This is a genomic window from Bacillus sp. ChL18 (assembly GCF_026241425.1).
Taxonomy (GTDB): Bacteria; Bacillota; Bacilli; order Bacillales; family Bacillaceae; genus Bacillus; species Bacillus velezensis.
In genome coordinates, this window is sequence record NZ_JAPHWE010000002.1 from 114,631 (window position 1) to 172,301 (window position 57,671).

General features: G+C 44.3%; 48 protein-coding genes, 1 pseudogene and 1 riboswitch. Of the genes and pseudogenes, 36 read left to right on the forward strand and 13 right to left on the reverse strand.

All coding sequences use genetic code 11. The features are described from left to right. The first annotated feature begins 72 nt into the window (after positions 1–72). The 6 genes from OQ477_RS11590 (at position 73) to OQ477_RS11615 (ending at position 5,754) form a co-directional block, all read left to right on the forward strand. Entirely contained in the window at positions 73–1,278 is a 1,206-nt protein-coding gene (locus tag OQ477_RS11590) for an ornithine--oxo-acid transaminase (RefSeq protein WP_004393130.1), read from the forward strand. A 223-nt stretch (positions 1,279–1,501) separates the two neighbouring features. Further along, a complete protein-coding gene (locus OQ477_RS11595) occupies positions 1,502–2,902 on the forward strand; it encodes an amino acid permease (RefSeq protein WP_265972532.1) in 1,401 nt (466 codons plus the stop codon). Between the two features lie 73 nt (positions 2,903–2,975). After that, on the forward strand, positions 2,976–3,866 hold the full coding sequence (gene rocF, locus OQ477_RS11600) for an arginase (RefSeq protein ID WP_007407883.1): 891 nt from the start codon (positions 2,976–2,978) through the stop codon (positions 3,864–3,866). A 130-nt stretch (positions 3,867–3,996) separates the two neighbouring features. After that, positions 3,997–5,112, forward strand: coding sequence for an aspartate phosphatase (locus OQ477_RS11605; protein ID WP_265972533.1), 1,116 nt, complete (start codon positions 3,997–3,999; stop codon positions 5,110–5,112). After that, positions 5,099–5,233, forward strand: a complete 135-nt coding sequence (locus OQ477_RS11610; protein ID WP_007407881.1) for a hypothetical protein — start codon at positions 5,099–5,101, stop codon at positions 5,231–5,233. The genes OQ477_RS11605 and OQ477_RS11610 overlap by 14 nt, the downstream gene beginning before the upstream one ends. A 47-nt stretch (positions 5,234–5,280) precedes the next feature. Continuing rightward, entirely contained in the window at positions 5,281–5,754 is a 474-nt protein-coding gene (locus OQ477_RS11615) for a GNAT family N-acetyltransferase (protein WP_265972534.1), read from the forward strand. 29 nt (positions 5,755–5,783) lie between these two features. On the opposite strand, the gene OQ477_RS11620 is transcribed toward OQ477_RS11615, so the two are convergent. Then, a complete protein-coding gene (locus OQ477_RS11620) occupies positions 5,784–6,764 on the reverse strand; it encodes an aldo/keto reductase (RefSeq protein WP_265972535.1) in 981 nt (326 codons plus the stop codon). A 181-nt stretch (positions 6,765–6,945) separates the two neighbouring features. Between OQ477_RS11620 and OQ477_RS11625 the strand changes: the two genes are divergently transcribed. From OQ477_RS11625 to OQ477_RS11655, 7 genes are all read left to right on the forward strand, one after another. After that, the gene (locus OQ477_RS11625; protein WP_265972536.1) at positions 6,946–7,695 is read left to right on the forward strand and encodes a YiiX/YebB-like N1pC/P60 family cysteine hydrolase; all 750 of its coding nucleotides are present in this window, start codon (positions 6,946–6,948) and stop codon (positions 7,693–7,695) included. A gap of 10 nt (positions 7,696–7,705) precedes the next feature. Next, complete coding sequence (locus tag OQ477_RS11630; RefSeq protein WP_265972537.1) at positions 7,706–8,869, forward strand: hypothetical protein; 1,164 nt, start codon at positions 7,706–7,708, stop codon at positions 8,867–8,869. Between the two features lie 289 nt (positions 8,870–9,158). Beyond that, on the forward strand, positions 9,159–9,329 hold the full coding sequence (locus OQ477_RS11635; protein ID WP_265972538.1) for a hypothetical protein: 171 nt from the start codon (positions 9,159–9,161) through the stop codon (positions 9,327–9,329). Between the two features lie 153 nt (positions 9,330–9,482). Further along, on the forward strand, positions 9,483–9,653 hold the full coding sequence (locus tag OQ477_RS11640; RefSeq protein WP_004393147.1) for a CxxH/CxxC protein: 171 nt from the start codon (positions 9,483–9,485) through the stop codon (positions 9,651–9,653). Positions 9,654–9,733: 80 nt separating this feature from the next. Continuing rightward, positions 9,734–10,213, forward strand: a complete 480-nt coding sequence (gene rlmH, locus OQ477_RS11645) for a 23S rRNA (pseudouridine(1915)-N(3))-methyltransferase RlmH (protein ID WP_265972539.1) — start codon at positions 9,734–9,736, stop codon at positions 10,211–10,213. 332 nt (positions 10,214–10,545) lie between these two features. After that, positions 10,546–11,505, forward strand: a complete 960-nt coding sequence (locus tag OQ477_RS11650) for a hypothetical protein (protein ID WP_265972540.1) — start codon at positions 10,546–10,548, stop codon at positions 11,503–11,505. 563 nt (positions 11,506–12,068) lie between these two features. Then, positions 12,069–17,843 carry a hypothetical protein gene (locus OQ477_RS11655; protein WP_265972541.1) on the forward strand — a complete coding sequence of 1,925 codons (5,775 nt, stop codon included), beginning with the start codon at positions 12,069–12,071 and terminating at the stop codon, positions 17,841–17,843. A 246-nt stretch (positions 17,844–18,089) separates the two neighbouring features. Here the strand turns inward: OQ477_RS11655 and OQ477_RS11660 are convergent. Then, positions 18,090–18,368: pseudogene (locus OQ477_RS11660) on the reverse strand (fructose-bisphosphatase class III); the annotation flags it as partial. Positions 18,369–18,451: 83 nt separating this feature from the next. Between OQ477_RS11660 and OQ477_RS11665 the strand changes: the two are divergent. The 6 genes from OQ477_RS11665 to OQ477_RS11690 all read left to right on the forward strand — a co-directional run bounded on the left by OQ477_RS11665 (position 18,452) and on the right by OQ477_RS11690 (position 24,793). Then, the gene (locus OQ477_RS11665; RefSeq protein ID WP_265972542.1) at positions 18,452–19,468 is read left to right on the forward strand and encodes an FUSC family protein; all 1,017 of its coding nucleotides are present in this window, start codon (positions 18,452–18,454) and stop codon (positions 19,466–19,468) included. A 69-nt stretch (positions 19,469–19,537) separates the two neighbouring features. Continuing rightward, complete coding sequence (locus OQ477_RS11670) at positions 19,538–20,554, forward strand: XdhC family protein (RefSeq protein WP_265972543.1); 1,017 nt, start codon at positions 19,538–19,540, stop codon at positions 20,552–20,554. Next, a complete protein-coding gene (locus tag OQ477_RS11675; protein WP_265972544.1) occupies positions 20,551–21,171 on the forward strand; it encodes an NTP transferase domain-containing protein in 621 nt (206 codons plus the stop codon). Before OQ477_RS11670 ends, OQ477_RS11675 begins: the two co-directional genes overlap by 4 nt. Positions 21,172–21,176: 5 nt before the next feature. Beyond that, entirely contained in the window at positions 21,177–23,507 is a 2,331-nt protein-coding gene (locus tag OQ477_RS11680) for a xanthine dehydrogenase family protein molybdopterin-binding subunit (protein ID WP_265972545.1), read from the forward strand. After that, positions 23,494–24,336 carry an FAD binding domain-containing protein gene (locus OQ477_RS11685; RefSeq protein ID WP_265972546.1) on the forward strand — a complete coding sequence of 281 codons (843 nt, stop codon included), beginning with the start codon at positions 23,494–23,496 and terminating at the stop codon, positions 24,334–24,336. Before OQ477_RS11680 ends, OQ477_RS11685 begins: the two co-directional genes overlap by 14 nt. Continuing rightward, positions 24,329–24,793, forward strand: coding sequence for a (2Fe-2S)-binding protein (locus OQ477_RS11690; protein WP_265972548.1), 465 nt, complete (start codon positions 24,329–24,331; stop codon positions 24,791–24,793). The genes OQ477_RS11685 and OQ477_RS11690 overlap by 8 nt, the downstream gene beginning before the upstream one ends. Before the next feature lie 52 nt (positions 24,794–24,845). Here the strand turns inward: OQ477_RS11690 and fbp are convergent, their stop codons facing one another. Beyond that, complete coding sequence (gene fbp, locus OQ477_RS11695; RefSeq protein WP_014419314.1) at positions 24,846–26,771, reverse strand: fructose-1,6-bisphosphatase; 1,926 nt, start codon at positions 26,769–26,771, stop codon at positions 24,846–24,848. Between the two features lie 298 nt (positions 26,772–27,069). Continuing rightward, positions 27,070–27,150, forward strand: a riboswitch (glycine riboswitch). Between the two features lie 144 nt (positions 27,151–27,294). Here fbp and OQ477_RS11700 point away from each other — a divergent pair. Both OQ477_RS11700 and OQ477_RS11705 read left to right on the forward strand, forming a co-directional pair. Next, the gene (locus OQ477_RS11700) at positions 27,295–28,641 is read left to right on the forward strand and encodes an amino acid permease (protein ID WP_265972550.1); all 1,347 of its coding nucleotides are present in this window, start codon (positions 27,295–27,297) and stop codon (positions 28,639–28,641) included. Between the two features lie 139 nt (positions 28,642–28,780). Beyond that, entirely contained in the window at positions 28,781–30,013 is a 1,233-nt protein-coding gene (locus OQ477_RS11705) for a Fic family protein (RefSeq protein ID WP_007407860.1), read from the forward strand. Positions 30,014–30,058: 45 nt separating this feature from the next. Here the strand turns inward: OQ477_RS11705 and ahpF are convergent, their stop codons facing one another. Then, positions 30,059–31,588, reverse strand: coding sequence for an alkyl hydroperoxide reductase subunit F (gene ahpF, locus OQ477_RS11710; protein ID WP_007614902.1), 1,530 nt, complete (start codon positions 31,586–31,588; stop codon positions 30,059–30,061). 13 nt (positions 31,589–31,601) lie between these two features. Then, a complete protein-coding gene (gene ahpC / locus OQ477_RS11715; protein ID WP_004393188.1) occupies positions 31,602–32,165 on the reverse strand; it encodes an alkyl hydroperoxide reductase subunit C in 564 nt (187 codons plus the stop codon). A gap of 590 nt (positions 32,166–32,755) precedes the next feature. Between ahpC and OQ477_RS11720 the strand changes: the two genes are divergently transcribed. From OQ477_RS11720 to OQ477_RS11730, 3 genes are all read left to right on the forward strand, one after another. Continuing rightward, positions 32,756–33,667, forward strand: coding sequence for a restriction endonuclease (locus tag OQ477_RS11720; RefSeq protein ID WP_265972551.1), 912 nt, complete (start codon positions 32,756–32,758; stop codon positions 33,665–33,667). 148 nt (positions 33,668–33,815) lie between these two features. After that, positions 33,816–34,706, forward strand: a complete 891-nt coding sequence (locus tag OQ477_RS11725; protein ID WP_022554016.1) for a M48 family metalloprotease — start codon at positions 33,816–33,818, stop codon at positions 34,704–34,706. 37 nt (positions 34,707–34,743) lie between these two features. Beyond that, complete coding sequence (locus tag OQ477_RS11730; RefSeq protein ID WP_265972552.1) at positions 34,744–35,430, forward strand: VOC family protein; 687 nt, start codon at positions 34,744–34,746, stop codon at positions 35,428–35,430. A 36-nt stretch (positions 35,431–35,466) separates the two neighbouring features. Here the strand turns inward: OQ477_RS11730 and OQ477_RS11735 are convergent, their stop codons facing one another. The 3 genes from OQ477_RS11735 to OQ477_RS11745 all read right to left on the reverse strand — a co-directional run bounded on the left by OQ477_RS11735 (position 35,467) and on the right by OQ477_RS11745 (position 37,548). Continuing rightward, entirely contained in the window at positions 35,467–35,922 is a 456-nt protein-coding gene (locus tag OQ477_RS11735; RefSeq protein WP_265972553.1) for an RDD family protein, read from the reverse strand. A gap of 69 nt (positions 35,923–35,991) precedes the next feature. Continuing rightward, positions 35,992–37,158 (reverse strand): MFS transporter, encoded by a 1,167-nt coding sequence (locus tag OQ477_RS11740; RefSeq protein ID WP_265972555.1) that lies wholly within the window; start codon positions 37,156–37,158, stop codon positions 35,992–35,994. A gap of 78 nt (positions 37,159–37,236) precedes the next feature. After that, the gene (locus tag OQ477_RS11745; protein ID WP_265972557.1) at positions 37,237–37,548 is read right to left on the reverse strand and encodes an ArsR/SmtB family transcription factor; all 312 of its coding nucleotides are present in this window, start codon (positions 37,546–37,548) and stop codon (positions 37,237–37,239) included. Positions 37,549–37,690: 142 nt separating this feature from the next. Between OQ477_RS11745 and OQ477_RS11750 the strand changes: the two genes are divergently transcribed. Both OQ477_RS11750 and OQ477_RS11755 read left to right on the forward strand, forming a co-directional pair. Then, a complete protein-coding gene (locus tag OQ477_RS11750; protein WP_265972559.1) occupies positions 37,691–38,110 on the forward strand; it encodes a DUF5391 family protein in 420 nt (139 codons plus the stop codon). Positions 38,111–38,235: 125 nt separating this feature from the next. Next, positions 38,236–39,462 carry a PQQ-binding-like beta-propeller repeat protein gene (locus tag OQ477_RS11755; RefSeq protein WP_265972561.1) on the forward strand — a complete coding sequence of 409 codons (1,227 nt, stop codon included), beginning with the start codon at positions 38,236–38,238 and terminating at the stop codon, positions 39,460–39,462. 37 nt (positions 39,463–39,499) lie between these two features. Here OQ477_RS11755 and OQ477_RS11760 read toward each other — a convergent pair whose 3' ends face one another. Then, the gene (locus OQ477_RS11760) at positions 39,500–40,837 is read right to left on the reverse strand and encodes an aldehyde dehydrogenase family protein (protein WP_265972562.1); all 1,338 of its coding nucleotides are present in this window, start codon (positions 40,835–40,837) and stop codon (positions 39,500–39,502) included. Positions 40,838–40,978: 141 nt separating this feature from the next. On the opposite strand from OQ477_RS11760, the gene OQ477_RS11765 reads away from it, so the two are divergent. The 4 genes from OQ477_RS11765 (at position 40,979) to OQ477_RS11780 (ending at position 45,291) form a co-directional block, all read left to right on the forward strand. Continuing rightward, entirely contained in the window at positions 40,979–42,136 is a 1,158-nt protein-coding gene (locus OQ477_RS11765) for a TetR/AcrR family transcriptional regulator (protein WP_265972563.1), read from the forward strand. 248 nt (positions 42,137–42,384) lie between these two features. Beyond that, positions 42,385–43,434 carry a fatty acid desaturase gene (locus OQ477_RS11770; protein WP_265972564.1) on the forward strand — a complete coding sequence of 350 codons (1,050 nt, stop codon included), beginning with the start codon at positions 42,385–42,387 and terminating at the stop codon, positions 43,432–43,434. 118 nt (positions 43,435–43,552) lie between these two features. Further along, the gene (locus OQ477_RS11775) at positions 43,553–44,695 is read left to right on the forward strand and encodes a sensor histidine kinase (protein ID WP_265972565.1); all 1,143 of its coding nucleotides are present in this window, start codon (positions 43,553–43,555) and stop codon (positions 44,693–44,695) included. Further along, positions 44,692–45,291 carry a response regulator transcription factor gene (locus tag OQ477_RS11780; protein WP_007614886.1) on the forward strand — a complete coding sequence of 200 codons (600 nt, stop codon included), beginning with the start codon at positions 44,692–44,694 and terminating at the stop codon, positions 45,289–45,291. Before OQ477_RS11775 ends, OQ477_RS11780 begins: the two co-directional genes overlap by 4 nt. Positions 45,292–45,347: 56 nt before the next feature. Here OQ477_RS11780 and OQ477_RS11785 read toward each other — a convergent pair whose 3' ends face one another. Further along, the gene (locus OQ477_RS11785) at positions 45,348–46,169 is read right to left on the reverse strand and encodes an SDR family oxidoreductase (RefSeq protein WP_014419300.1); all 822 of its coding nucleotides are present in this window, start codon (positions 46,167–46,169) and stop codon (positions 45,348–45,350) included. Between the two features lie 127 nt (positions 46,170–46,296). Between OQ477_RS11785 and OQ477_RS11790 the strand changes: the two genes are divergently transcribed. Both OQ477_RS11790 and htpG read left to right on the forward strand, forming a co-directional pair. After that, complete coding sequence (locus OQ477_RS11790) at positions 46,297–46,545, forward strand: hypothetical protein (RefSeq protein ID WP_105937126.1); 249 nt, start codon at positions 46,297–46,299, stop codon at positions 46,543–46,545. A gap of 171 nt (positions 46,546–46,716) precedes the next feature. Continuing rightward, positions 46,717–48,597, forward strand: coding sequence for a molecular chaperone HtpG (htpG, locus tag OQ477_RS11795; protein WP_007614881.1), 1,881 nt, complete (start codon positions 46,717–46,719; stop codon positions 48,595–48,597). A 42-nt stretch (positions 48,598–48,639) separates the two neighbouring features. On the opposite strand, the gene OQ477_RS11800 is transcribed toward htpG, so the two are convergent. The 3 genes from OQ477_RS11800 to OQ477_RS11810 all read right to left on the reverse strand — a co-directional run bounded on the left by OQ477_RS11800 (position 48,640) and on the right by OQ477_RS11810 (position 51,919). Then, positions 48,640–50,028 (reverse strand): sugar porter family MFS transporter, encoded by a 1,389-nt coding sequence (locus OQ477_RS11800; RefSeq protein WP_032869301.1) that lies wholly within the window; start codon positions 50,026–50,028, stop codon positions 48,640–48,642. 125 nt (positions 50,029–50,153) lie between these two features. Beyond that, positions 50,154–51,086: an aldo/keto reductase gene (locus tag OQ477_RS11805; RefSeq protein WP_044802350.1), complete on the reverse strand. Its 933-nt coding sequence runs from the start codon at positions 51,084–51,086 to the stop codon at positions 50,154–50,156. 77 nt (positions 51,087–51,163) lie between these two features. Beyond that, the gene (locus tag OQ477_RS11810; protein WP_007614879.1) at positions 51,164–51,919 is read right to left on the reverse strand and encodes a DeoR/GlpR family DNA-binding transcription regulator; all 756 of its coding nucleotides are present in this window, start codon (positions 51,917–51,919) and stop codon (positions 51,164–51,166) included. A gap of 445 nt (positions 51,920–52,364) precedes the next feature. Between OQ477_RS11810 and iolA the strand changes: the two genes are divergently transcribed. The 4 genes from iolA (at position 52,365) to iolD (ending at position 57,671) form a co-directional block, all read left to right on the forward strand. Then, positions 52,365–53,828 (forward strand): methylmalonate-semialdehyde dehydrogenase, encoded by a 1,464-nt coding sequence (gene iolA / locus OQ477_RS11815; protein WP_045209395.1) that lies wholly within the window; start codon positions 52,365–52,367, stop codon positions 53,826–53,828. 73 nt (positions 53,829–53,901) lie between these two features. Then, entirely contained in the window at positions 53,902–54,717 is an 816-nt protein-coding gene (gene iolB / locus OQ477_RS11820; protein ID WP_265972570.1) for a 5-deoxy-glucuronate isomerase, read from the forward strand. 23 nt (positions 54,718–54,740) lie between these two features. Further along, on the forward strand, positions 54,741–55,733 hold the full coding sequence (iolC, locus tag OQ477_RS11825) for a 5-dehydro-2-deoxygluconokinase (protein ID WP_265972571.1): 993 nt from the start codon (positions 54,741–54,743) through the stop codon (positions 55,731–55,733). 24 nt (positions 55,734–55,757) lie between these two features. Further along, positions 55,758–57,671, forward strand: a complete 1,914-nt coding sequence (gene iolD / locus OQ477_RS11830; RefSeq protein ID WP_265972572.1) for a 3D-(3,5/4)-trihydroxycyclohexane-1,2-dione acylhydrolase (decyclizing) — start codon at positions 55,758–55,760, stop codon at positions 57,669–57,671.

Here is a 57,671-nt window from a genome sequence, read left to right on the forward strand (position 1 = left end):
CGGAACTTGCTTTATAAAAAGGGAAAGCAAGATCTAATGTTGAATGATTACAAAACAAGGGGGAATCAGATTATGTCAGCTTTCACAAAATCTCAAGAAATTATCAGCCAAACTTCACATTACGGCGCGAACAACTATCATCCTCTGCCGATTGTTATTTCCGAAGCGCAGGGTGTTTGGGTAAAAGACCCTGAAGGTAATCAATATATGGATATGCTGAGTGCTTATTCTGCGGTGAATCAGGGGCACAGACATCCGAAGATCATTCAGGCGCTGAAGGATCAGGCGGATAAAATCACTCTGACGTCACGCGCGTTCCATAATGATCAGCTCGGTCCGTTTTATGAGAAAACAGCCAAGCTGACCGGAAAAGATATGATTCTGCCGATGAATACGGGGGCAGAAGCCGTTGAATCCGCTGTCAAAGCGGCGAGACGCTGGGCATATGAGGTCAAAGGAGTAGCGGATAATCAGGCGGAAATCATTGCGTGTATCGGCAACTTCCACGGCAGAACGATGCTTGCGGTATCCCTTTCTTCAGAAGATGAGTATAAACGCGGTTTCGGACCTATGCTTCCGGGTATAAAATTAATTCCATACGGAGACGCAGAAGCGCTGCGCCGGGCGATTACGCCGAACACAGCCGCTTTCTTATTCGAACCGATTCAGGGAGAAGCGGGCATCGTCATTCCGCCGGAAGGGTTTTTACAGGAAGCGGCCGCCATTTGTAAGGAAGAAAATGTACTTCTGATCGCTGATGAAATTCAGACGGGACTCGGCCGCACAGGGAAAACATTCGCGGTTGACTGGGAAAATATCGTACCGGATATGTTCATCTTAGGCAAAGCGCTCGGCGGGGGCGTCTTCCCGATTTCGTGCATCGCGGCGAACCGTGACATTCTCGGCGTGTTTAACCCGGGTTCCCACGGCTCGACATTCGGCGGAAACCCGCTCGCTTGCGCGGTATCGCTCGCATCTCTTGAAGTCCTTGAGGAAGAAGGGCTGGCAGAGCGTTCCCTTCAGCTTGGCCGTTATTTTAAAGAAGAGCTTGAGAAAATTGATAACCCGATCATAAAAGACGTGCGCGGACGCGGCCTGTTTATCGGCGTTGAACTGACAGAAGCGGCCCGCCCTTATTGTGAAAAGCTGAAAGGCGAAGGGCTTTTATGCAAAGAAACACATGATACCGTGATCCGTTTTGCACCGCCGTTAATGATTTCCAAGGAAGACTTGGACTGGGCGATCCAAAAGATCACAAACGTGCTTCAAAACGCGTAAAACCTTGATGCGGCAATGCTTTCCCTCGGCTTGTATGGAATTTACAAATAAAAAATTCAGCACACTCTATTTGCGCGGCGACAGTATTTTAGTATAATGTATCTTTATGTACGAAAATGAATTTCATATAACATTCATATACAAATAGAGGCTCTTTGGACAGCAAATCGGTTTCAAAGCACCGGCTTGGTTCCAATACAAGTTGCTGAAGGGGTGCAGAATAGTGAATACAAATCAAAAAGAGAATCAGCTTCAGCGCACAATGAAATCACGCCATTTGTTTATGATTTCTTTGGGCGGAGTGATCGGCACCGGGTTTTTCCTGAGTACCGGATTTACAATTAACCAGGCGGGACCGCTGGGCGCGGTTCTGTCTTATCTGGTCGGCGGTTTTATTATGTTTTTGACCATGCTCTGCTTAGGCGAGCTTGCGGTTGCCCTTCCTGTATCAGGGTCGTTTCAGACGTACGCAACCAAATTCATCAGCCCCGCTTTCGGTTTCGCATTCGGCTGGCTGTACTGGCTCGGCTGGGCGGTAACATGCGCCATTGAGTTTTTATCTGCGGGACAATTGATGCTCCGCTGGTTTCCGCATGTTCCCGTATGGGTATGGTGCCTCGTGTTTGTCGGACTGATGTTTCTTTTGAACGCCATTACCACAAAAGCGTTCGCTGAGTCGGAATTTTGGTTTTCCGGCATTAAAATTGTAGTCATTCTGCTGTTTATTATTTTGGGCGGCGCCGCCATGTTCGGCCTGATTGACATGAAACACGGCGAGCAGGCTCCTTTCTTCTCTCATTTTTATGAGGATGGATTGTTTCCGAACGGCATTAAGGCTATGCTTATTACGATGATTACCGTAAACTTCGCGTTCCAGGGAACGGAGCTGATCGGGGTTGCCGCGGGAGAAAGTGAAAATCCCGAGAAAACGATTCCGCGCTCTATCCGGCAGACGGTATGGAGAACGCTTGTCTTTTTCGTTCTCTCCATCATCGTCATTGCCGGCATGATTCCGTGGAAGCGGGCGGGAGTGGTCGAAAGCCCGTTTGTCGTGGTGTTTGAACAAATCGGTATTCCATATGCGGCCGATATTATGAACTTTGTTATCTTAATTGCGCTGCTCTCAGTGGCCAACTCAGGCCTGTTTGCATCGACGCGTATCCTATATGCCATGGCGAATGAAGGACAAGCCTTTAAATCGCTCGGCAAAATAAATAAACGCGGCGTGCCGATGAATGCTCTGATCGTGACGCTGGCCGTCGCCTGCCTGTCCCTGCTGTCTAAGGTGGCTGCGCCGGAAGTCGTTTATATGTTTCTCTTATCATTAGCCGGACTAAGCGCGCAGGTCGGCTGGATTACGATTTCCCTGTCGCAGCTGATGTTCAGACGGAAATACATCCGCGAAGGCGGCAAAGTGGAAGACCTGAAGTTTAAAACACCGCTGTACCCGGTGCTGCCTATTATCGGGCTGACGTTAAATACGGTTGTTCTGATCAGTCTCGCATTTGATTCAGAACAGCGGCTCGCCCTTTATTGCGGCATCCCGTTCATGGCGGTGTGCGTTATCGTTTATCATCTGTATGTAAAAAAGCGTAAGCAGACAGAAAAACAGATAGAGCTTTAAATCTTTTCGTGTCCAAGTCATCTTTGAGAAACCCGCACAGGACAACATACAACATGTTGAGGTGGAAAAACGGATGAACAAGAATATCTCAGTTATTGGAATGCCGATGGATTTAGGACAAGCACGACGCGGAGTGGACATGGGCCCGAGCGCCATCCGCTACGCGCATCTCATTGAACGGTTATCTGACATGGGGTATGCGGTGGAAGACTTAGGCGACATCCCCGTCAATCGTGAAAAACTCAAAAATGATGAAGAGCTGAAAAATTTGAACTCTGTGCTCTCGGGGAACGAGCAGCTCGCCCAAAAGGTGGACAGCGTCATTGAGAATGAGCGGTTCCCTCTCGTCTTGGGCGGCGATCACAGCATCGCGATCGGAACGCTGACAGGAACGGCAAAGCACTATAAACAGCTCGGCGTCATCTGGTACGACGCGCACGGCGACTTAAACACCCTGGAAACATCGCCGTCAGGCAATATTCACGGAATGCCGCTGGCCGTCAGCCTCGGCGTCGGACACGACACGCTGGTGAACCTGGGCGGGTATGCCCCGAAAATCAAGCCGGAGAACGTCGTCATCATCGGCGCGAGATCACTTGATGAAGGCGAGCGTGAATACATTAAGGAAACAGGCATGAAGGTCTATACGATGCATGAGATTGACCGCCTCGGCATGACAAAGGTCATTGAAGAGACCATTGACTACCTGTCAGACTGTGACGGCGTTCACCTCAGCCTTGACCTCGACGGCCTTGATCCGAGCGACGCGCCCGGCGTAGGCACGCCTGTCGTCGGCGGCATCAGCTACCGTGAAAGCCACTTGGCAATGGAAATGCTGTATGATGCCGACATCATCACTTCAGCTGAATTTGTCGAAGTCAACCCGATTCTCGATCACAAAAACAAAACCGGCAAAACAGCGGTTGAGCTGGTGGAATCTTTGTTAGGAAAAAAACTATTATAAAATATGCGCCTCCGCACTTGCGGGGGTTTTTTTGTTGCCCCGAGGAAACTAGCAGGCTTTCACCCTCTTTTCAGGACTGTAAATATGATATATTTATTACACAAAATGGGAAAGGGAGGTGTCCTGACAGATGGCTGAAGTGATGGCCCACGAAACAGTTGCGAAAAAAATCAGTGACTGGTATGAGGAAATCAAAAAGCACAACACTGAATCGGCTGAGGCGTTAAGAGAACAACTGCTTACGGATCTGCAAAATATGACACAAAATCAAACGGTGCTCCTTTATTTTAATTTAATTGATTCCCGCTATAAGCTTTTGATGGAAGAGTATGAGAAAACAGACGGCATTTTAAAAACGATCCAGCTGAACGCCGATAAAGAAAAGACAGACCAGATGATTCAATACTATTATTATTTCTTTTCCGGAATGCACGAGTTTTACCGTAAACGGTTTATGAACGCCATTAATTTTTACCGGATTGCTGAAAGCAGGCTCCGGCACATACCGAATGAGATTGAAAGAGCCGAGTTTAATTATCAAGTGGCGATTGCCTACTATGAAATCCGCCAAAACTACTTTGCGATGAACCACGCGGAAAAAGCGTTGGAGATCTACAAAGCCAATGAAATGTACGCGGTCAGAGAAGCACAGTGTTTAATGGTGATCGGCTGTAACAGAATGGACTTGTTTCACTATCAGAAAGCCGAAGAGCTCCTGCAGACGGCGGTTCATCAAGCCGCCAAAGCGGGCGATCCGCATATTGAGGCGCTCGCCCACTTTAACGCAGGTATTTGCTATGAAAGACAGGAAAAGCTTGAGGAGGCGCGGATCGAGTTTGAAACGGCTCTCGATCAAAAGGAGCATTTGCAATCAGCATATTCGGTGCGGAGTCTGTACATGCTGGCCAGAGTGTTATTGAAACAGGAACAGACGGATGAGGGCCGGTTTTGGCTGCACAAAGCGCTGAATGCCGCTAAAGAAAAAAACGAGCCCGTATACACCCAAAAGCTGCGCATCTTACAGCATGTCTTTATTGACCGCAATGAAGAAGCGCTTGAATCAGCTTTCGCCGAGTTAAGAAGGAAAGAGCTGTGGAGTGACGTTTCCGATTTGTCGTATCAGGCCGCGGCGCATTTTAAAAAACAGGAGAATTACAAACTGGCGGCGAAGTATTTTCAAGAATCAATTGATGCCAATGACCAAATTTTGAGATTGACGGAGGGGATTCGTAATGAAAACATGTAAATTCATTGTACTCTCAGCAGCCTTGGCAAGTCTCATTTCGATTGGATTATTTGCGCAAACTGGTTCAACGGCACAAGCCGAACAAATCATAAAACCGGCGGAAAACGGAGCCTTCGGATAATACTTCATGATACCGCTTTCAGTCTGTGTTTTGTAAGGAGTGATTCAATGGCTATCACGCTGCAGCCGATGACAGGACAAGAATTTCAGTCCTATCTCGCCCATTCAACCAAGCATTACGCTGAAGAAAAGGTAAAAGCGGGAACGTGGCTGCCTGACGAAGCGCCGGAGTTAGCGAAGCTGGCGTTTGAAGACCTGCTTCCTGACGGCTTGGAGACGGCCGACCACTATTTATGGACGCTGACATTGGACGGAAAGGAAAATGCCGGCTGGCTGTGGCTGCACGCCGATTCGGACCACCCGCAACGGGACGCATTTATTTATGATTTCGGCCTTCATCCGCCTTTCCGCGGCAAAGGCTATGCGAAAGAGGCACTCGCAAGGCTGGAGGACAAAGCCAAAGACCTGGGTGTCCGCAAGATTTCTCTCCATGTGTTCGCTCATAACGAAACGGCTCGGAAGCTGTATGAGAAGACGGGATTTCTGGAGACGGATGTCATCATGAGCAAAAAGCTGTCATGAAAAGGGGCCCGCACGATGGGCCTCTTTTGTTATTCATCTAACAATGTCATCATTTGTTCCGGATAACGCTCGCCGGCCGCCGTGCCGATCGGAAACATCTCATCCAACCGCGCCTTCAAATCCTCGGGAAGCACAATGTCGAGAGCGGCGAGGTTCTCTTCCAAGTAGTGTTTCTTTTTTGTGCCCGGGATCGGAATGAGATCATCGCCGTTTGCGAGAACCCATGCGAGCGCAAGCTGAGGCGCGGTAATATTCATTTCCCGGGCAATGGCGGTAAGTTTTTGGACGAGCCCTATATTCACCGCCAAATTGTCTCCCTGGAATCTCGGCGTTCTTCTTCTGTAATCATCGGCATCCAGCTGCTCGGTCGACGTCATCTTTCCGGAAAGAAAACCTCTGCCGAGCGGACTGTAAGGCACAAATGAGATGCCGAGCTCACGGCAGGCGGGCAGCACATGTTCCTCCGCTTCCCTGCTCCATAAAGAATATTCCGATTGAAGCGCGGCAATCGGGTGAATGCGGACGGCGCGCCTGATCGTTTCTGCGGAAGCCTCTGACAATCCGATATACCTCACCTTTCCTTCGTCTATCAGCTCCTTCATGGCGCCGACGGTTTCTTCAATCGGCACCCGCGGATCAACCCGGTGCAGATAATAAAGGTCGATATAATCCGTCCCAAGGCGTTTCAGACTGGCGTCACACGCTTTTTTCACATAATCGGGCCGGCCGTTGATTTCGATAAACTCACCCTTTTCGCTTCGGACATAACCGAATTTCGTCGCGAGGCACAGCTCCTTTCTGAATGGGGCGAGCGCTCTGCCGACAAGTTCTTCATTCGCACCCAATCCATATTGATCAGCCGTATCAAACAAATTCACGCCGAGATGAACGGCATGATGCAGTGTGGAAATCGACTCTTCCTCACTCTGGCTGCCATAGTATTCCGACATGCCCATGCACCCTAACCCCATTGCGGAAACCCGCATCGAACCGATCGTTCTGTCCTTCATATGTCCTCCCCCTTTCTTGTATGATAACCGTATTTCCTGATATTTGAAAATGATTTATGCATATGATTTACATATTGTTATAAAATTTTTAAAAATCTGTAAATTGTATATTTTTTTATCACAATTTCGTCATATAATGAAAATGTGGAAAAATTATACTCGAAGAAAAGAGGCGAAGTCAATGTGTAAAAAGCTGTTCAAAGCCGTCCTCCCGTTTGCCCTGTCATTCACCATGGTTCTGTCGTTCTCCGGTATGAATGTAAAAGCGAAAGAAACAGAAGCAGCCCGCTACGCAAAAGAAATCGCAGACCTTCAGCAGGGCACGACTCCTCAAGACGTTCTCCAATCCGCCAAAGAGCTTGCCAAACAGAAGCACGTTTCAACAGAAGCAATTCTCAAGCAGTTTCATCAAGAAATCACGGCAGACAAGGTGCAAGGAAATGTAATCGCTTCCAAAGAAGGACTCTCTGCAATGGGCGGATCATCAGGCACAAAAAAACTTCCGAAAAGCACAAAAGGCAATATTTATTACACGAACTCATACACGGCTTATTACAACCACGGGCATGTCGGCATGTATTCATCCGCTGACAAAATTGTTGAATCCGTGCCGGGAGACGGCGTCCGCCAGATTGCTTATAACGGCAGAGAAGTCGAAGACAATTCAATCGTTCAGACCGTGAAAGTCACCGACTCTCAAAAACAAGCCGCCGCTGACTGGGCCGTATCAAGAGTCGGTGATGAGTACTCCTTCAACTTCGTCAATAACAGAAATACGGGCCATGATGGCGCCAAAAACTGCTCAAAACTGCTGTGGTCGGCATTCCTTTTAAAAGCCGGGATTGATATCGACTCTAACGGCGGCTTAGGCGTATATCCGCGCGACATCACAAGCTCGTCCTACACAACCACGATTCTGACCATTCACTAAGGAGAACAACGTGAAAAAAATCATCTGGATACCCTTAGTGATCATCGCCGCCGCAGCGGTCTTATGCTTCTTCTATTTCCGCACGGAAGATCCTGCGGAGGTTGCGAGAGACACATTAAATGACCCTGATTTTCTGAAAGATAAAGAGGCGCTGCTGTATTTCTCCACTGCGGCTGACCAAGACACGTTCGGCGGCGGAAAAAGCTACGCCCTCTTCGCCGATGAAAAAGGACGGCTTTCTTCTTATCACATGAAGGGGCTTGAGCTCGGATCGGCCAAAGTGCATGACGAAAGCGTCCTGCTGGAGGACAAAAAAGGAATCTACACCGTTCAGGGCGGCCTTCACACGTATAAAAGAGCGTACCAGCATACGGGAGACAGCGCGGGATATATCGAACGGGCGAAAGGCTTTTACACGCTGTATAATTCGGGCTACGACAAGAGCGGCGGCAGCTATCGCTCAGAGCTGTACCGCCAGATTGACGGCAAGTGGAAGCAAGACGTCATCCCGCACTATATCCGCGCTTCAGGCTTTTTTAAAGATCATCTTTTCGCACTCACGCCGACAGATGACGAAAAAGGCTATCACGTCCAAGACATTCAGGCCGATAAAGAAAAGCTCCATACAAAATCAATCGCGACATGGACGTATAAAGAAGGCACGTCTGTCGAATCCCAGCTCGCCGCGGACGACAGCGCCGTCTGCTTTGTCACCAGAGGGGAAAAAGCAGATCACATCTATCAAATGGTGAAAGTCATGAAAAACAGCGGCGCCATCAAAACGTATGACATCGCCGCTTATAAAAATGACGAACAGACGATCTATGACTCCATGCCGTTCAGCTTCAAAAAAAGCTTTTTCATGGAGCGGCGCAGCTTCTATTTCGTTGACGGCTTCGGAACCGTCTACCGCATCAACCCTGAGACCGGAAAAAGCAAAAAAGCCTTCAAGCTCCCCGCATCCCGAATGAAGGCCGACTTCAAGGAGCTGACCCATCAAAACGGAAAGCTGTATCTGTTTACGTACAGCTACAAAAAGCCCGCCAAAATCGAATCTTTCGACCTGAAAACGGGCAAAAAGCTGAACGACCTGACCATTCCAAATTTAAAAAACATCGTCACATCGAAAAGCCATCTCAAGCTGTATGATGTGCAGGTGATGGGTGGGTTTTGAAGAGTATAAACATTTCGGAAGAGCTTGCCGCTTTTGGTAAGCTTTTTATAATGAAACGTTACCGCAAGAAAGAAGGTGTTCATTTGAAATCATTCAGTATCTTCTTATTGTTGTCCGTCATTTGTATAACCATTGTTTTTGTCATAATGAATATGTTGATTGGATACCCTGATGTGAGCAACGGGGCATTGATGATGATTGTATATATCGTTGTGACCCTCTTGATAAGGCTATATAACAAGAAAAAAGCCGACCGAACATAGAGATAGAGGAATTTAGGAGGGAGCCGATGAAGAAAAAGCTTGCCGCGGTGACCGTAACCATTCTCCTGGTTTCCGTGATAACCAACTCTTTTTTAAACGGCGGAAAGCCGGACTGGATTGATGTATGCTGTACGCTGCTGGCGTGTCTATTAGGAATTCTGTTCGTCCTTCGCTTAGAAAAAGGAGAAAACACGTAAAGAGCCGGATGCTGAAAACACCGGCTCTTTTTGCGCGTGATTTGCCGAATTGTGGATAAAACTCAGCCCGAAGCACTACTAACATGTGTATAAATAGGTTATATTGAAAAGAGAACAATTGCCGCGTGCAAATGAAAACCGGAGGACGTAACTATGAAAACCGCTTATTATTCTTGTGAAGAACATATCGAAACCGTGCTGGACATGTACATAGATGATCATGAGCTTCCGCCCGAAATCAGAAAAATCGAACATACTAACAGTTTATCCACAGCCTGTGAATTATGTGGGGACACTGCAACATATCTAGTAGGGAACGAATGATCTTACACAAAATACAGAAAAGATATCCACAATTGTGGACAATATATATGAATAACTTGTTTCTAAAGTGGGGATGACCTGTGAATATCAATATTGTGACCATCGGAAAACTAAAAGAAAAATACCTCAAGCAAGGCATTGAAGAATACAAAAAACGACTCTCAGCCTACGCAAAAATCGACATCATTGAACTCCCGGACGAAAAAGCCCCGGAAAACCTGAGCGACCAAGACATGAAAATCGTCAAAGACAAAGAAGGCGAACGCATCCTGGCTAAAATCAGCCCGGACACCCACGTCATCGCCCTCGCCATCGAAGGAAAAATGAAAACATCCGAAGAACTGGCCGATACAATAGATAAGCTGGCGACATATGGAAAAAGCAAAATCACCTTCATCATCGGCGGCTCACTAGGACTGAGTGACGCCGTCATGAAACGGGCAGACGAGAAACTGTCATTTTCGAAAATGACATTTCCTCATCAGCTGATGCGTCTGATTTTAGTGGAGCAGATTTATCGGGCTTTTCGAATTAATCGTGGGGAGCCTTATCATAAGTGATGGAAAGATGAAAACGAGATAACTATAAAAATGAGTAAGATTAAAAAGTTTGTTTAAATAAAAGATAAGTAATAAGAAAATCATAATAGCATTACAGTTTGTGAAACTTTTGTAAATCCTAATAATAAATAGGGGTGCAATCTCCCACGAGTAATTGGATTGTAAGGAAGTTTGAATAAAAAGAATTATGATTCTTTGAATCCTCAATTAGATATGATTTAGGTTTAAGATGTATGCATTTAAATCAACACACACTAATAGTTCAGGGTGACTATTAAGAAAATGAATTATCAATTATTCTATCTCTAGATAATAAACGAGGTGGTGAAGTCTTGGGAAAGGCAGATGTAAAGAATGTAAATTGGTTTGTTAGAATCTTACTAATTATATTCATACTTTATTTATTATCAATTATTACAGCAGGGTTTTTGATGGGAACACCTACATACAACTTAACACCGGAAAATATAACACTATTTGTACTAATAACAATACTAATCCTATCTGAATCCTTCGACAACTTAAACATGGGTAAATACTTATCGCTTTCAAGGGAAATTAAGCAAAAAAAAGAAGAAGTACTAGAAGCTAAGCAGGAAAATGCTGATTTAAGAGAACATATTATTAAAATGACCATGTTAATTAATCAAAATCAACATCAAACTAATAATACAATAAATGGAGTAACACCTGAATTACTTCATATGTTAGGCGTAATAAAAGCAGATGAAGACAAGGTACTCGAAAGTGATAATGGTGCTTCGAAACTAAGTGATATGACACCAACAGAGTTACCAAGCTCTACAACTGTTACAGAATCAGAATTTAACAAAAGGGATTTTCATAAATTCACTAAAAAGGAATCAATAGAGCTATACCTTAAAAAGCATAACATCCCTGAAATAAACATTATAAGAGAAGTACAATTTACACCTGCCTTTCAAGGTTTAGACCCTATTATGGAACGTAAAATTGTTTTTGATGCTTACCTTAAAACAGACATTAAAGAATTTTTCTTTGAAGTTTTATTAACAATAAGTCCAATAACATTATATCGAGTATATGTACAGTTATCAAAAATTAATTACTATAGTCAAGCTAAGCATGTAAAAGCCCAAATGATTTTATTAATTCCGGAATTCCCCACAGAATATGAAAGACGCCAATATTTCCGTCCGGAGCGTATCATAGAGGCCTTTCAACCAGCAATCTCGAATGATTTAATAAGGATTGAAATTATTCAGTTTAGATTAGAAGATATAGAGAGGTGGAAGAAAGAACTTAATAATTAATGAATTTGAACTGGTTAACGGGTTCTTTATATCCTTGTTAAGGGCTTACTTAAATTAACACGAGCAAAATACTCTTCAGCAAAAGTTAAAAGTAGAGTTTTATTTTATAATAGTCCCGTATTGAATTGATATAATAACAATTTGATTTATAGTTCAGAAAAAATCCGAAAAAAGATATTAGATGAAGATTACGAGGGCAATATGTTACTTTATATGTTAACGATGGGTAATATAGTTAAAAGTTACATTTTTAAAAAGAGTTAATTTTATGATTTTAGTGAAATGCTTATCCTTATATATATGATATTAGTAGAAAAGAATGTTTATATACGTAAATTATATTATTATCAGGTACAGAAAGTAATCTGGAATTATAAAGTTTACCACCTAACAGTGTTGATAGATTTAAAAATATATATCAAATAGCCTGGGTAAACCATTGATACCCGCAATATATAATTTTGCTATTGAAGTAGTGTATAACGAAGACAATTAAAGCGTAAAATCTAGGAAAATGACAATGAAGATAGGAGTAATAAATAGACTTTAAATAGGAGGGAAATATGAGTCTTTTAGATGCACATAAAGGGTATGAATATCAAGATTTATTTTCAGCCTTTCATATTGCTAAAATGTTGCTGTCAGATGAAAATGCAGTTTTCAAAATTGATCAAAAAGAATCGTCTAATGATAAATTTGATGACTTAACAATTATTACTAACAACTCTATTATTAAGCGACAATTTAAATACAGTGAAAGCAAAGTGTTAGAGAAAGCAGACCTATCTTCAGCGAATTACGATTTAGCCCTAGATGAACTGTTTAACTCGTGGAAGGAATTAACTCAAGACAAGACAATTGATATAAGATTATGTTTAGCGTGGGAGTATGCCGAGAATACACAAGAACTGAACTTCTTAATAGAACAGGATATACAAAATTACTATCAGTCCGATGATGTTAAAGTATTGAAAATTAATCTAGAAAGTATCTGGCCATCGGGAGGCAGTCCAATTTCTTCTTGGAGGCGATTAAGAAACAAAGTCTCAGAGATTGATAGAGATGAGTTTGCGCAATTTATTAATGACTTGAATATAGAGGTAAACCTCCCAAAATCAAGTATGGATCTCGCAAATCCTGGTCAATTAGAGAGCTTACTATTAAAAAATCTTCGGCTTTTTGGGGTAGGTAAGTTTCCTAATGCTAAGAAATCAGTTGTAGATGTTGCCATGCACCTAATGCACATCATTAAAGGGGCACGTGCAAGAGGAGAAGTTATAGAACTCTCAAAAGTAGTTTTTGACCTTGGTCTAATGAAGAGTTACGGTAATATTGAACAAGAATTTATAATTGACAGGGATATTAACATACTTAATCTAACAAAGTACAATGAATTCAAAGAATTTTTATTGGTACAAAACAAAGTAAGTTTGTTAGGTGCGCCCGGCTCTGGAAAGTCGTGGTTCATTCAAAACTTTATTGAATTTCTTAAGGAGCATAATATTAATGTTGTCCAACATTATTGCTACACTGGAATAGACGATTTGTATGAGCAAGAAAGAATAACAATCAATGTCTTTCTGGCAAACTTGATAAATGACATTATAAAATCATTTCCGTACTTAGAGGCATATAAAACATCAAAATATGGCGTTGATTTTGAAGAACTACAACTTTTGATTAATCATATACAAGAAGATGTAGTTCTAGTAGTAGACGGCTTAGACCACATTGGTAGAATATATAGTTTTCATAAAGAAGTAATGAGAAAAATGGATACTGAGATAGTGGAAGTGATTTCGCGTTTAGATTTTCCTGAGAATGTAAAGGTAGTCATGGCTTCTCAGCCAGTTGCAGAGGTACTCGAATTATGTAAGCATGACTTTAAAGAATATACAGTGAATTCCTGGAACATTGATGAAGTGAGAGAATTTATCAGGAATAATGCAGTAATTGATGTTAGGCTTGATTATCATTGTATGCTATCAGATTTACTTTTAGTAAAAAGTTCAGGAAATCCACTATATTTAACATATTTAGTTAACGAATTATCTAACTACAGTCATGTAATGATAACACAAGAATTAGTTGAAGAATTTCCGCCTTATAACAATAATTTAGAAAATTATTACTCATTCCTAATGACCAAACTTCCTGAAAGCCAAAGAGTACCACAAATATTAGCGGGGACTCCATTCCCACTAACAGAATCAGAACTTAAAGAAATTACATATTTGGGTGCGTATGTTACTGAGAGTTTAGAAGTGATTAGAAGCATATTATCATATAATAGTTGTTCAGGTGGTTACGTAATTTATCACGAAAGTTTTAGAAGGTATGTTTTAGATTTGTTAGAAAAGAATGAGGTTAGTGTCGATAAAGCCATTTACTCTTACTTGATAGATTGGTTAAAAGGACGAGGCTTTTATGAGGATAGAAAGTCATATCTAAATTTACTGGTACTGCTTTATGAATCTAAAAGATATGATGAAATACTTGAATATTGCAATAAAGAATTTGTAGTAAACAGTATCTATTATGGTAACAATATTTTCTCGTTAAAAAGTAATTTCGAAATCTTAATGAAGACCTCTTGTAAGGTAAAGGATTATGGTTCTGTAATTAAATGTACAGAACTGAGTAATATGATTTATAGTCTAGAATACTCGTTTGAAGAAAACTCTCAATATTATTATTGGGGGTTAGGTCTTTTAAATGGATTTGAGAATTTGAAAAATACTTTAACCTATGAGGGAAAAAATGCATTAAGGTGTAATGAAGGACTGAGAGTCTGTTATCTATGCTCTCAAAATAATGTGATACCTGACTGGGATAAGTATGTAGAATTACTTTTAGAAACAAAAAAATCTGGAAGTACTGAGCGCAAAAGTCACAGCGAGCAGTTAGAAGATTATAAATATTTTATATGTGCTTGTTTAGATACCGGTCGAAATATGGTAGATAAGTTAGAAAAAATATCTATAGAAGATGCAAATGATTACAGAAGAGTAGTCATAGTAGAATATTCGAGAAGAGGATTGATAGAAGAATTACAGGAACTTATTAGCCAAATACAAGATCAGGAAAACTGGAATAATAGTATCAATGAGTTTTTAGGTGAAAAAGTAGTTGATGAACAATACCTTGATGTTATGTTTGACAAGTTGAGACAATCAGATTCATACTCAGAAAACACTCTTAAGGCATTGAATTACTATTTTTATAATATCGATTGGATGATATTAAACTGTTCTGGTAAGTTAGCTAAGTTTATCAGCTCTATTGAAAATAAAAACTGGTATTATAACTGGCTTATCTTTGTCTATAAAATAAACTCTGTAATTAGTACTGGTGAATCCGAACCAATAGATAAAAAAAAAATAATAGAAGCATATTCTTGGTTGACAAAGGATATGGATTGCTTTAAAGGTGAACCGCGTACATGTGACCTTTATAAATATAAATCTATAATATTCGAATCAATCAAGCAACCACTGAAATATGTTACTAATGAATCTACATGGCGTGAAGTGCTTGGAATTATAGAAGAAATGTCAAGTAAAACAATGACATCACTAAGTGGGTCAACTGGGGGACCTTTGCCAACATATAAATTATTCGATTTGTTCTTAGATATTGCGAATGAGTCAAACAGCGAAGTAATATCAGACATATTTAAAAATCGAATAGAAAAAGAGGATAAGCACAGATTCTATTCCTATTTGGCAGATTACAGTTTAAAGTTTGCAATTATACTTGCAAAGAGTGGAAGGATAGATGAAGCACAAAATGAATTCAGGAGAGGTGTTGAGTATTTACTTTCTTATTCATTTAGAAAGGATCGTACACTAAGTCGCTTGATTGATAGTGTAGAAAGTATTTGTCAGATTGACAAAGATGTTGGTTTACAATGTATCTTAAGAATTAAATCTCTTGCTGATGCAGTTGTTCACCATACTGATGGAAGAGATACAAAAACTTATCAACGTGAATGGTTTGAAGTCCTAACGAATGAAAATAAAGATATTGCTTTAAATCACATTAGTCATGAATTAACGGACTTTGATAACTACTGGATTTTAGAAGAGAGTTTTGACTACCTATTAAAAATAATAGATAGTCAAATTGACCCAGTTATCGAAAACGTACTTTTCAAAACACGACCGAACAATACAGATATTGATTTTACTAGGAGCTACTTAAATAATATTGATGCCTTAGTTAGTAATGAAGAGTTATCTTTAGCAAAACAATCAATGCATGAATTGTTAAATAGATTTCCGAATGGTGTTCCCGATCATATCTATCATAAAATTAAAGAATTGTGCGAGTCTTTAAATTTGAGCGCACATATAGAAATTAAACCAGAAACAAACACGAATGAAAGTTACGAGGGTACTACTCAAAATAATACAAGGTATGAGAAGCATGTAAGGAATATCAGTTTTGATGAAATGTCATATGAGGAGTTTCTGGAATATATTGTTACTTGTGGTATTAAAGAAAACGAAGTTCAGGGTATTTACTATTACATGCAGTCTATTCAAGAGTTAACTACAGAATCTAGAATGCTTATCAGCAATTTAATAAAGCATTTATATGAAGGAATGGGTGATTATAAGAACAGGAAGAGGATGCTGAAGATTATTGATAATCTCTCAATAAATCCAAAAATTTTGGCGTACATTTATATAACGATCTATATGAATCACAAAGATGGATTGTATCAAAGATTAACTCAAACTGAGTACTTTGTTAAAGCTATTGAATTTGATAAAGAAGTCGCTGAACAATGCTTCTTTGACTATTTCTACAACAACTTTTACTCAGTTGATTATTCCTTGTCTATGGGTGATGAAATAATAAATGCATTAACGGCAATTGAATTTGATGGAGAGCAAATAATTCAGTATTGGGAATCTCTATTTGAGATAATAAACTTCAGACTATCAGGACAATATGATTATAATTGGAGAGAAATTATTAAGTCATCAAAAGATTTTACTTCTGCAGAAAAATTGATGTCTCTACTACTAACGAGATTAAAGTATGGTGAAGCTAATAGGTATAAATGGATAATCTCTGGTATGGATAAAATGTTCCAGAATCCAAAATACCGGTCATGTTTTATCAAGCCGTTCAAGTATTATTTGGAACAGTGTGAGAAGTTTATGGATTATTCACTAATAATACTTTTCTGGCTTGTATTAAAGTGGTTTAAAAGAGAAGAGTTAATTCAAAGTAACCTGATAAACGACATTTTAAATATTTATCCTACAAACAATGGAGTGATAGATTATCTAATTAGAAAAATTACCGGAAAGAAGAAAAAAAGAATATACAAGAATTATACTCACACTTATAACGGCAATGATGAAAGAACAAACTACTTTGTTAAAATATTGAAAGAAGCAGATAGTCGATTTGGTATGTTAGAAGAAAGAGGAGTTGATATCGGTAATATTGTTCAGAATTATGTTATAGAATTATTTGATGAAGTTACGAAGAAAAGGCTCCAAGACATCTTATACAACAGAACATACAGTGTCCTTGTCCCGAATGTTTATTTTTATGATATGTTAATGAAACACATGAGTAATGAGGTAGAAGCATTTATTGATCATTACACAGGCAGCCCATTTTCTGATGATATTGAAGAAGAACTATATGAAATACTAATTGATGATTTGGACTATGTTATAGCAATTGGTAATTCAATTACTCCGCGTCCATCGGATATTGAACTTCCTGCTGAAATTGAGAATTCAATTACTAATGTTGAATCTGAAGAATGGATTAGGCTTGCCTACTATGAGCGTTGGTATAGTAAAAGAGAAAGGTATAAAAGTAATTACGGTGAGAATTTAGATGCTAATATTGTCATATCAGGCTTAGGTTTTGCAGGTGACGAAGCTATAGTTCCTCTTTTAAGATTGACAAGTGAATACAAGATATTTGATGAAAATTATGAACAATGTTTATTTGAGAACCTATCGAAAGTTCCAGTAATAATAACTTCTGACCTGAAAATTCATGAGGATATGTATTTAACCTTTAGACCATATGATTATCTAGGCATTCGAGGCGACATTCTAAATGCACTTGGTATAAAAACTATAGACAAAGGTAATGGAATAAGAGGTATCAATAGTACTGGAGAGGTTGTTGTTAAATACTCTAGATGGGAAGTTTGTTTTGATGATATTGACACTGGAAGTTATCGTGTACCATATTTAACAGGTGCAGAATTAAAAGTAAAAGATAGTGTATTTAAACAAATTTGCGAGTTTTATGGTATTCCACCAAAGCGATACACTATTAAACTTATGGAAAAATAAATGTAATGCAGTTTTTCTGAAAAATGTAATCAGCCTATTCAAGATTAGATAATTTTGAATAGGTTTTTGGTTATAAGAAGCAAATTAATCTAGATATATTCTGATTATTTCTTCATGATGTTATACTCATGCTTATTTTAAAATAAAATTGTGTAATACCAAATGCAACATTATTTAGTAGTGCTGAATGAGAATGGAGAATTTTAAAAAGAGCCCAGAGAAAGTCATCCCTGACCCCCCTATCCCTCACTTCATATACCGATACTCCCGCAAACTCTCCAAAATCGCAACCTCTTGCAGCAGTTCCTCACCCACATTAGTTTCCTTCACTTTCTTCCGCTCAAGCTCTTTGTCAACTAATCGTTTCGCCGTTAAAATATCGGTTCCGGTGCTCAGAACTTCTGCTTTTGAGTTAAAGTGTTTATAAGCTGCGAGTTGTATAAGAGCGTGTAGCCGGCGATCCTAGGCTTTGGAGAAGCCGCCGTCGATGACGATCATTTTTACATTTGCTTTGATCGGATTTTCTCTTCCGCATTTTCCATACAACAGTATAAATCCCTTTGCGTCACGGAAACCTAGTGGAAAAGGTTTCTGAAAGGAGGGGGCGTATGATGAAAAGTGAAAAAATTCAAAACAAAACATCTTTGGTTTGGAAGATGGCGATTGCATCTGCTGTTTCTTGGGAAGCGGCAAAACTGGCGGGCTCTGATCACCCGTATTTAGCGCCGCTATCTGTTATCTTATGTTTGCAGCCAACGATAGATCAGTCGATTCGCTTTTCTTTTCATCGTATTGCGGGAACTGCGATTGGGATCATGTTAACGTCCTTTCTTGTCAGTCACTTGCCAATGAATGGCTGGATGCTGGGGCTGTTCCTGTTAGGCGGGACCTACATTGCAAAGTGGTTACGAATAGATGTAACGGTTTTACATCAGGTAGCGCTCACCATTTTATTGGTCTTTACCTTTGAACGAAACTCTAAAGATTATGCATTCGACCGAATCATCGATACGGTGATCGGGGTCATCATTGCCATTCTGGTTCACATGTTCCTTTTTCCGCCGGACTACACAAAAAAGGCAGCGGACTCTTTTCAAACATTGGTTCGTCAGCTTTCCGGCACACTTTCAGACCTTTCCAAATGGGTGCAATCAGAGTGGGGGCAAGGAAAAGGGAACCTTATGGCGTATAGAATGAACAATCTTCTGCAAGAGCTGCATATGACAAAAGAGATGCTGCAAACAGCCTCTGACAGCTTAAAATTCAACCCCGTCAGAAAAAAACATAAAAACATCATTTCAAGCTATCAAATAGAGATGCAAAAGTTGAACGCCGGATTTGAGTATCTATCAAATATAGTGAAAACGTTAAAAGAATGGGAAAAAGAGGGGGAGTTATCTTCAAGTGACAAAATAGAGCTGGGGAATGATTTACAAGTGTTAAGTGAATACTTTGCGGGTTTTAAAGGCATACAGCAGGGTGAAACAGACAATTGGAAACAGAAGGAACAGAGCGTGTTATTGGAATCTCTCCGTTCCGACATGCTGTCGCACCCGCCGCCCGGTCATAAGGTCTATAAAGACTCTTTTTTTTTAGAAACGAAGAAATTGCTGAAGCGTTTGTAATGTTTTCCGGAAATAAAGAATACGGATATACAGATGCAGATATGATCAGGTAAAAGCGGGGGACATGAAATGGATGATATACACGGGATTTTGGATGTCATCGCCACTTCTAAAAAAACTAAGGTACTGGCTACCATCATTAAAACAGAGGGGTCCGCTTATAAGAAAGAAGGGGCCTCCATGCTGATTTTAGGGGATAAAACAAGAGTCGGAATGTTATCCGCCGGCTGTCTGGAGGAAGACCTCGTTGAACGGTCAGAACAGGTCTGGACTGCAGGAGAGCCGGTGATTGTCCGCTTTGATATGAGCGCGGAAGACGATTTATCTTGGGGACAGGGCGTTGGCTGTAATGGTGTTTTGACGGTTTTACTTGAGCCTGTAAAAGGGGAATTGGAACGAAATCTGATGACAGTCAAGACATGCTTAGATGGAAAAAAGTCTGTGACCCGAGTGAAACGATTCACTAAAACGTTAGAGCCGAAGGAAGATCTGTATATAGCTGAAGACGGCAGCGTGTTTGGAACCGGGGATGTTATGGAACAAGGCCGTATTCAAAAACTGAGACAGACGGAAAAGGGAATCAAAAGGGATGAACATACCTCTGATTTATTTTTTATCCATCAGATGGTGCCAAAACCTTGTTTATATGTCTTCGGAGCAGGGGAAGATGCGAAGCCGTTAGTTTCGTTGGCAGCTCGTGCGGGTTTTCATGTGACGGTGATTGACTGGCGCCCGGCTTTATGTCATCACGGCCATTTTCCTGAAGCCGGCCGTTTGATTACAGGAGCACCGGAAGAAGTCATGGAAGGTCTGAGCATGACAAAAAGGGATTTTGTTGTCATTATGACGCACAGCTTTCAAAAAGATCAGATCATTTTACATACATTAAAAAACGAGAATGTGTTTTATAAAGGCGTATTAGGCCCCAGAAGGCGCACGGAGCGGCTATTAGGCGGGGCTGAGATTCCGGAAGATATTCATTCCCCTATTGGGCTTCCCATCGGGGCACAAGGCCCTCAGGAGATTGCTGTAAGTATTGTCGGCGAGATGATTAAAAAAATGCGAAAACAAAGGTCAGCTTTATGAAAACAGCAGCCATTTACCTGGCAGCCGGTACAAGCAGACGCATGGGAACGGATAAGCGAAGTTTATTTCTCAATGGCGTCTCCCTCGGAAGTATGGCTCTTAAAAATGCCTTGTTGTCTGAAGTAGATCATATTTTTGTTATTACGAGAAAGGGAGATTCACTGCATTGGCTTTCGGATTTTTTCTTTTTAGATCCCATATCAAATAAGTGGAGTCAGGCAGAATGTGAGCAAGCGGGTAAAGGCCAAGGCCATTCTATACAATGCGGTGTAAAAAAAGCGGCAGAGTACGAGGCTGACGCCGTTATCATTCTCCTTGCAGATCAGCCGTTTGTCACCGCAGATATCATCAATACGCTAATTGATTCCTATCAGAAGGAGCGCCGTTATTCATTTATCGCCGCTGAAAATCAACATCTTCCTATGCCCCCCATTTTATTCTCAAATCAATGTTTTCCGGTATTGCATCAGTTAAAGGGAGACCAGGGCGCCCGGCATGTCATCCGTGAAAGTATGATCAATACGGGAAAAATGATCAGCTTTCAAGACCCTTTGCTTTTTTATGACGTCGATACAGTTGAAGATTATACGCTGCTGCTGAATAAATTCGGGGAGTGAATGAGTTGGAGTATATCGGGAAGAGTGTCATTCGGAAAGAGGCCCTTGAAAAAGTGACGGGTAAAGCGAAATATACGGATGATTTTCAAGAAACAGGCACATTACACGCAAAAATGCTGGTCAGTCCATATGCGCATGCCGATATTGTGTCTATGGATTTTTCAGAGGCTTGGAAGATTCCCGGAGTGAGAGCGATATTGGGTGATGAACCTTTTCCGCTTGCAGGTGAGGAAATTAAAGACAGATCGCCGATTGCTTATAAAAGGGTCAGATACCATGGTGAGCCGGTTGCTGTTGTTGTTGCGGAAAATCCGATTACGGCTAAAAAGGCAGCGGATGCCATCAAAGTATCCTATAAACCTCTTCCCGTCGTCAATTCCCCCCGCGAGGCCTTTCAAAAGGATGCGCCGCTCGTCCATGAAAATGCGGACCGTTATGAGAAGACAAAAGGTGTATTCCCGGTTCCGAAGACAAATATCGCAAACCTGGATAAGGTTAGAAAAGGAAATATTGAAGATGGGTTTAGGGAAAGTGATGTGACAGCAGAATTCCAGATTTCCTTTAACCCTTCTGATCACGCTGCGATGGAAACAAGATGCTCGATTGTTGAAATTCGGGCGGATGAGGAGATTATCATTACCACATCCTCTCAAGCTCCTTTTGCCATTAAAAAATTAATGCAGTGGTATTTTGGAATCGAACCCGGAAAGGTTATCGTCAAAACGCCTTTAGTAGGAGGAGCGTACGGGGGAAAAGCAGCCGTTCAGTTAGAGGTGATTGCCTATTTGGCATCAAAAGCGGTTGGAGGCCGGCCCGTCAAATTGTTTAATACGAGAGAAGAGGATCTGATCACATCTCCCGTTCATATCGGGTTGGATGCCATTGTCAAATTAGGGGCTGCAAAGGATGGAATCTTAAAGGCGGCAGACATTCAGTTTTTATTTGATGGCGGAGCGTATTCTGATAAAGGAGTGGACATCAGCCGGGCTGCAGTGGTGGATTGTACGGGTCCGTACGCTATCGACCATATACGGTGTGATTCATATTGTATGTATACGAATCATCCATATCCAAGTGCATTCAGGGGGTACAGCCATGCTGAAGTGTTATTTGTCTTTGAGCGGACGATGGATGTATTGGCGGAAAAGCTGAACATGGACCCGTTAGAACTCCGCTATAAAAATGCCATTCGCCCCGGCGACACCACACCGACTCAAGTTCTTCTCAATTCAAGCACGGTCGGAAATGTGCCGAAGTGCATTGAAAGATTAAAGGAATTAATGAATTGGGACGAGGGACAGCGAATTGAAATCGACGGCCGGAAGATACGGGCGAAGGGAATCAGCTGCATTTGGAAAACTTCAACATTTGATACAAATGCAACGTCCGGGGTTCTTTTAACCTTTAATCCCGATGGAAGCATTAACTTGATGTCAGGCGTAGTGGAAATTGGAACAGGGACAAAAACAGTGCTAGCCCAAATCCTGGCGGAACGAATGAAAATGGATATAAACAAAATTCATGTAAAAATGCTTATAGATACACAAACAACACCCGAGCATTGGAAAACCGTGGGGAGCAGAGGGACGTTAATGGCCGGAAATGCCGTACTGAATGCAGCGGAGGAAGCCATTCGAAAGCTTAAGGACGTGGCATCATGTGTGTTGCGGGTTCCTGTCGAGGAATTGGAAGTGGCCGACGGAAAGGTTTATTTTATAGATTATCCTGCTGTACATGTTGAAATAAAAGACATTGCTTACGGATACACGTTTCCAAATGGAAATACCATTGGCGGCCAAATCATTGCGAGCGGCAATTACACATTAACCCGGATGACGAATTTAGACCGGGAAACGGGAAGGGGGAAGCCGGGACCCGAGTGGGCTGTCGGTGCTCAGGGAATTGAAGTTGAGTTGGATAAACGGGATTATACGTACCGAATTACAAAAGCCTATTCTGTTGTGGATATAGGAACTGTACTGAATGAAAAAGCTGCTAGGGGTCAAGTGATGGGGGGGATGAGTATGGGAATCGCATTTGGAGGAAGAGAAACCTTTGTATTTGATTCATATGGCAGAGTATTAAATCCTCAGCTTAGAACATACCGCCCCCTTCACTATGGAGAGCAGCCTGAATATATCATAGAATTTGTTGAAACCCCGCATGTGATTGCGCCTTATGGGGCGCGCGGAGGCGGGGAGCACGGACTGTTGGGGATGCCGGCAGCATTGGGAAATTGCCTTTCCGCCGCTTTAGGTGTCCAATTGAATCAACTTCCTCTCATTCCCGAACAACTATGGAGAACGCAAGAGGGGTGGAAAGATGATACCGTTTGATTTCGACTATTTTAAACCGAAGACCATTAAAGAAACAACCCGCCTGTTTCACTCGCTTGCGGCCGAAAAGAAAACACCAATGTATTATTCCGGCGGCACGGAAATTATCACGTTAGGAAGGCTGAATATCATCTATACGGATGCGGTGATAGATATGAACGCGCTTCCGGGATTTCAAACCATCCGCTTTTATGAACATGATCTGGTGATCGGAGCAGGCGTATCATTAACGAAACTGGAGGAAGAAAATCCATTTCCGCTATTAAGTAAAACAGTAAGTGAAATAGCCGATCGGACGACTCGAAATAAGATCAGCCTGGGCGGAAACATTTGCGGGGGCATCTATTACCGTGAGGCCGTGCTGCCATTGCTGATTTCTGATAGTTTGCTAGGGATTGCAGGGAGAGCGGGGATTCATTACCATCCTATAAATAAAGTATTTAACAGGGAAATACAATTGCGAAAAGGAGATTTTTTATTTCATGTCGTTGTCGATCGAGCGTATGTTGACCTGCCATTTGTCAGTATCAAAAGAAGACAGCAGTGGAATGTCGGGTATCCATTGGTGACAGTCTGTGCGCTGAAAAAAGATGATGAGATCAGAATGGCCTTCAGCGGTGTATGTCCATTTCCGTTTCGTTCTGCTGAAATGGAGGCTGTGCTTAACGATAAAAGCCGATCAGCAGAAGAAAGAGTACGCAGGTCTTTACAGTATGTACCCAAACCCGTTCTTGATGACGCAGAAGGCTCAAGTGAATACCGAATATTTGTCTTGCAAAATACAATTTTAGATGCCTTATGGGAATTAGAAGGAGGTCCAAATGTCTGATCCTATTACGTTGAAAGTAAATGGCGAGGAAAGACAGATTACGGTCAGACCGGCTGATACTTTGTTATTTGCTCTTCGTCTTCGTCTCGGATTAACTGGTGCAAAGCCGGGCTGCTTAAATGGGGATTGCGGCGCCTGTACGGTATTAACGGACGGGGTGCCGATGAAATCTTGCTTAATGCTTGCGGCAGAAGGGGAAGGAAAGGACATTACGACAATTGAAGGACTGATCAATACACCGATTCAAAAGGCCTTTATTGAAAAATTCGCGTTTCAATGCGGTTATTGCACACCGGGGTTTCTCATGAATTGTCATGCTTTAGTGAATACTGAGCCGGATGCAAGCGATGACACGATAAAAAATTGGCTGGAGTCCAATATTTGCAGATGTACCGGTTACAGGGAGATTGAAGAAGCGGTTAAATCCGTTTTACATACAGGGAAAGGGACTTCTTAGTTCGCAACCGTAAAAAAAGAGCCCAGAGAATCATCCCTGAACTCCATATTCTTCACTTCATATACCGATACTCCCGCAGTTTCTCCAAAATCGCCACTTCTTTCATCAGTTCTTCACCGACGTTTGTTTCTTTCACTTTCTTCCGCTCCAGCTCTTTGTCGACTAATCGTTTCACTGTTAAGACGTCGGTTCCGGTGCTCAGCACTTCGGCCTTGGAGTTAAAGTGTTTATGGGCGACGAGCTGCATGCCGTAGGAGTTGTATAAGAGCGTGTAGCCGGCGATGCCTGTTGTGGATTGGTAGGCTTTGGAGAAGCCGCCGTCGATGACGATCATTTTTCCGTTTGCCTTGATCGGATCTTCGCCTTCGATTTCTTTTACCGGTGTATGGCCGTTGATGATATGGCCGTGATCCGGGTTGAGGCCGAATTCCTTCAGGATGTTTCGGCAGGCTGCTTCGTCTTCACGCAAATAGTAATACGGGTTTTTCTTTTCTTTATGCGTTTCCTTCTCTTTAATGAAATACCGCTCAAAGGTTGTCATGGCGCGTTTTCCAAAGAGGGAGGAGTATTCGCCTGTCCATAAGTACCACGTCATATCTGTCGCCAAATCATCGGTTTCTTCCGGATGGGCAAACGCTTCCCGTAAGAACCGTTCAAAAACATCGAGCAGCTCACGGCCTGCATAAGCTTTATCCTCTATCATCATCGTTTCCATGCTGCCGTTTTCATCGACGGGAATACAGCCGTGAATCAGCAGGTTGCCGTTATATTTTAAATAAAGGCTGCCTTTTTTCATCATAAAATTCATATGGCGGCCCAGCTTTTCGGAGTTCTGAACAGAGAACAGCAGCTTGTCCATGACTTCTGCTTCTTCTTCTAACAGCTCGTCAGGCTGTTTAGGATTCACCGTCGCAAAGCAGGTGTTTTCCAGCTGATATGTTTTTCCGTTCAGCGTGATTTCATTGCGGTCATAATCGATCTTTTCCAGTAACAGCCGTTCCTCCATATTAAAGTTCGGCCGTCTCTTAATAATCGGGCTCTCAAGCTTGAATTGGATCATCGCGATCGCCTGATGAATTTTTGTGATTTGTTTAATCTCATCTTCCGGTCTGTTTTCGTCCGCTTTCGGGCGGAAAGACGGGTTATCATCGTAATACTTTTCGGCAAGGTTCAATAGCGGTCTCAGATTGATGCCGTAAACGTCTTCAATAATATCCAGATTGTCATAGCGGGCACAGATGCGGATAATGTTTGCCAGGCATACTTTTGAGCCGGAATAAGCGCCTATCCAGAGAACATCATGATTCCCCCATTGAATATCCACTGAATGATAGTTGATCAGTTCTTCCATGATCTTATCCGGCTGCGGTCCGCGGTCGTAAATATCGCCGACAACATGCAGATGGTCGACCACCAAACGCTGCGTGCTGTAGGCAAGGCCGGTGATCAGCTTATCGGCCTGACCGAGCGCAATGATCTGTTCTATGATTTCGGAATAGTATTGTTCTTTGTTGGCGGCTTGTTCTGTTTTGTACAGCAGCTCTTCAGAAATATAAGCAAATTGGGCGGGCAGTGCTTTGCGTAATTTGGAGCGGGTGTACTTGGAAGAACAATAAGAAACGAGCTTAATCATCCGATGAATCGTTTCTTTATACCACTCGTTTAATGCCTCTTTCGTATCAAAGTCATGTTTGATCAGCTTTAGTTTGTCCTCAGGGTAATAGACCAAAGCCGCCAGTTCATCAATTTCTCTATCGTAAATGACGCCGCTGAAAATATCGCGGATCTTCTCTTTTACTCTTCCTGAACCGTTCCGCAGCACGTGCTGGAATGCCTGATACTCCCCATGCAGATCACTGACGAAATGCTCGGTTCCTTTCGGCAGGTTCAGTATCGCTTTCAGATTAATGATTTCCGTGACCACTTTTTCTTCACAATCGTATTTTTGTGCGAGCAGATCTAAATATTTGGTTTCCAATCTCGTCCATCCCCTTTTTATTTACGAGCCATTGTATGGTAAGGTGAATTTAAAGTATGACATAAAGTTTACATCATTAGACCTTATATGATAGTACCGCAAATCGCCTTTTTGAGACAATGAAAACGGAAAATACGGCGCTTCAGGCATCGAAAATTGGACCGGGATAACGCCGTGAGCTCATCCCCCTATTGACAATGAATTCAACTTCCATTAAAATAAAAAGTTAGCTGATAGGTATTTCTATCAGAAACTCAATACGTAGCAGGCTATGATTGCTGTGGGTCGCACTACAGCAGGAGCGGCTTCTGGAGAGACCGCGGGTTTTCCGCGGCGCCGAAGGGTTCACAATCTCAGGCAAAAGGACAGAAGAGTACCGAATATGTATTTGTCATGCTGTTGATTGTCAGCGGCGCAAATATAATTTGATATTCTTATGACCATGAGATTGGAGGGCATCCAATCTCTTTTTTATTGGCTTTTTTTGCTCGTCGTTCACTAGAGAGGTAAGGAGGAGTCAGATGTGGAGCAGCGAGAGCTAAAGAGGGACTTATCGAATCGGCACGTGCAGCTGATCGCCATTGGCGGCACGATCGGCACCGGATTGTTTTTAGGGTCTGGTAAGGCGATTCAGCTGGCGGGTCCTTCTATCATCTTTGCGTATTTTATTGTAGGTATTGCGCTTTTTTTCGTCATGCGGGCGCTGGGAGAACTGCTGTTATCTAAAGCGGGCTACCAATCATTAACGGATATTGCCGAGGCGTACTTAGGGCCGCGTGCAGCGTTTGTCACCGGCTGGACCTATTGGTTTTGCTGGATTATGACGGCTATGGCGGATGTGATCGCCGTCGGTGTATATGTGAAATATTGGTTTGACATTCCGCAGTGGGTTCCTGCACTTATCTGTTTGCTCATTTTATTAGGGCTTAATCTGTTAACGGTCAAGATTTTTGGAGAATTGGAGTTTTGGTTCGCCTTAATTAAGGTAGTCACGATTCTCGCGTTAATTGTCATCGGGGTGGTTCTGCTGGTGATTGGGTTCAAAACGCATACCGGAACGGTTTCAGCGGCGAATCTGTGGGAGCACGGCGGCTTGTTTCCGAACGGATTTTCAGGCTTTTTGCTTTCGTTCCAGATGGTGATCTTCGCCTATGTCGGTGTGGAATTAGTGGGTGTGTCGGCGGCGGAAACGTCAAATCCGAAAAAAAATATTCCGTCCGCTATCAATAAAATTCCTTTACGGATTTTATTTTTCTACGTCGGGGCATTGCTCATTCTTTTATGTATTAACCCGTGGATGCAGCTGAATGCGGCGGAAAGTCCTTTTGTAAAGACCTTCAGTCTGGTCGGCATCCCGTTAGCCGCGGGAATCATTAATTTTGTCGTATTAACGTCTGCCGCTTCTGCTTGTAACAGCGGGATGTTTTCAACAAGCCGGATTTTGTATAACTTAAGCAAAACGAAACAAGCGCCTGCAAGTTTTGCGAAGCTGAATAAAAATCATGTGCCGAGCCGCGCATTATGGATATCGGTTATTGTGCTGTCAGCTGGCGCTCTTTTAAGCAAATTGATACCGGAAGCGGCTTTTGGCATCGTGACAACCATCAGCGCGATTTGTTTCATATGGGTGTGGGGCGTGATTCTGGTCTGTCATATCAGATACAGGAAAACCCGTCCGGACTTACATGCAAGCTCGTCTTTCAAGGCGCCGTTTGCACCGTTTATCAATTACGCCGTGCTGGCGCTGTTTGCCGTCATTCTGGTGATTATGCTGTTTGCGGATACAACGCGCCCGGCTTTGCTGCTGACGCCGCTGTGGTTTATTGGACTGTTTCTTATCTATCGGGCGAGAGGGAGAAAGACAGATTGAATTGCTTCAGACGGTGTACTGCCATGCAGTATGCCGTTTTTTGTTTTGATTGGAAAGCGGGAATATTTGTTAGAATTCAGGCTATAATGGTTGTATAATTTAAAAAAGTGTATAATTTTAAATCAAGCGAGGTGATAATATGAAGTATGAGAAGTTATCTAAGCTTTTTTATAAAATGGATGCTGATTCATATGAGAAAGAATTTAAAAAGAGAACAAGCAGCTATGGCAGTTATTCAACATCATTAAACATACGGGGGTTCCGAAAAGGCCGACCCACGGACGATTCATTTGAGCTATTTTATGTGAATACACATAAACTCATGAAGCTGAATAATGAAGTGTTGTTAAACAGTTCCAAAATTTCATCCCTTATCAGTCAGCTCCCCGAATTTGCCGTCAAACCTTATTTTGATAAATTAATTATTAATGAAGCACAGAGTAATAATGAAATTGAAGGAATCCGCAGTACAAAAAAAGAATTGAAAGAGGCTCTTAAAGCGTTAGAACAATCCGAGCCCTCACATAAGCGGTTTGTTGGATTGATGAAAACATATCAATTTATAGACCGAATTCCGTCGTTTACAAGCATTCATGACTTTAGGGAATTATATGACGAGCTGGTCGCAGATGAAATCGGAGCAGAAGATGCGCCGGATGGTGAGCTATTCAGAAAAGGCTATGTTGAAGTGAACGATGGGAACATGACCACCCATATCGGCGTTAATTCTGAACAGAAGATAACAGAAGCGCTTGAGGCTTTAATTGCTTATCTTCATGATGAAACACATCCCCAGCTGTATCGTTACATGACAGCTCATTACTACTACGAATACATTCATCCTTTTTATGACGGCAATGGAAGAACAGGACGCCTTATCGTTGGGAGTTATTTGTCCCGATACTTAGAAAAATATTCAGCCATCACTTTTTCTTACGCAGTTAATAAGAACAAAGATAAGTATTATAAGGCATTAGAGGAAATTCCCGCACCTTTAAACCGGGGAGAGCTGACTTTTTATTTAATGGATATGCTGGAATTGCTTCTGTCAGGACAAAAAGGGATTATTGAGGATCTTGAATTTAATTTAATGAAACTGAAACGAATTAGGAACTATATTGATAGCGATCAATGGGCTGATTATAAGGATGAACGTGATATTTTTAATATCATTATCACGATTAATGTATTTGTAAATGATCAGGTTACGCTGTCGGTGCAAGATTTAATGGAGCTCTCAAATAAATCGAGACATAAAATTAACAGAGTAATGGATTATTTAGAACAGCAAGGATTTGTTGAGCTGGTAAGCAGAAGGCCAAAATCTTATAAAATCAGCGAGGATTGTTTAGAGGAAATACTGCCTTCTTAATTAGTATATTTAAAAAAGCCGCCATTCATATGGCGGCTTTTTACATTAATTCCGGATCAAATAATCAAATGCGCCTAAAGCGGCAGTTGCACCTGATCCCATGGAGATAATGATTTGGTTGTACGGGCCGTCTGTGCAGTCCCCTGCGGCAAATAGGCCGGGAACGCTTGTCGCGCCGCTCTTATCGACGATGATTTCGCCGATGCGGTTGCGTTCGACAGTTTCGTCTAACCATTCTGTATTAGGCACGAGACCGATTTGGACGAATACACCTTGAAGTTCAACGTGTTTTTCTTCGCCTGTTTCACGGTCAACGAACGTAATGCCGTTTACGTTTTGGTCGCCTGTGATTTCTTTCGTTTGTGCATTTTTGTGCACAGTGACGTTTGGCAGGCTGTAAAGACGTTTTTGCAGGACTTCGTCTGCTTTCAGTTCAGGCGCGAACTCCAGCACAGTCACGTGATTGACGATACCTGCAAGGTCAATCGCCGCTTCGATTCCGGAGTTTCCGCCGCCGATAACGGCTACGTCTTTGCCTTCAAACAATGGTCCGTCACAGTGAGGGCAGTAAGCGACACCTTTGTTTTTGAACTCTTGCTCACCAGGTACGTTGACATTGCGCCAGCGGGCACCTGTTGAAAGGATCACTGTTTTACTTTTCAGTACAGCGCCGTTTTCAAGTTCAAGTTCGAAGAGGTCTTTTTTCTCAAGGCGTTTCGCGCGCTGCAGGTTCATGACGTCAATATCATAATCTTTCACGTGCTCTTCAAGGCTTGCGGCGAGCTTCGGTCCTTCAGTCGCTTTGACGCTGATGAAGTTTTCGATGCTCATGGTGTCGAGTACCTGGCCGCCGAAGCGTTCAGCGACGACACCGGTGCGGATGCCTTTACGCGCCGTGTAGATGGCCGCGCTTGCGCCGGCAGGTCCGCCGCCGACAACAAGAACGTCAAAAGGCTCTTTGTCGGCAAACTCAGACGCATCTGCGCCGCTGCCCATTTTCGCGAGAATCTCTTCGATGGTCATACGGCCGCTTCCGAAAGATTCACCGTTTAAGAAAACAGTCGGAACAGCCATAATGTTTTTGCTTTCTACTTCTTCTTTGAATGCCGCGCCGTCAATCATTGTATGAGTGATATTCGGGTTGAGCACGCTCATCATGTTTAATGCTTGGACGACATCAGGGCAGTTGTGGCACGTCAGGCTGATATAAGACTCGAAGCGGTATTCTCCGCTGATGTTCTTAATCTGGTCAATGACCTTTTGATCAGCCTTAGGCGCTCTGCCGCTGACTTGAAGCAATGCCAGCACTAATGATGTAAATTCGTGGCCGAGAGGAACACCGGCGAATGTAACGCCTGTGTCTTCTCCGGTACGATTAACGCTGAAGCTCGGTGTTCTGTTTAATTCAGTTTTTTCAACTGAAATTTTAGATGACATGGAAGCCAGCTCGTCAACGAGAGCCAGCATGTCCTTAGAAGTGTCATCGTCACCGGCGCTTACTTTGAGAACAATGTCGTTCTCAATTAGCTGCATGTATTGATTTAATTGTGCTTTGATATTTGCATCAAGTACCAATGGAATGCACTCCTTAGATTTTACCTACCAAATCAAGGCTAGGTGTAAGTGTTTCGCCGCCTTCTTCCCATTTAGCCGGGCAGACTTCACCTGGGTTTTGACGAACATATTGAGCCGCTTTTACTTTGTTTACAAGGTTGCTTGCGTCACGGCCGATACCGCCTGCATTGATTTCAACTGTTTGGATGACGCCATCAGGATCGATGATGAATGTTCCGCGGTCAGCAAGACCAGTTTCTTCGTCAAGAACGTCGAAGTTGCGGGAGATCGTTTGAGATGGGTCACCGATCATTGCATAAGTGATTTTACCGATTTTTTCAGAGCTGTCATGCCAGCCTTTGTGTACGAAGTGAGTATCTGTAGAAACAGAGTATACTTCAACACCTAATTCTTTCAGTGCAGCGTATTGTCCTTGAAGATCTTCAAGTTCAGTCGGGCAAACGAAAGAGAAATCCGCTGGATAGAAGCAGAAAACGCTCCATTGACCTTTCAAATCTTCGTTTGTTACATCGATGAATTCACCGTTTTTGAAAGCTTTTGCTTCGAATGGCAGTACTTCTTTTCCGATTAAAGACATAATATCTTCCTCCTGAAATGTGATTTGAAATATATTAAAAAGACAAAGCATTCACTTTATCTTTCAATAATAATTCTAATTATATATAGATTATTAAATAACATTTATTTTTTGTCAAGCTATATGGGGTATTATTTTCTGCTTTTTTTTGCTTTAGACATTTAAAAATGCCTGGTATAAGCGGTTTGGCGCTGTTTGTCATGTTTAGCGCCGGGCGAAAGGGGGATTCTCAATTGGTGCAGAATAATATCAAGAATCCACCCTCTATATGGTAGTATAAACCAAAGAGGGGACGGTCATGCAAATAAAGTAACTTTGTTCAGGAACACTTTTATGAATGGGTGTTAGGTTTTTAAAAAAATGATGAGTCCGGTGACTGGAATTTAAAGATATATATTTGTTTTGAACTTATTCAATTATGGATAGCGGATGTTCTTATATTAGCTTTACCTCATATATCATCATGAGTGATTTTTTGAAAGAGATTTAAGTGTGAAATGAAGATGGTTTTACGCAGGGGTGTTAGGAACGCAAAAATAATATAAATATCAAGCCAGTTTTAACAAAGACGTTAAATAGGAGTGTAGAAGTTGACCATACCAGGATATCAAGAATTTATGTACCCTTTTTTAAAGATTCTTTCAGATAAAAAGGAGCACAGATTACAAGACTTATACGTGAAATTAGCAAAAGAGTTAAACCTGTCAGAGGAAGATGCAGAAAAATTATTACCCAGCGGAAACCAAAAAGTACTTCATAATCGAATCGGTTGGGTAAGAACATATTTAAGTAAAGCCGGTTTAATCGACATTGTCAGACGGGGTGTTTTTCAGATCACCAGCGAAGGCTTAGAAATAATTAATGACCCGAGTGTCGCCAGTATAGATAATAGATTTCTAATGAAGTATAAGAGCTTTCAGAGATTCAAACAGACGGGTAAAGACAGCAATCAACAGGAAAGTGAGCCGTCGATTACTTCAGAGCCCAGAACTCCCAATGAAATCATTGAACAGAATTATAATGCTGTTAAAAATGAGATTAAAGAAGAGTTACTGAACCAAATATACAAATGTTCTCCTGCCTTTTTTGAAAAACTAGTCGTAGAATTGCTTGTTGCTCTTGGATACGGCGGTTCATTAACAGATGCAGGCACGGCTATAGGGAGATCTGGAGATGGCGGCATAGATGGAGTTATCAAAGAAGACATTTTAGGGCTGGATATGATTTATCTTCAAGCCAAGAGGTGGAAAGATTCTGTTTCAAGGCCGGAAATACAAAAATTTGCGGGCAGCCTGGATGGGAAAAAAGCGAAAAAGGGTGTGTTTATTACTACATCTGTATTTACTGATGGCGCAAAAGAATATGTTAAAGTGATCGATAAAAAAATTATATTAATTGATGGAGAGAGGCTAACGGATTTAATGTTCAACTATAATGTCGGCGTTAGTTTAGAGAGTACTTTTGTTATCAAGAGAGTTGACCTGGATTATTTCGAAGAGTGATTAAAAAGAGGTGCTGTTAAAAACAGCACCTCTTTTTCGGAAAAAAATGGATGAGCATCTTTACAATGCTATTTTCGGAACCGATAATAAAAAGACAGTTTAAGTAGTGGTAAATCATTCAAACATAATAAAAAAAGGGTGATCAAAAATGGAAGTTAGAAAAACAAAGTTCAATTATTTATACATTGTTTGGTCTGGGCTGACAGTTTTGATTTCAATTATGATCTTCAGAACATTATTTCCTTTGGCGCTTTTTCCAACGGTTCTTCTTTTTTTATCCGTTTACGGATTGTTATTCTTTATGAATTACGGACTTTTTGGGGACTGGAGAAATAGAATAAGGGCCGGGTTAAGGCGCCCGGCAACCATTGGAGAAAAGGAGTACCTTGAAAGGTTAAACGATGAAGTTTTTATAAGCGTACAAAGACATTATCCTCATGTGAAAAAAGCGGATCTTTTTTTAATAGATGATGAGGGTATTAATGCATTTGCACTGGGGTTTAAAACGATAGGATTGACTTCGGCGGCTATGAGAAATTTAAGTGATGGTGAGCTAAAAGCGGTACTGGCCCATGAGTATGCGCATCTTGCTTTTAAAGACACATTACACCTTGTGATGTTTAATTCCAGTTTTACTATTTTGAGTATCGCACTGTTGCCGCTGTATGTGATGGGATTCTTTATATGTTTTATTCTGGGGTGTATTGAAGGGCTTCTGAACGGCGGATCAAATCCTTCTGTGTCTGGGGGGTTATTAAATATATTCTTCAGGCTGGTCGGATGGTGTTATATAACGTACTGCCGTTTGGGATTTTATTTTGTGAATATCGGAAGCAGAGATTTTGAATATCGGGCAGACGAAGTAGCTGCGAAAGCGGGTTTCGGAGATGAGCTGTTAGAATTTTTCTATCGGATTGAACGTGAACATATTGACGTTCGAAAAGGTTTTATCGCTTTATTAGCTTCCACTCACCCCTATACTGCTTACCGAATTGAGAATATTGAATCATTTTTGAACGGAGTCAGGCAAGAATATTGATGCATTCATTGTCTTTATAACCAAAGGGGGTATGATCATGCAAATAAATAACATTACTTTGTACAGTTGTGCGTTGGAGGAGACGAAACACTTCTATGAAAGGGTGTTAGGTTTTCCTTTAATTGATGAGTCCGGTGATTCGTTTACCATCAAGGCGGGAGAAAGTGAGTTGGAATTCAGGCGCGCCGATTCTCACTCTCATCCGACGTATCATTTCGCGTTTAACATTCCGAATAATCGTTTTGATGAGGCGAAGGCGTGGATAAAGGATAAAGTCGTTTTTCAAACGGAAGATGGGGAGGATGAGGTGTATTTCTCTCATATTCAGGCGCGTTCCTTTTATTTCAAAGATCCGTCCAACAATCTGGCGGAATTCATCGCGAGAGACACATCGCCGCCAAGCGCGGAACGTTTTTCGATTGAGTCCGTTCTGAATATCGGCGAGGTGAATCTGACGGCTGCCGAGGTCGTATCAACCGGGAGGGAGCTGCAGCGTTTCGGCATTCCGGTGAGAAAGCATGCGCCCCTTAGGGAAGACGGGTTTCATTTTATGGGTGATTACAATGATGGGGCGTTTTTGCTTTTAGGGGCGAGCGGCCGCCGCTGGATTTTTTCTGATCAGCATGCGGAGTTCCATCCGCTGTCTGTCATTGTGAACGGGACGATCCGCATTGAGGCTGACGGAAAGGGCGGCATTGACATCAGGCGGGCACAGCCGTCATAAAAAAGCCCGGGCTCAAAAGGCCCGGACTTGGAGACATTATTTATAGACAACACGGGTGCTGCACATGATGTCGTGCAGCGTTTTTTTCTCTCCGAAGGCGCCCATGATGAATCCGATATAAAGAATGAGCTTAGATATGATATATGCGAAAGCGCGTCCGAAGGCCTGGCCGATGGATATCCGTCCGCCATCCTCATTGACGACTTTAAGGCCGAGCAATGCTTTTCCCAGGGTCCCCTGCATCTTTGAGGCCGTGAGCAGGCTGAAATATAAGATACTGATCACAAAAGAGCTCACAAGAATCGGGATGACGCCGAACACCATAAAAGAGATGTTAAACTGATTTTCGGTCATGAAGGGGTCAGCCGCCGCAACGCCTGCCGCAAATAAAAAAGAGACCATAAATTGAATGATAAAAATCGGAATTCCTATGATGATTTGATCAATGACGTAAGCCAGAAACCGAATCCAAAATCCTGCCGGTCTTTCCATGTATCTTTTTCTCTCCCTTGCTTTAATCTGGAATATTATACGTAATCATTCCGGATTTTGCAACGGAGCTTAAGCTTCGGCGAGCAGCCTCTTTCCCCATGCCAAGCGTCCCATGATCAGCCCGAAAGCCAGAAGGGCAAACATGATGCCGCACCACATCAGCTGATGGATTCCCAAATGTGAAATAAACCAGCCGCCCGCTGCCGTTCCGATGGTGATGCCGAGGTTGGAAAAGGAGACAAACAGGCTGTTGCCGAATTCGGGCGCCTCCTTTGCTTCCGCAGTAAGCCATGTCTGGCTGACAATGAGCCCGCCGGAATGAACGGCGCCCCATACGAAGACGAGGACGGCCATCGGCGCGAAAGACGTCCCAAACCCGTATATGAGCAAGTAGGCGGCTGTATAAAGAAGCGGAAACAGGATGACGGTCTTCTTCATATTTTTATATAACAAAGCGCCGAAGACGAAATTCCCGGCTATCATAATCACTCCGAAGCTCATCAGCATAAAGCTGACCCATGTGCCGTTCATATGGGACACCCGTCCGAGGTACTCCGCAAAATAGCTGTAGACAGAAAACATGGCCGCAAAGAGACAGGTGACGGCAGCGATATTGAGCCACAAAGCCGGTTTGCGAAGGATACCGAGCTGGCTTCTGAAAGACATTTTTTCTGTGACCGGCATGGATGGCAAAAAGAGAAGAATGCCCGTGAACGCGATGAGACTGATGATAGCGCCGAATAGGAATGCTGATTCAAGGGAGAGACGATCCGCCAGATAAGACGTGAAAGGCACGCCGAACGCAAAGCCGGCGGTGATGCCTGAAAAGACTTTCGTTACGGCTTTTCCGGATTGGCCGGCGGGGACAAGCCGGGCCGCGGCCGCAAGCGCTACAGAAAAGAACACCGGGTGGCATAAAGCCGGAATGATCCGAAACGCCAGCATGACACTGAAATGCGCCGTATACGCGTAGACCGCATTTGAAACGGCAAACATCAGCACCGCTACAAGCAGAATGTATTTTCGGTTTATATCTGAAGCAAGCAAGGTCAAAAACGGTCCCGACACAGCGACGATGAACGCGAAAATACTGACAAGCCACCCCGCTTTTGAAGCAGAAATATGAAATCTGTCCGCTACTTGCGGAAGAACGCCGATAATGCCCATTTCGGTCGTGATAATTCCGAAAACCCCTAATGCCAAAAACAGAATGAAGATGGAACTGCTTTTTTTCATTGTTATGTATGCCTCCTTTTATAACTACATATACAGAAAAATAGATATGTTAGAACAAAAAAAGCCCTCCTTTCATGGTTATAGATGGTGCTGAACATAGTCAGCAAAGGCTTTAATTTGTTTTTCATTCCTTCTGTAATAGGTCCACTTTCCGATCCGTTCAGATTCCAGCAGGCCGGCTTTTTGCATGGTCAGCAGGTAGCTGGAGATGACGGACTGCGCAAGCCCCGACTTTGCCTGAATGTCACCGACGCAAATGCCGGTGCGGAAACTGAGTCCCTGCTCAAGATAAGGTCTTTCATCAAAATGGTCCTCCGGGTGTTTAAGCCACGTCATAATATCACTTCGTGTTTTGTTAGATAGCGCTTTATGAATCAATATTGGTTCCATAACGTTTATTATATCTATTTTTCTGGATTTGTAAATTCGTTTTTAACAAAACATTCTCAAATTAAGTAAAAATCGTGCTAAAATATAACATATTATCAGATTACCGGTAAAAAAGCCGGGTTATTGTCAGGAGGATATTCACATGAATCAAAAGAAAAAAGGTGCGGTTGCGGTGACCTTGCTTTCCGCTCTGCTGTTTTGTTTATTGCCGGTCCTCGTCTCGCTTTCTCCGCTTGCGGAAACGGGGCCGAACGCGAATCGTTTTAATTCCGCGGGCATGTGGGCCGCCGTCGGCCAGATCCTTGTGATATATGCGGTCCCGCTCATTTTGTATATTCTCGGTATTCGTGTCATGAAAATCATCATGGCCGTTTTTTGCGGAATCGGGCTTATCATTTGCGCGGCTGTCTTGTTGGTGACGTTATTGACCGCAATTTCCTTAGGGCAGGAGCTGTCTCTTTATTACGGCCTTTTCGTTTGGTCAGGCGCGGCTTTTATCGTCAATGTGGTGTGGTATATTGCCGCGTTTCGACCATCCCCGAAGCATCAGCAGGCTATGTGACATTTGTTCTATAAATCTACCGAAAATACAAATATTTCATAGGTTAATTATAGTATGATCATAGTGATATAGCAGCTTTTAATAGAAACGGGAGGAACTGACATTGAAAAAAAAAGACAGCTTCATTGCGAGTGAAAACATTGGCGGCCGGCGCTGCGGTTGCTGCGGCTTTATCTGTGGGAGCGGTTTCTGATCTGCCGGGGGCAAAATGGCTGCATCCGGCGGCTGCTCAAGCCGCGGAAACGGTATTTAAACAAAATCATGCGGCATCCGGTTTCTTGGCGGGACGGTATGACGCGCAGGCGATGTCTCCGACGATGTTCAACTGGTCAAGAGAAAGCCGGTTTGCAAGCACTGCCGATGGCGCATTAAAATGGGAAAAGAATGTTCCGGCCAATCCTCAAAACGGTGCGGGAGCCGCGGTTGATGGGGACGGCACCGTATTTATTCAATCAAAAGACGGGAAGCTGACGGCGTATCATCCGGACGGTACTGTGAAATGGGTGACGGAAAACCTCGGGACGACCTATACGCTGACTCCGGTGCTCGGAACAAACGGTGTCATTTATCTTCCTTCTCACGATAAAAAACTATATTTCATCGACAAAGAAACCGGAAACATTTTAACATCGGTTCCGCTGAGCGGAGCGCCTAGTTCCGATGCGGCTATCGGCTCTGACGGCACGCTGTATGTGTCGACGCTGGATAACTATATCTATGCGATTAAACCGACGTCACCTTCGACATGGACGCAAAAGTGGAAGTTTAAAACAAACGGCGTGGTCGGCTCCGCTCCCGTGTTAGCATCAAACGGCACGCTGTATACGGCAACGTACAATAATATCTTTTACGCGATCAATTCCGGAACGGGCCAAGTGAAATGGTCAAAAACGACGTCCAACGGGTTTAAAGGCTATCCGGTTATTGATAGAGACGGCACCGTTTACGCCGGAAACCAGGACGGCAACTTATACGCCTATACATCAACAGGTGCTGTAAAGTGGACGTTCCCGTTAAACGGTTTCTCCAGCTCTTCATTAGCGATCGACCATAACGGCAATGTGTATATCGGTTCCGGAAGCGGGGAGCTGTTTTCCATCAGCAAAACCGGTAATATGAACTGGTCTTTCTATACGGACGGGCCTGTGAGAACGGCACCGCTGATTGATGCGGACGGCAATGTGTACTTTGGCTCTGACGATAAAAACGTCTATGCGGTCGACGCTGACGGTAATGAAAAATGGCGCTATCAAACAGACAGCAATGTCATTTCCTCCCCGGTTCTGGCTGAAGACGGCACGCTCTATGTCGGCACTTATACGAAACTGCTCGCATTCGGAGCAAAAAAATAATAAAAAAGAATCCGCGTCATCTGCGCGGATTCTTTTTTTATTTAGAGGCTTGAATGAATACGCCTTTTTCATGAGAGAATTCTTTAAAGCCGTACACACCGTGATATGAACCGATCCCGCTCGTATTGACACCGCCGAACGGAAGGTTGACGTCAGTGAAATGAACGACGACATCATTGACAGAAGCATTGCCGGACGTCGTATGCTGCAGCACATAATCGATCAGCTCCTGATTATGGCTGAATACATACAAGGCAAGCGGCTTGTCCCGTTCAGTGATGTAATCAACGGCTTCACTGATATCTTCGTAATTCATAATCGGCAGAATCGGTGCGAAGATTTCTTCCTGCATGATCTTCATATCAGGCGTGACGTTTGTCAGCACGGTCGGAGAAATCGTGCGGTCATGCGCATCGAATACGCCGCCGAACGCCGTTTTCGCCCCTTTTTCAATGGCATCATCATACAGGGCTTTGACACGGTTAAAGTTGCGGTCGTTGACAATCTGCGTGAATTTGTTGCGGTCAACCATATGATCATCCTCCATAAAACCTGCATTGACAATGGTTTGCAGGAGATCTGTAAAGGTGCTCTGCACTTCTTTCTTCATAAGGAGATAGTCAGGTGCGATACATGTTTGCCCCGCATTGACAAATTTGCCGACGGCGATTTTTTTCGCCGCGTCCATCAAATCATAGCCGCTGTCGATGATCGTCGGGCTTTTTCCGCCAAGCTCAAGCGTGACGGACGACAAGTGCTTCGCGGCTGCCGTCATGACGATTTTACCGACATTCGTGCTTCCGGTGAAGAAAATGTGGTCAAACGGCTGGTCGAGCAGTTCTGTCGCGACATCGACCTCACCTTCAAAAATGGCGACTTCTTCTTCGTGAAATGCCTCGCGAATAACTGTCGCGGCGATATGGCTCGTCTCCATCGTAAAATCAGAAAGCTTCACAATCGCGCTGTTGCCGGCCGCAATGGCAGCCGCAAGCGGAGCCATCGTCAGCATAAACGGATAATTCCATGGGCCGAGAATTAAGGTGACGCCTTTTGGCTCATACATTAATACGCCGTCAGCGTCGGGGCTGACGGATGAGCCGACGCGTTTCGGCGCCATCCAGGTGTCGAGATTGTTCATATTATCTTTAATCGCCTTGATCGTTCCCTGCGTTTCCGCTCTTTTCACCTCATGATAAGGCTTGCGGACGTCCCGTCTGATCGCCTCGATGATTTCTTCTTCATGTGCGGTGACGGCATCTAAAAAGCGCTGAAGCTTTTCTCTGCGCTGCCCGGCTGTTGAAGCACGCAGCGTTTTTTGATTTTTTTTCTGAAGCTCAAAGACGCGTTTGATGTCTGCTTTTATATGCTGATCCATCGGTCTTCCTCCTCTGGTTGCTTTTTTGTTTCTTCAGGGCCTATTATAATGTGATGTGTTTTTGCGGCAAAGACAGCGTAAACACATCTATACGTTACCGTACAAATTGCGGTGATCTGTCTAATGAAAGGAGTGTCTCTTATGCCGGATTCTGTGACAACTGACATCAAACAAGCGCTTTTGGCCATGCTTGGAGAGCGGGATATCCGCCGTGTGACCATGAAGGACATCGCCGGACGGTCGCATGTGAGCCGGGGGACACTGTACCTTTATTACGAGGATAAATATGCGATTTTAGAAGATATAACGGAAGAAATGAAAGACGGGCTGAGCGAAGCGCTTTATGATTCGCTGAAGAATAAAGATGTGCTTCATTTACATGGCGGATGGCAAAAAGTGCATCCGACCCTGTCTTTTGTTGACCGGCATCGGGAGTTTTTTCAAACGATGATGGACCGTCATAAAATGCCGTATTTTCACTTTCATGCTTTTTTAAAAGATGTGTTCCGGCATGATGTGCTGCTGTCACCGGTCAATGCGGATTTCTCACCGACCGAACAGGATATGTACATTCATTACCGCGCGTTATACACATATGCCATTGTGTTGTACTGGCTGAATGAGGAGCCCGGGGCATCCCCGGAAGCGATCAGCGGACAGGTGTGGGATTTGATTTCTCAAAAACGGTTTTACTGGCTGTTCGGCCGCCGGGTGCCGGAACAAGAAGAAAAAAAGCCCGCCGACCGCCGGGTGACCCGAACGAGGCAGGCCTTGCAAGAAGCCATGATCAGCTTAATGGCGGAAAAAAAAGAGTACGCGGCGATTACGATTTCCGATATTGCCCGTCAAAGCAACCTCCGCCGTGCCACTTTTTATGACCATTACGCCAACAAAGAAGCATTGCTGAAAACGATCATCCATCAATCATGCCGGGATCTGATCGGATTATTGACGGTAAAAGGAGAGCCTGCCGATTGTTCCATGGAAGAAGCGGAAGCCGCGCTCGTCCGTCTCTTTTCCGCACTGTCGGACGGCCTGCCGCTCGTCCATTTTCTGAGAGAGGGTTCCGGAGTGCCTGACGTCATCCCGGAAATGTTCAGAGCGCTGCAATCGTTTTATCTTCATCAGCCTCTGCACATTCAGGCGGGCAAAAAGCTCTATGCATACTATGTCGCGTCCATGCTCGTCGGTTTGATTCAATATCGTCTTCATGAAGGAAAAGACCACGCGCCGGACATGCTGGCCCGGGAGTTTCTGCAGTTTTTGGATGTAAAGAAGTATCGGGTGATTTTGCTGTGAGGATGATGAAAAAGAACTCGGCCGAAAACAGGCCGGGTTCTTTTTTGCTGTTTTCTTTGAGAAGTGCCGATATGAAGTGTCCGGCTTTATCCCTTATAAAAAAGATACCTTCCATATGACGCCTGATCAGCATTCTGCCGCTAAACATGACAAATGTCATATTCGGGGCATGATGGCTGCTACTACAAAAGCGTCTGGCGCCTCAGGTATACTTGGAATCATAATAAATAAAAGGGGATATGACATTCATGACCAATCACACCGCAACTCAAAAACAAGCATCTTTAAAAAAGCAGGTTGCTGCATTTTCCGGTGCCGATACAAAGCATAGTGTCAATCAGCTTTTCAACACGTTTGTGCCGTTTTTTGCCCTTTGGTTTCTTGCTTACTTCAGCCTTGATGTCTCCTATCTTCTGACCCTCGCCTTTACTGTTATAGCAGCGGGATTTTTGACAAGAATCTTTATTATTTTCCACGACTGCTGCCACCAATCCTTTTTCAAACAAAAGAAACTGAACCGGCTGTTCGGGTTTATTTCAGGTGTGCTGACACTGTTTCCGTTCCTTCAATGGCAGCGCAGCCACTCCATTCATCATGCGACAAGCAGCAACTTAGATAAACGGGGCACCGGCGATATTTGGATGATGACCGTCAAGGAATACAACGAAGCGTCAGCTTGGACAAAAGTACGCTACAGACTTTATCGCAATCCGTTTATTATGTTTATTCTCGGACCGATTTACGTATTTCTGATTCAAAACCGTTTTAATGTAAAAGGCGCCCGCCGCAAGGAGCGCTGGAACACCTATTTCACGAACGCGGCGATTGTCTTATTGGCTGCTGCGACGTGCCTGCTTGTCGGCTGGGAAAACTTTTTGCTTGTTCAGGGTCCGATTTTCCTTATTTCGGGGTCAATCGGCGTCTGGCTCTTTTATGTTCAGCACACGTTTGAGGATTCTTATTTTGAAGCAGATGAGCATTGGGATTATGTGCAGGCCGCGGTAGAAGGAAGCTCCTTTTACAAGCTTCCGAAGCTTTTGCAATGGCTGACGGGCAATATCGGCTACCATCATGTCCACCACTTAAGCCCGAAAGTGCCGAACTACAAGCTGGAAGCCGCTCATGAGGGGCACGAGCCTTTAAAAAACGTACCGACCATTACGCTTAAAACAAGTCTTGAATCCATGAAATTCCGTCTGTGGGATGAGGACGAAAAGCAATTTGTCACCTTTCGGGAGGCGCGGAAAACACCGCTGCCCCAACCGGTACCGAAAGAACCTTTAAAGAAAAATGCCTGATATGGCGCGCGGCTCTTTCTCTTATCAGAAAGGGCCTTCTCTTCATGCGTGAGGATGCAATGAAGGCGGTGTTTTGATAAAGTGATGGTAGACACAAGCAGCAGAAGGTGGAACAAAGATGAAGAAGTATTTTAAATTTCAAAAACTGAATGGGATTTCTCCTTATATATGGACGATTTTTTTCATCTTGCCTTTTTATTTTATTTTTAAAAGCTCTTCTACCTTTGTCATCGTGGCCGGCATCATTTTCACACTTGTTTTCTTTGGCGCATACCGCTTCGCATTTGTTGCAAAAGGCTGGCCGCTTTACTTATGGGCGCTTCTTCTGATCGGCATTTCGACCGGCTCAGTTATGCTGTTCAGCTATATTTATTTCGCCTTCTTTATCGCCTACTTCATCGGCCATATCCGAGACAAAGTTCCTTTTTACATCTTATATTACATTCATATCATCAGTGCGGCGGTGGCGGTTGCCGTCAACTTCAGCCTTGTTCTGAAAAAAGGGTGGTTTTTGACACAAATTCCGTTTATCGTCATTACACTGATCAGTGCCATCCTGCTCCCGCTCACCATTCGAAGCAGAAAGGCAAGAGAGCGCCTTGAGGAGAAATTAGAATATGCAAATGAACGAATCGCCGATCTTGTGAAGCTGGAAGAAAGGCAGCGCATCGCCCGGGACCTTCACGATACACTTGGACAAAAGCTCTCCTTAATCGGACTGAAAAGCGACCTCGCCCGAAAGCTGATTTACAAGGACCCTGAACAGGCCCGCACTGAGCTGAAAAGCGTGCAGCAGACGGCCCGCACCTCCTTAAATGAGGTCAGAAAAATCGTCTCATCGATGAAAGGCATCCGATTGAAGGATGAGCTCGGCAATGTTCGGCAAATTCTTGAAGCGGCAGGAATTGAATTTGTGTATGAAGAAAAAGAAGCGCCAAAACATATCTCTCTGCTGAACGAAAACATCGTCAGCATGTGCATAAAAGAAGCCGTCACCAATGTCGTGAAACACAGCGGCGCCAAAGTATGCCGCATCACCATTCAGCAGCTTTGGAAAGAGGTTGTCATTACGGTGGAAGATGACGGCAGCTTTCAATGCAAAGAAGACCGCTTTTTTTCAAAGGGGCACGGCCTGCTTGGAATGAGGGAACGTCTTGAATTCGCAAACGGCAGTTTAGCCATCGATACAGCCGCCGGAACAAAGCTGACCATGAGAATCCCGAATGATTCAAAATCAAAAGAAAAGGATGGTAGCAGATGATCAACATCTTCATTGCCGAGGATCAGCAAATGCTGCTCGGCGCACTCGGTTCACTGTTGAATTTAGAAGAGGATATGACGGTTGTCGGCCAAGGCACAAGCGGCCAGGATGCCATCGATTTCGTGGAAAAACATGCGCCCGACATCTGTCTGATGGATATCGAAATGCCCGGGAAATCAGGTCTTGAAGCGGCAGAAGAACTCAAGGACAGCGGTGTGAAAATCATCATTTTGACGACCTTTGCCCGCTCCGGCTATTTTCAGCGGGCGCTAAAAGCAGGCGTCAGCGGGTACATGCTCAAGGACAGCCCGAGCGATGAGCTCGTCAGCGCCATCCGCAGCGTCATGAAAGGAAGACGCGTCTACGCACCTGAATTAATGGAGGACATCTATAGTGAAGAAAACCCGCTGACCGAACGGGAAAAAGAGGTGCTCGAGCTTGTGGCAGACGGAAAAAACACGAAAGAAATCGCAAACGCCCTCAGCATTAAAAGCGGCACAGTCCGTAATTACGTTTCGATGATCCTTGATAAATTAGAAGTGAAAAATCGAATTGAAGCCATTACCCGATCAAAGGAAAAGGGCTGGTTTAAGTAACCCGCCCTCAGCTTGTTCAGCCAGTGTTTTTGCACTGGCTTGTTTCTTTTTCACCGTCACTCCGTCTCTTCCTTCCACTTCTTATCAATCAGCATTTTTCCCGGCCAAGTGTATGCCATGATGCCGCCGTCTGCGGTGATGTCTTCTCCCGTGACGTAAGAGCTGTCGTCTGAAGCGAGGAAGAGCGCGACGGCTGCCATTTCTTCCGGTTTTCCGAGCCGGCCGAGCGGCGTGATCCATTTGTTGGCTTCACGGAACGCTTCGCCCATTTCGTCTTCTGTCGTGCCTGCCAATTTATCAATGAGCGGCGTTTCAATCGTCCCCGGCGATAAGGAATTGACGCGGATTCCGCTTCTGGCGTAATCGATGGCCATCGCTCTCGTCAGGTTCGTGATTCCGCCTTTTGCGGCGTTATAGCCTGAGCGGTCAAGGTCTGCGGCCCGGCCGGACATGGAGGAGGTGTTGATGATGGAGCCTCCTTTTTCGAGCATGAGCGGAATCAGGTATTTGCTGCACAGAAATGTGCCGCGCAGATCGACGGCGATGATCCGGTCAAACAGGTCGACCGGGTATTCATGGACTTTTCCGCCCTCTTGGTCAACACCGGCATTGTTAAACAGAATATCAATTGTTCCGTACTTTCGCTGAATGCCGTCTGCAAAAGACTTTACGTTTTCTTCGTCTGATACATCAAGGTGAAAGGCTTCTGCTTCTCCGCCGTTTTTTCTGATGGCGCTGACGGTTTCATTCAGTTCGCTTTCATTGATGTCACCGCAGATCACGCGGGCGCCTTCATCGGCGAAAACCCGTGCCGTCGCTTGTCCGATGCCTGTCGCGGCCCCTGTGATGATTGCGGTTTTGTCTGTTAATCTTCCCATATTGCGATTCCTCCTTTTTTTTATCTGTTCCCGCTGAATAGGGGGATAAACATATGGAGGTCTATTTCTAAATACCTATTAAATATGTTAATATTATGTATATACACCATTGGGAGGTTTACATATTTTGAAGATACAGCATAAGAAGGAGATAGCGTTTTATTGTTATGCCATTGTTCCTATGGGATTTGTGATTTACACCGTTATCTCTATTCTATTTCAGGACATCATATTTCCTCTCACTGTAAGAAATGTTTTGCATGAGTCTTTGCGAAACTTGGGATCTCTTATCTTATTTAGTTTGTTTTTCTACCCGTCATACATATGGATGAAGAAGGAATTCGGCCGCCGGAAAGAAGCAGAGGGGAGAGGATGATCAACATTCTCTCTTTTTTATTAATAAAATGGGTGAAATGAATCCATTAACATGTTAAATTTACAATATATGCATCTGCTAATCCTAGTTGACAATTGTCACTGTATATGATAAATAGATGCTGAAAAGATTTTACATAACATCAAAGCATAATTAAAGGAGAGATCTGAAGTGCGGAAAAAAAAGTTTAAAGCAGAATCCAAGCGATTGCTGGACATGATGATTAACTCCATTTACACGCAGAAGGAAATTTTTCTCCGCGAGTTAATTTCCAACGCGAGCGATGCGATTGACAAAATCTATTACAAGGCGTTAACCGATGATTCATTAACGTTTGATCAAGACAATTACTACATAAAAGTGACGGCGGATAAAGAAGCGAGAACGCTCACCGTCACAGATACCGGTATCGGGATGACCAAAGACGAGCTTGAACAGCATCTCGGCACGATTGCGAAAAGCGGTTCACTCGCTTTCAAGCAAGAAAATGACTCGAAAGACGGCCATGACATTATCGGCCAGTTCGGCGTCGGGTTTTATGCGGCGTTTATGGTGGCTGATAAAGTCACGGTGAAAAGTAAGGCGCTCGGCAGTGACGAGGCGTATGTATGGGAGTCGGAAGGGGCCGCCGGCTACACGATCGCGCCGTGTGACAAGGAAACCGTCGGTACGGAAATCACCCTGAAAATAAAAGAAAACACAGAAGATGAAAGCTATGATGAGTTTTTAGAAAACTACCGCATCAAAGCGATCGTGAAAAAGTACTCAGACTTTATCCGCTACCCGATCAAAATGGAAGAGACGGTCAACAAGCCGAAAGAGGGCAGCGAGAACGAGTTTGAAGAGGTTCAGGAAGAACAGACGGTCAACAGCATGGTGCCGATCTGGAGAAAAAACAAAAGCGAGCTGACGGATGAGGATTACGAGGCTTTTTACGCTGAAAAGCATTATGGCTTCGATAAACCGCTGACCCACGTGCACATCAGCGTCGATGGAGCGGTGCGCTACAATTCGATTTTGTTTATTCCGGAAAACATGCCGTTTGACTATTATACGAAGGAATTCGAAAAAGGATTGGAGCTGTATTCCAACGGCGTGCTGATCATGAACAAATGCGCCGACCTGCTTCCGGATCATTTCAGCTTTGTAAAAGGCATGGTGGATTCTGAGGATCTGTCGCTGAACATTTCCAGAGAGATGCTGCAGCACGACCGCCAGCTGAAGCTGATTGCGAAAAACATCAATAAAAAAATCAAAGCCGAGCTGAAGAGCCTGCTGAAGAACAAAAGAGAAAAATACGAATCTTTCTATGAATCTTTCGGCAGACAGCTGAAATTCGGCGTCTATAATGATTTCGGCGCGAATAAAGACGTCTTAAAAGATCTGCTTCTCTTCTATTCATCTAAGGAGAAAAAGCTCGTTACTCTGGACGAATATGTGTCCAGAATGCCTGAGGATCAAAAATATATCTATTACGCGTCCGGCGATTCATATGAGCGGATTGAAAAGCTGCCGCAAACTGAAATGGTGGCGGACAAAGGCTACGAAATTTTATATTTCACGGAAGATATTGATGAATTCGCGATCAAAATGCTGACAAGTTACGAGGAAAAAGAGTTCAAATCCGTCTCAAGCGCCGACTTAGGCATCGACAGTGACGAAGATGAAAAGCAGACTGAAGCCGAAGAAAACGAGTATAAAGACCTGTTCGAAAGCATGAAAGAGATTCTTGCGGATAAAGTCAAGAATGTCAGAGCCTCAAAACGCTTAAAATCTCATCCTGTCTGCTTTGCGACAGACGGCGAAGTGACGATCGAAATGGAGAAAGTGTTAAACGCCATGCCTGACAGCCAGCAGGTCAAAGCGGAAAAAGTGCTGGAAATCAACCCGAATCACGAAGTGTTTGAGACGTTAAAGAACGCGCACGGACAAGATCGGGAAAAGCTGGCATTATACACAAACCTGCTGTACAATCAGGCGCTTCTGATTGAAGGGCTGCCGATCCATGATCCGGTCGAATTTACGAATGACATCTGCAAAGTCATGGTTTGACGCTAAAAAGGAATCGCCCGGCGGGGGCGATTCCTTTTTTTATTACAATGTGCGCTGTTTAAGAATTTGATTTTGTTTGCTGCGCTTCTTTAAGGAGAACCGTTTTTTCAAGTGCGTTTCGATTTCTTCTAAACTTCTGCCCTTCGTTTCAGGAACGATGTAAGCGGCGAAGAAGAAGGATGAGAGGCAAATGACTGAGAATATTCCGAATACCCAGCCGATGCCCATGGCGCTCAGCATAAGCGGGAATACCAGTGAAACGATCAGGTTGGTTGCCGACAGAATCAATGTCGTAAATCCGGTTGCGGCACCGCGTGCGTTTGACGGGAACAGCTCCGGCATCAGAACCCATACGACGGGACCCCATGTCGCCTGGTAGAAAACGATATAGATGCCGAGAAACAGCACGGTCAGCCATGCCGTTGAAGCTGACAGGCCGGCCAGAAGGAGAATGGCTGATAGTGACGCCAGGCTCAAGGTAATGCCGACACTTCCCCACATCAGCAGTTTTTTCCGGCCGATCCGGTCAATTAAGATCATGGCGGTGATACACATGATGACGTTTAAGACACCGATGCCCATCGTGCCGAGAACGGACGCCGAAGTGCCGAGTCCGGCCTTCGTAAAGATGGTCGGCGCATAGTAAATCACCGTGTTGATACCGACCGCCTGCTGGAAGATGGCGAGGCCGATCCCGATCAGCAGCATAGGGCGGATCCATTTGGCTTTCAGCAAGCCGAGTGTAGATTCTTTTTTCTCGGCTTCACCTTGTTTCATTTCCGCCAATTCAACGGCGATATCCTCTTTGTCGTGAGTCATTTCCATGACTTGTCTGGCTTCCTTCTCACGGCCGCGTTTGACGAGCCATCTCGGAGATTCCGGCATAAACGCGATTCCGATTAATAAAAGCGCCGCCGGTACTGCGGCGAGACCGACCATCCAGCGCCAAGCTTCAAACGGGGTGAATATGTAATTCACAATATATGCGAGTAAAATTCCGGTTACAATCATTAAGTTATTCAATGTGCCGAGCGTTCCGCGTATTTTTGTCGGCGCCATCTCAGATAGATAAACGGGAACCAGCGCCGTTGAGCCGCCGACGGCTAACCCGAGTATGACACGGGAGATAATCAGCATAGTGACGGTTTGCGAAGCCGCACAGGCAAGCGCGCCGATAATAAAAATGAGTGAAAGGACGAAAACCACTTTTCTCCGGCCCCATCGGTCAGAGCATGTCCCGCTTAAGGCGGACCCGAAAATCGCACCGAGCAGCAGCATGCTGACGACCAATCCTTCGGTCAGCGTGTTTAAAGGAATATCATTGTTAATAAATAACAAAGCCCCTGAAATCACACCGGTGTCATAGCCGTAAAGCAGCCCGCCTAATGCTCCGAAAAAGTAAATCAGGTATTTTTTGGTGTTTTTCTTCACAGATGATCCTCCTCATCTTTTGGAACGCATAATAGTTTATTTAGATAACTATTTCATTCCCCGAAGAGAAAAATATAAACATAAAAAAACACGCCCCTTTTAAAAGGCGTGTTTTTTTTTCTTTCTTAGGAAAACAGCTTGTCGATAAACGCGATTTCTTCAGCAGATAGCGTAATGGAGGCTGCTTTCATATTGTCTTTTAATTGATCCGCGCGTTTGGCGCCCGGAATCAGGATATCGATTTCAGGTCTCGCCAAGTACCAGGCAAGCACGATATGCGCCGTATCGGCATTGTGCTTTTCGGCAATCGGTTTGAGCTGGTTGACTTTTTTGATGTTTTCTTTAAACTGCTCCCCTTGGAAATGCGCCTGGTCATTGCGCAGGTCGCCTTCAGGGAAGGTTGTGTTCTCGTCGTATTTGCCGGCCAGCAGTCCGGATACGAGCGGGAAGTACGGAATGAATGAGATGCCGTGTTCTGTCGTATAAGGGAAGAAAGTCTTTTCCGCCTCACGGTTCAGCAGGTTGTATTCTCCTTGAATCACGTCGACTAAGCCGTCTTTATTGGCTTCTTTCAGCTGCTCCAAAGAGAAATTGGATACGCCGATGGAACGGATTTTTCCTTCTTTTTTCAGCTCATTCAACGCTTGAACGGCTTCGTCCTTCGGCGTGTGCTCATCCGGGAAATGGATGTAGAATAAATCGATGTAATCAGTCTGCAGGCGTTTCAGGCTGTCTTCGACCGATTGTTTCAAAAAGGCCGGTGAGTTGTCGAAAACAAAGTCATCGCCTTCTTTTCTGTGAGCGGCTTTTGTGGCGATGAAGACATCCTCGCGGTTAAAGTCTTTCAGCACCTCGCCGATTAATTCTTCAGAACGGCCCACACCGTAAATATAGGCGGTATCTAACATGGTAACGCCGCTTTTAATCGCTTCCCGAACCAATTCTTTTCCCGTTTCTTCATTCAGATTCGGATAGAGATTGTGTCCGCCGACCGCATTTGTTCCCAAACCGATCGGAAATACCTTTAGGTCAGTTTTGCCGATTGTTACTTTGCTCATGTTTTCGCCCCCTGAAAAAATTGGATATCATAGCGACTGCCGGAAAAATACGGCAGCGTTCTCTATTAACTATAACGCTATGCCAAGTGAATGTCGATTTGATGCTCTTGGCAATACTTCGTATATTCCTCATCGAGCTGCTGAGAAGTGACGATGCTGTGAAGCCGGTCGAAAGGCGCGTATGTCAAAAGCGTGGATTTGCCGAATTTGGAATGATCCGCGAGCAGATACACTTCGTTCGCCTTTTCGGAAATTCTCTTTTTCACCTCGTATTCCAGTAAGTCGGAATTCGTCAGGCCGTGGGTGATCGTTGTCCCGGTAGCGGACATGAACGCCTTGTTAATGTTGTATTTATTGAGTGTGCTCGGATCATCAATGCCGACAAACGACCTTGTCTTCCGTTTGTAGTTATTGCCGATGATGATCAGGTCGATATTTTTCATGGATGAAGCCGCGTTAATAATATCAAGGCTGTTCGTCAAAACCGTTACATTCTTATCGGGATCAAGCGTCTCCAGCATCGATTTGGTCGTCGTGCCGGAATCAATAAACACAAGATCGTGATCCTCGATAAACCGTGACGCATAGCGGGCGATTTTGATTTTTTCATCCTGATGTTGAATAGTGCGGTTTTCAAAAGGGACGAGCACAGATTTTTCAGCTGACGTCACGCCGCCGTACACCTTTTTGATCACCCCTTTTTCCGCAAGCTTATTAATATCGCGTCTGACCGTGTTTTTAGAGACGTTGAATACCTCGCACAGCTCATCCAGCGAAGTGGCTCCGTGTTTGAGAATGTATTCTTCCATCTCCTGAATCCGCATCAGTTTCATAAAAAAACTCCTTCTAGAATTCTTAAAGTAATTAAAATATATAATAAACACCAGAAGTTAATCAATAGTTACTTAACAAATGATAAAAAAGAGGGTTCACACCGTACGATTCGACACGGTTCTCCAAGTTCCTGTTTTCCCGTTCAAAAAAAGTATGATAAGAATAATGAAAAAATTTTGATTTTTTAGATTGACTTGAAGGTGTGTTGGGCTTACAATGTAACCAAGAAATGACCAAAATATAACCTGAAAAATCAAAAGTTAAAGATGTAACCGTTTGCTTTTTTTCGTCACATGATCAACTTTTACATGGAAAGATTGGGAGTCACCATCATTTTAGCATTTGTAAGCGTTTAATTCATGTCTTTTATATGTAAAAGATGAATATATTCATCCGTTATTACCCAGTTGAACAGGATGTTTACTATTTAAGGAGGCAATGAGAATGGCAGAGATCAGAAAACTGAAAAACTACATCAATGGTGAATGGGTTGAAAGTAAGACAGATCAATATGAAGACGTTGTCAATCCGGCTACAAAAGAAGTGATGTGCCAGGTTCCGATTTCTACGCGGGAGGATGTGGAATACGCCGTCCGCTCAGCGTCAGAGGCGTTTCAAACATGGTCAAAGACGGCAGTGCCGCGCCGTGCGAGAATTCTATTTAACTATCAGCAGCTTCTCCAGCAGAACAAAGAAGAGCTTGCCCGTCTGATCACTTTGGAAAACGGTAAAAACACGACGGAAGCACTCGGTGAAGTGGGACGCGGAATTGAAAACGTCGAATTCGCAGCGGGAGCGCCGTCACTCATGATGGGCGATTCACTCGCCTCTATTGCGACGGATGTAGAGGCGGCGAATTACCGCTATCCGATCGGGGTGGTCGGCGGTATCGCACCGTTCAACTTCCCGATGATGGTCCCGTGCTGGATGTTCCCGATGGCGATTTCATTAGGAAACACTTTCATTCTGAAGCCGTCTGAGCGCACGCCGCTGTTAACGGAAAAACTGGCAGAGCTGTTTGAACAGGCCGGTCTGCCGAAGGGCGTCTTCAATGTCGTGCACGGCGCGCATGACGTCGTAAACGGCGTTCTTGAACATCCGGAGATTAAAGCCATCTCATTCGTCGGTTCAAAACCTGTCGGCGAGTATGTTTTCAAAAAAGGCAGCGAACATTTGAAACGCGTGCAGGCGTTAACGGGCGCGAAAAACCATACGATCGTGTTAAATGACGCCCACCTTGAAGATACGGTGACAAACATTATCGGTGCGGCATTCGGTTCGGCAGGAGAGCGCTGCATGGCATGTGCGGTTGTGACGGTTGAAGAGGGAATCGCCGATGAGTTTATGGCGAAATTACAGGAAAAAGCAGCGGACATCAAGATCGGAAACGGACTGGATGACGGCGTGTTCTTAGGCCCGGTCATCCGCGAGGACAACAAAAAACGCACGCACAGCTATATTGAAAAAGGCATCGAAGAAGGAGCGAGACTTCTTTGTGACGGGCGTGAAAACGCAACGGAAGACGGCTATTTCGTCGGACCGACGATTTTTGACAACGTGACGACGGATATGACGATCTGGAAAGATGAAATCTTTGCGCCCGTTCTGTCGGTCATCCGCGTGAAAAACTTAAAAGAAGCGGTGGACATCGCCAACCAGTCTGAATTTGCGAACGGCGCGTGTCTGTTCACTTCAAATGCGAACGCGATCCGCTACTTCCGTGAAAATATTGACGCGGGAATGCTCGGCATCAACCTTGGCGTGCCGGCGCCGATGGCATTCTTCCCGTTCTCTGGCTGGAAGTCTTCTTTCTTCGGCACATTGCACGCAAACGGAAAAGACAGCGTCGACTTCTATACACGTAAAAAAGTCGTGACGGCACGATACCCGTCTCCTGACTTCAATTGATCTGGCAGCCGGCCCGGACGGCTTTGTGATTCCGTCCGGGTTTTCTTTTACCATCAATTAAGGAGGAATAAACATGAGTCATTTGCTGCGCAAACCGCAGGCCGATGAAATTTCTCAAGGCGTGAACATCATACATGACGTCACTTCAGCCAATTCAGACCTCAAATACGTCGGATTTAAAGTCGTTGACCTCACTCCCGGTTCCGCATATACAGAAGATTTGAAAAAGACGGAGTGCTGCATCGTTGCGGTAACGGGAAAAATCACCGTCACTGATTATGATCAGACATTTGAAAGCATCGGCACCCGTGAAAGCGTATTTGAAAGAAAACCGACGGACAGCGTTTATGTGTCCACTGACCGCTCTTTTGGAATCACAGCGGTCAGCGGGGCGAGGGTCGCGCTGTGCTATTCTCCGTCCGAACACCAGCTTCCGACAAAGCTGATTAAAGCGGAAGACAACGGTGTGGAACATCGCGGCAAGCTGGCAAACAAACGAACCGTTCATAATATTCTCCCCGATTCAGATCCATCGGCAAACAGCCTTCTCGTTGTTGAAGTTTACACGGACAGCGGCAACTGGTCGAGCTACCCGCCTCATAAACATGACCAAGACAATCTGCCGGCTGAATCCTTTTTAGAAGAAACCTATTACCATGAAACGGACCCGCCGCAGGGGTTTGTCTTCCAGCGTGTGTACACCGACGACCGCTCGATTGACGAGACGATGACCGCAGAAAATGAAAACGTTGTCATTGTCCCGGCGGGCTATCACCCGGTTGGTGTTCCGGACGGGTATACCTCTTACTACCTGAATGTAATGGCGGGACCGACACGAAAATGGAAGTTTCATAATGACCCGGCCCATGAATGGATCCTGGAACGCTAACAAGTGAGGAGTGGCAGATAACGATGAAATATACGTTTAATGAAGAAAAAGAGTTTGATATTGTCGCGATCGGACGCGCGTGTATTGATTTGAACGCGGCGGAATACAACCGGCCGATGGAAGAAACGATGACGTTTTCTAAATATGTCGGCGGCTCCCCGGCAAATATTGCGATCGGCAGCGCCAAGCTCGGATTAAAAGCCGGTTTTATCGGCAAAATCCCGGACGATCAGCACGGCCGATTCATCGTTTCCTATATGCAGGGAAAGGGCGTTGATACGTCACAAATGACCGTTGACAGAGAAGGGCGCAAAGCCGGGCTCGCTTTTACGGAAATTCTCAGTCCCGAAGAGTGCAGCATTCTGATGTACCGGGATGACGTGGCGGATTTGTATCTTGAGCCGTCCGAAGTCAATGAAGGCTACATCGCAAACGCGAAAATGCTGCTCGTGTCAGGCACGGCGCTTGCGAAAAGCCCGTCGCGCGAAGCCGTCTTAAAAGCGGTGCATATCGCAAAAAAACATGACGTAAAAGTCGTGTTTGAGCTCGACTACCGTCCGTATACATGGCAATCGGCAGAAGAAACAGCCGTGTACTACACGCTGGCGGCGGAACAATCCGATATCGTCATCGGTACGCGTGACGAATTTGACGTAATGGAAAACCGCAGCGGCAGAAATAACGATGAAACCGTCCGCCATTTGTTTGCGCACTCTGCTGACCTTGTCGTCATTAAGCACGGCGTTGACGGATCATACGCATACAGCAGATCGGGAGAAGTTTTCCGGGCGCATGCCTATAAAACAAAGGTGCTGAAGACCTTCGGAGCGGGTGATTCCTATGCGTCAGCCTTCATCTACGGACTTGTCAGCGGCCGGGATATTGAAACGGCTTTAAAATACGGGAGCGCTTCCGCTTCCATCGTCGTCAGCAAACACAGCTCCTCAGAAGCAATGCCGGCTGCCGGTGAAATCATCGAACTGATTGAAGCGCAGCACAGTCTTAACGGTAAATAGAACGTATAAAAGGTGGGATCGTTTGTGGGTAAGACAATTCGCTTAACGACAGCACAAGCGCTGATTCAATTCTTGAACCGGCAGTACATTCAGGTTGACGGAAAAGAAGAGCCGTTCGTTGAGGGCATCTTCACGATTTTCGGCCACGGAAATGTGTTGGGGATCGGGCAGGCGCTTGAGCAGGACGCCGGGCACCTGAAAGTCTATCAAGGCAAAAACGAACAAGGCATGGCGCATGCCGCGATGGCATACAGCAAGCAGATGCTGAGAAGAAAAATTTACGCGGTATCGACATCGGTCGGTCCGGGTGCCGCTAACTTGACGGCTGCCGCGGGTACGGCGCTGGCCAATCATATCCCGGTGCTGCTGCTTCCGGCCGATACCTTTGCGACGAGGCAGCCTGACCCGGTGCTTCAGCAGGTGGAGCAGGAATACAGTGCCGCCGTCACGACAAACGATGCGTTAAAGCCCGTGTCCCGCTATTGGGACCGCATTACCCGCCCCGAGCAGCTGATGAGCAGCTTAATCCGGGCATTTGAAGTGATGACAGATCCGGCAAAAGCGGGTCCGGCGACCATCTGCATATCTCAGGATGTAGAGGGAGAAGCATTTGATTTTGATGAAAGCTTCTTTGAAAAACGCATTCATTACATTGATCGGATGCAGCCGAGCGAGCGTGAGCTGAAAGGCGCCGCGGAGAGAATTAAGGAGAGCAGCCGTCCCGTCATTTTAGTGGGCGGAGGCGCGAAGTACTCCGGCGCGCGTGAGGAATTAATCGCGCTTTCTGAAACATACGGCATTCCGCTTGTCGAAACGCAGGCCGGCAAGTCAACGGTTGAAGCCGATTTCGCCAACAATCTGGGCGGCATGGGCATCACGGGCACCCTCGCTGCAAACAAGGCCGCCCGCCAGGCTGATCTGATCATCGGTGTCGGCACACGGTACACGGACTTTGCGACATCCTCGAAAACGGCGTTTGATTTTGACAAAGCAAAATTTTTGAATATCAATGTCAGCCGCATGCAGGCTTACAAGCTTGACGCATTTCAGGTCGTAGCCGATGCGAAAGTGACGCTCGGCAGGCTGCACGGCTTATTAGACGGATATAAAAGTGCATTCGGCACGGCGATTAAAGATTGGAAAAATGAATGGCTGGCTGAACGGGACCGGCTCGGCAAGGTCACTTTTACACGTGACGCGTTCAAACCGGAAATTAAAAACCATTTCTCACAGGACGTGTTAAACGAGTATGCCGACGCGCTCGAGACTGAGCTGCCGCAAACAACGGCGCTGTTGACCATCAATGACACGATTCCTGAAGACAGCGTCGTCATCAGCTCGGCGGGGTCTCTTCCGGGAGATTTGCAGCGGCTGTGGCATTCCAACGTTCCGAATACGTACCACCTCGAGTACGGCTATTCCTGCATGGGATATGAAGTATCAGGCACGCTCGGCCTCAAGCTGGCTCATCCCGACAAAGAAGTCTATTCACTCGTCGGTGACGGAAGCTTTCTGATGCTGCACTCAGAGCTGATTACCGCGCTTCAATATAACAAAAAAATCAATGTCCTGCTCTTTGACAACTCGGGATTCGGCTGTATCAACAACCTGCAGATGGATCACGGGAGCGGCAGTTATTTCTGTGAGTTCCGCACCGAGGACAATCAGATTTTAAACGTTGATTACGCGAAGGTGGCAGAGGGCTACGGCGCTAAAACATACAGAGCCAATACGGTTGAAGAACTGAAAGCGGCGCTTGAAGATGCGAAAACGCAAGACGTATCCACTTTAATTGAAATGAAGGTTCTGCCGAAAACGATGACGGACGGCTATGACAGCTGGTGGCATGTCGGCGTGGCGGAAGTGTCGGAGCAGGAAAGTGTTCAGCGGGCATACGAAGCGAAAGAGATGAAGCTGAAGTCTGCGAAGCAGTACTAG

What these genes read in the sequence shown, in the direction of transcription:
- OQ477_RS11590 (WP_004393130.1), top strand. Translation starts at nt 73, where the DNA reads ATGTCAGCTTTCACAAAATCTCAAGAAATTATCAGCCAAACTTCACAT.
- rocF (WP_007407883.1), top strand. Translation starts at nt 2,976, where the DNA reads ATGAACAAGAATATCTCAGTTATTGGAATGCCGATGGATTTAGGACAA.
- OQ477_RS11605 (WP_265972533.1), top strand. Translation starts at nt 3,997, where the DNA reads ATGGCTGAAGTGATGGCCCACGAAACAGTTGCGAAAAAAATCAGTGAC.
- OQ477_RS11610 (WP_007407881.1), top strand. Translation starts at nt 5,099, where the DNA reads ATGAAAACATGTAAATTCATTGTACTCTCAGCAGCCTTGGCAAGTCTC.
- OQ477_RS11615 (WP_265972534.1), top strand. Translation starts at nt 5,281, where the DNA reads ATGGCTATCACGCTGCAGCCGATGACAGGACAAGAATTTCAGTCCTAT.
- OQ477_RS11620 (WP_265972535.1), bottom strand. Translation starts at nt 6,764, where the DNA reads ATGAAGGACAGAACGATCGGTTCGATGCGGGTTTCCGCAATGGGGTTA.
- OQ477_RS11625 (WP_265972536.1), top strand. Translation starts at nt 6,946, where the DNA reads ATGTGTAAAAAGCTGTTCAAAGCCGTCCTCCCGTTTGCCCTGTCATTC.
- OQ477_RS11635 (WP_265972538.1), top strand. Translation starts at nt 9,159, where the DNA reads ATGAAGAAAAAGCTTGCCGCGGTGACCGTAACCATTCTCCTGGTTTCC.
- OQ477_RS11640 (WP_004393147.1), top strand. Translation starts at nt 9,483, where the DNA reads ATGAAAACCGCTTATTATTCTTGTGAAGAACATATCGAAACCGTGCTG.
- OQ477_RS11655 (WP_265972541.1), top strand. Translation starts at nt 12,069, where the DNA reads ATGAGTCTTTTAGATGCACATAAAGGGTATGAATATCAAGATTTATTT.
- OQ477_RS11665 (WP_265972542.1), top strand. Translation starts at nt 18,452, where the DNA reads ATGATGAAAAGTGAAAAAATTCAAAACAAAACATCTTTGGTTTGGAAG.
- OQ477_RS11670 (WP_265972543.1), top strand. Translation starts at nt 19,538, where the DNA reads ATGGATGATATACACGGGATTTTGGATGTCATCGCCACTTCTAAAAAA.
- OQ477_RS11675 (WP_265972544.1), top strand. Translation starts at nt 20,551, where the DNA reads ATGAAAACAGCAGCCATTTACCTGGCAGCCGGTACAAGCAGACGCATG.
- OQ477_RS11685 (WP_265972546.1), top strand. Translation starts at nt 23,494, where the DNA reads ATGATACCGTTTGATTTCGACTATTTTAAACCGAAGACCATTAAAGAA.
- OQ477_RS11690 (WP_265972548.1), top strand. Translation starts at nt 24,329, where the DNA reads ATGTCTGATCCTATTACGTTGAAAGTAAATGGCGAGGAAAGACAGATT.
- OQ477_RS11705 (WP_007407860.1), top strand. Translation starts at nt 28,781, where the DNA reads ATGAAGTATGAGAAGTTATCTAAGCTTTTTTATAAAATGGATGCTGAT.
- ahpC (WP_004393188.1), bottom strand. Translation starts at nt 32,165, where the DNA reads ATGTCTTTAATCGGAAAAGAAGTACTGCCATTCGAAGCAAAAGCTTTC.
- OQ477_RS11725 (WP_022554016.1), top strand. Translation starts at nt 33,816, where the DNA reads ATGGAAGTTAGAAAAACAAAGTTCAATTATTTATACATTGTTTGGTCT.
- OQ477_RS11730 (WP_265972552.1), top strand. Translation starts at nt 34,744, where the DNA reads ATGCAAATAAATAACATTACTTTGTACAGTTGTGCGTTGGAGGAGACG.
- OQ477_RS11735 (WP_265972553.1), bottom strand. Translation starts at nt 35,922, where the DNA reads ATGGAAAGACCGGCAGGATTTTGGATTCGGTTTCTGGCTTACGTCATT.
- OQ477_RS11740 (WP_265972555.1), bottom strand. Translation starts at nt 37,158, where the DNA reads ATGAAAAAAAGCAGTTCCATCTTCATTCTGTTTTTGGCATTAGGGGTT.
- OQ477_RS11745 (WP_265972557.1), bottom strand. Translation starts at nt 37,548, where the DNA reads ATGGAACCAATATTGATTCATAAAGCGCTATCTAACAAAACACGAAGT.
- OQ477_RS11750 (WP_265972559.1), top strand. Translation starts at nt 37,691, where the DNA reads ATGAATCAAAAGAAAAAAGGTGCGGTTGCGGTGACCTTGCTTTCCGCT.
- OQ477_RS11760 (WP_265972562.1), bottom strand. Translation starts at nt 40,837, where the DNA reads ATGGATCAGCATATAAAAGCAGACATCAAACGCGTCTTTGAGCTTCAG.
- OQ477_RS11765 (WP_265972563.1), top strand. Translation starts at nt 40,979, where the DNA reads ATGCCGGATTCTGTGACAACTGACATCAAACAAGCGCTTTTGGCCATG.
- OQ477_RS11770 (WP_265972564.1), top strand. Translation starts at nt 42,385, where the DNA reads ATGACCAATCACACCGCAACTCAAAAACAAGCATCTTTAAAAAAGCAG.
- OQ477_RS11775 (WP_265972565.1), top strand. Translation starts at nt 43,553, where the DNA reads ATGAAGAAGTATTTTAAATTTCAAAAACTGAATGGGATTTCTCCTTAT.
- OQ477_RS11780 (WP_007614886.1), top strand. Translation starts at nt 44,692, where the DNA reads ATGATCAACATCTTCATTGCCGAGGATCAGCAAATGCTGCTCGGCGCA.
- OQ477_RS11785 (WP_014419300.1), bottom strand. Translation starts at nt 46,169, where the DNA reads ATGGGAAGATTAACAGACAAAACCGCAATCATCACAGGGGCCGCGACA.
- OQ477_RS11805 (WP_044802350.1), bottom strand. Translation starts at nt 51,086, where the DNA reads ATGAGCAAAGTAACAATCGGCAAAACTGACCTAAAGGTATTTCCGATC.
- OQ477_RS11810 (WP_007614879.1), bottom strand. Translation starts at nt 51,919, where the DNA reads ATGAAACTGATGCGGATTCAGGAGATGGAAGAATACATTCTCAAACAC.
- iolA (WP_045209395.1), top strand. Translation starts at nt 52,365, where the DNA reads ATGGCAGAGATCAGAAAACTGAAAAACTACATCAATGGTGAATGGGTT.
- iolB (WP_265972570.1), top strand. Translation starts at nt 53,902, where the DNA reads ATGAGTCATTTGCTGCGCAAACCGCAGGCCGATGAAATTTCTCAAGGC.
- iolC (WP_265972571.1), top strand. Translation starts at nt 54,741, where the DNA reads ATGAAATATACGTTTAATGAAGAAAAAGAGTTTGATATTGTCGCGATC.